General features: G+C 39.8%; 69 protein-coding genes and 1 pseudogene (2 of these 70 running past the window's edge). 14 read left to right on the forward strand and 56 right to left on the reverse strand.

What is annotated here, in order from left to right:
- The 4 genes from LIS78_RS16840 to LIS78_RS16855 form a co-directional block, all read left to right on the forward strand.
- Positions 1 to 127 carry the end of a PepSY-associated TM helix domain-containing protein gene (locus LIS78_RS16840; RefSeq protein ID WP_252284025.1) on the forward strand. Its footprint begins 1,256 nt before the window's first position, so 127 of the gene's 1,383 nt are visible here — the last part of the coding sequence; its start codon lies beyond the left edge, outside the window; its stop codon occupies positions 125 to 127.
- Between the two features lie 29 nt (positions 128 to 156).
- Positions 157 to 621 carry a FixH family protein gene (locus LIS78_RS16845; protein WP_252284026.1) on the forward strand — a complete coding sequence of 155 codons (465 nt, stop codon included), beginning with the start codon at positions 157 to 159 and terminating at the stop codon, positions 619 to 621.
- Positions 622 to 761: 140 nt separating this feature from the next.
- Positions 762 to 1,184, forward strand: coding sequence for a NucA/NucB deoxyribonuclease domain-containing protein (locus LIS78_RS16850; RefSeq protein WP_013057949.1), 423 nt, complete (start codon positions 762 to 764; stop codon positions 1,182 to 1,184).
- 152 nt (positions 1,185 to 1,336) lie between these two features.
- Entirely contained in the window at positions 1,337 to 1,690 is a 354-nt protein-coding gene (locus LIS78_RS16855; protein ID WP_245210603.1) for a DUF1516 family protein, read from the forward strand.
- Positions 1,691 to 1,728: 38 nt separating this feature from the next.
- Here the strand turns inward: LIS78_RS16855 and LIS78_RS16860 are convergent, their stop codons facing one another.
- The 21 genes from LIS78_RS16860 to LIS78_RS16960 form a co-directional block, all read right to left on the reverse strand.
- The gene (locus tag LIS78_RS16860) at positions 1,729 to 2,319 is read right to left on the reverse strand and encodes a hypothetical protein (protein WP_195782613.1); all 591 of its coding nucleotides are present in this window, start codon (positions 2,317 to 2,319) and stop codon (positions 1,729 to 1,731) included.
- Between the two features lie 157 nt (positions 2,320 to 2,476).
- Entirely contained in the window at positions 2,477 to 3,133 is a 657-nt protein-coding gene (locus LIS78_RS16865; RefSeq protein WP_252284027.1) for a TetR/AcrR family transcriptional regulator, read from the reverse strand.
- Positions 3,134 to 3,156: 23 nt separating this feature from the next.
- Positions 3,157 to 4,434, reverse strand: a complete 1,278-nt coding sequence (locus LIS78_RS16870) for a glycosyltransferase (RefSeq protein WP_252284028.1) — start codon at positions 4,432 to 4,434, stop codon at positions 3,157 to 3,159.
- Between the two features lie 164 nt (positions 4,435 to 4,598).
- Positions 4,599 to 5,084, reverse strand: a complete 486-nt coding sequence (locus tag LIS78_RS16875) for a hypothetical protein (protein WP_209150134.1) — start codon at positions 5,082 to 5,084, stop codon at positions 4,599 to 4,601.
- 81 nt (positions 5,085 to 5,165) lie between these two features.
- Positions 5,166 to 5,834, reverse strand: a complete 669-nt coding sequence (fsa, locus tag LIS78_RS16880; RefSeq protein WP_116076436.1) for a fructose-6-phosphate aldolase — start codon at positions 5,832 to 5,834, stop codon at positions 5,166 to 5,168.
- 49 nt (positions 5,835 to 5,883) lie between these two features.
- A complete protein-coding gene (gnd, locus tag LIS78_RS16885; protein ID WP_195782609.1) occupies positions 5,884 to 6,777 on the reverse strand; it encodes a phosphogluconate dehydrogenase (NAD(+)-dependent, decarboxylating) in 894 nt (297 codons plus the stop codon).
- A gap of 38 nt (positions 6,778 to 6,815) precedes the next feature.
- Positions 6,816 to 8,810 (reverse strand): transketolase, encoded by a 1,995-nt coding sequence (gene tkt / locus LIS78_RS16890; protein ID WP_252284029.1) that lies wholly within the window; start codon positions 8,808 to 8,810, stop codon positions 6,816 to 6,818.
- 28 nt (positions 8,811 to 8,838) lie between these two features.
- Positions 8,839 to 10,341, reverse strand: coding sequence for a glucose-6-phosphate dehydrogenase (gene zwf, locus LIS78_RS16895; protein ID WP_209150136.1), 1,503 nt, complete (start codon positions 10,339 to 10,341; stop codon positions 8,839 to 8,841).
- 440 nt (positions 10,342 to 10,781) lie between these two features.
- The gene (locus LIS78_RS16900; protein WP_252284030.1) at positions 10,782 to 11,204 is read right to left on the reverse strand and encodes a hypothetical protein; all 423 of its coding nucleotides are present in this window, start codon (positions 11,202 to 11,204) and stop codon (positions 10,782 to 10,784) included.
- 217 nt (positions 11,205 to 11,421) lie between these two features.
- A complete protein-coding gene (locus LIS78_RS16905) occupies positions 11,422 to 12,276 on the reverse strand; it encodes a GAF domain-containing protein (RefSeq protein ID WP_209150140.1) in 855 nt (284 codons plus the stop codon).
- A gap of 350 nt (positions 12,277 to 12,626) precedes the next feature.
- A complete protein-coding gene (locus tag LIS78_RS16910; protein ID WP_252284031.1) occupies positions 12,627 to 13,193 on the reverse strand; it encodes a GNAT family N-acetyltransferase in 567 nt (188 codons plus the stop codon).
- A gap of 233 nt (positions 13,194 to 13,426) precedes the next feature.
- Positions 13,427 to 13,816 carry a VOC family protein gene (locus LIS78_RS16915; RefSeq protein WP_209150144.1) on the reverse strand — a complete coding sequence of 130 codons (390 nt, stop codon included), beginning with the start codon at positions 13,814 to 13,816 and terminating at the stop codon, positions 13,427 to 13,429.
- Positions 13,817 to 13,821: 5 nt separating this feature from the next.
- On the reverse strand, positions 13,822 to 14,322 hold the full coding sequence (locus tag LIS78_RS16920) for a shikimate kinase (protein ID WP_252284032.1): 501 nt from the start codon (positions 14,320 to 14,322) through the stop codon (positions 13,822 to 13,824).
- Between the two features lie 72 nt (positions 14,323 to 14,394).
- A complete protein-coding gene (locus LIS78_RS16925; RefSeq protein WP_245210605.1) occupies positions 14,395 to 14,847 on the reverse strand; it encodes a hypothetical protein in 453 nt (150 codons plus the stop codon).
- A gap of 191 nt (positions 14,848 to 15,038) precedes the next feature.
- On the reverse strand, positions 15,039 to 15,239 hold the full coding sequence (locus tag LIS78_RS16930; protein ID WP_252284033.1) for a hypothetical protein: 201 nt from the start codon (positions 15,237 to 15,239) through the stop codon (positions 15,039 to 15,041).
- A 132-nt stretch (positions 15,240 to 15,371) separates the two neighbouring features.
- Positions 15,372 to 16,067 carry an ABC transporter ATP-binding protein gene (locus tag LIS78_RS16935; protein ID WP_209150151.1) on the reverse strand — a complete coding sequence of 232 codons (696 nt, stop codon included), beginning with the start codon at positions 16,065 to 16,067 and terminating at the stop codon, positions 15,372 to 15,374.
- A complete protein-coding gene (locus LIS78_RS16940; RefSeq protein ID WP_252284034.1) occupies positions 16,067 to 17,152 on the reverse strand; it encodes an ABC transporter permease in 1,086 nt (361 codons plus the stop codon). Before LIS78_RS16940 ends, LIS78_RS16935 begins: the two co-directional genes overlap by 1 nt.
- Positions 17,153 to 17,224: 72 nt before the next feature.
- Positions 17,225 to 18,607, reverse strand: a complete 1,383-nt coding sequence (locus LIS78_RS16945) for a sensor histidine kinase (protein ID WP_252284035.1) — start codon at positions 18,605 to 18,607, stop codon at positions 17,225 to 17,227.
- The gene (locus LIS78_RS16950) at positions 18,604 to 19,278 is read right to left on the reverse strand and encodes a response regulator transcription factor (protein ID WP_195782596.1); all 675 of its coding nucleotides are present in this window, start codon (positions 19,276 to 19,278) and stop codon (positions 18,604 to 18,606) included. The genes LIS78_RS16945 and LIS78_RS16950 overlap by 4 nt, the downstream gene beginning before the upstream one ends.
- Positions 19,279 to 19,441: 163 nt before the next feature.
- Entirely contained in the window at positions 19,442 to 20,323 is an 882-nt protein-coding gene (locus LIS78_RS16955; protein WP_252284036.1) for a PhzF family phenazine biosynthesis protein, read from the reverse strand.
- Positions 20,324 to 20,337: 14 nt separating this feature from the next.
- A complete protein-coding gene (locus LIS78_RS16960) occupies positions 20,338 to 20,682 on the reverse strand; it encodes a YunG family protein (protein WP_195782594.1) in 345 nt (114 codons plus the stop codon).
- Positions 20,683 to 20,872: 190 nt separating this feature from the next.
- Here LIS78_RS16960 and LIS78_RS16965 point away from each other — a divergent pair, with 190 nt between their 5' ends.
- Positions 20,873 to 21,646, forward strand: a complete 774-nt coding sequence (locus LIS78_RS16965) for a DUF2628 domain-containing protein (RefSeq protein WP_195782593.1) — start codon at positions 20,873 to 20,875, stop codon at positions 21,644 to 21,646.
- Between the two features lie 59 nt (positions 21,647 to 21,705).
- Here the strand turns inward: LIS78_RS16965 and LIS78_RS16970 are convergent, their stop codons facing one another.
- From LIS78_RS16970 to ymaG, 3 genes are all read right to left on the reverse strand, one after another.
- Entirely contained in the window at positions 21,706 to 22,842 is a 1,137-nt protein-coding gene (locus tag LIS78_RS16970) for a GAF domain-containing sensor histidine kinase (RefSeq protein ID WP_252284037.1), read from the reverse strand.
- An 80-nt stretch (positions 22,843 to 22,922) separates the two neighbouring features.
- The gene (locus tag LIS78_RS16975; protein ID WP_195782591.1) at positions 22,923 to 23,495 is read right to left on the reverse strand and encodes a GNAT family N-acetyltransferase; all 573 of its coding nucleotides are present in this window, start codon (positions 23,493 to 23,495) and stop codon (positions 22,923 to 22,925) included.
- A gap of 348 nt (positions 23,496 to 23,843) precedes the next feature.
- A complete protein-coding gene (gene ymaG, locus LIS78_RS16980; protein WP_252284038.1) occupies positions 23,844 to 24,143 on the reverse strand; it encodes an inner spore coat protein YmaG in 300 nt (99 codons plus the stop codon).
- A 517-nt stretch (positions 24,144 to 24,660) separates the two neighbouring features.
- Between ymaG and LIS78_RS16985 the strand changes: the two genes are divergently transcribed.
- Positions 24,661 to 24,804, forward strand: coding sequence for a YjcZ family sporulation protein (locus LIS78_RS16985; RefSeq protein WP_075421040.1), 144 nt, complete (start codon positions 24,661 to 24,663; stop codon positions 24,802 to 24,804).
- 314 nt (positions 24,805 to 25,118) lie between these two features.
- On the opposite strand, the gene LIS78_RS16990 is transcribed toward LIS78_RS16985, so the two are convergent.
- The 3 genes from LIS78_RS16990 to LIS78_RS17000 form a co-directional block, all read right to left on the reverse strand.
- Positions 25,119 to 25,565, reverse strand: a complete 447-nt coding sequence (locus LIS78_RS16990) for a GNAT family N-acetyltransferase (protein WP_252284039.1) — start codon at positions 25,563 to 25,565, stop codon at positions 25,119 to 25,121.
- Positions 25,566 to 25,585: 20 nt separating this feature from the next.
- Positions 25,586 to 25,969 carry a MerR family transcriptional regulator gene (locus LIS78_RS16995; RefSeq protein ID WP_025751010.1) on the reverse strand — a complete coding sequence of 128 codons (384 nt, stop codon included), beginning with the start codon at positions 25,967 to 25,969 and terminating at the stop codon, positions 25,586 to 25,588.
- 370 nt (positions 25,970 to 26,339) lie between these two features.
- Positions 26,340 to 27,275: an aldo/keto reductase gene (locus LIS78_RS17000; RefSeq protein ID WP_195782588.1), complete on the reverse strand. Its 936-nt coding sequence runs from the start codon at positions 27,273 to 27,275 to the stop codon at positions 26,340 to 26,342.
- 277 nt (positions 27,276 to 27,552) lie between these two features.
- Here LIS78_RS17000 and LIS78_RS17005 point away from each other — a divergent pair, with 277 nt between their 5' ends.
- A complete protein-coding gene (locus LIS78_RS17005; RefSeq protein WP_013057984.1) occupies positions 27,553 to 27,768 on the forward strand; it encodes a hypothetical protein in 216 nt (71 codons plus the stop codon).
- A 34-nt stretch (positions 27,769 to 27,802) separates the two neighbouring features.
- Here LIS78_RS17005 and LIS78_RS17010 read toward each other — a convergent pair whose 3' ends face one another.
- On the reverse strand, positions 27,803 to 28,723 hold the full coding sequence (locus tag LIS78_RS17010; protein ID WP_195782587.1) for an EamA family transporter: 921 nt from the start codon (positions 28,721 to 28,723) through the stop codon (positions 27,803 to 27,805).
- Positions 28,724 to 28,831: 108 nt separating this feature from the next.
- On the opposite strand from LIS78_RS17010, the gene LIS78_RS17015 reads away from it, so the two are divergent.
- The gene (locus tag LIS78_RS17015) at positions 28,832 to 29,731 is read left to right on the forward strand and encodes an AraC family transcriptional regulator (RefSeq protein ID WP_252284040.1); all 900 of its coding nucleotides are present in this window, start codon (positions 28,832 to 28,834) and stop codon (positions 29,729 to 29,731) included.
- A gap of 34 nt (positions 29,732 to 29,765) precedes the next feature.
- On the opposite strand, the gene gvpU is transcribed toward LIS78_RS17015, so the two are convergent.
- The 20 genes from gvpU to LIS78_RS17115 all read right to left on the reverse strand — a co-directional run bounded on the left by gvpU (position 29,766) and on the right by LIS78_RS17115 (position 40,844).
- Entirely contained in the window at positions 29,766 to 30,179 is a 414-nt protein-coding gene (gene gvpU / locus LIS78_RS17020) for a gas vesicle accessory protein GvpU (RefSeq protein WP_252284041.1), read from the reverse strand.
- A 23-nt stretch (positions 30,180 to 30,202) separates the two neighbouring features.
- Positions 30,203 to 31,072: a GvpT/GvpP family gas vesicle accessory protein gene (gvpT, locus tag LIS78_RS17025; RefSeq protein ID WP_252284042.1), complete on the reverse strand. Its 870-nt coding sequence runs from the start codon at positions 31,070 to 31,072 to the stop codon at positions 30,203 to 30,205.
- Between the two features lie 36 nt (positions 31,073 to 31,108).
- Positions 31,109 to 31,411 carry a gas vesicle protein gene (locus LIS78_RS17030; protein WP_195782584.1) on the reverse strand — a complete coding sequence of 101 codons (303 nt, stop codon included), beginning with the start codon at positions 31,409 to 31,411 and terminating at the stop codon, positions 31,109 to 31,111.
- A gap of 21 nt (positions 31,412 to 31,432) precedes the next feature.
- Entirely contained in the window at positions 31,433 to 31,717 is a 285-nt protein-coding gene (locus LIS78_RS17035; RefSeq protein ID WP_057244333.1) for a gas vesicle protein K, read from the reverse strand.
- Entirely contained in the window at positions 31,671 to 31,958 is a 288-nt protein-coding gene (locus LIS78_RS17040) for a gas vesicle protein (protein WP_013057991.1), read from the reverse strand. Before LIS78_RS17040 ends, LIS78_RS17035 begins: the two co-directional genes overlap by 47 nt.
- 17 nt (positions 31,959 to 31,975) lie before the next feature.
- Positions 31,976 to 32,785, reverse strand: a complete 810-nt coding sequence (locus tag LIS78_RS17045) for a GvpL/GvpF family gas vesicle protein (RefSeq protein ID WP_252284043.1) — start codon at positions 32,783 to 32,785, stop codon at positions 31,976 to 31,978.
- Positions 32,786 to 33,052, reverse strand: coding sequence for a gas vesicle protein GvpG (locus LIS78_RS17050; protein WP_013057993.1), 267 nt, complete (start codon positions 33,050 to 33,052; stop codon positions 32,786 to 32,788).
- Between the two features lies 1 nt (position 33,053).
- Positions 33,054 to 33,821, reverse strand: coding sequence for a GvpL/GvpF family gas vesicle protein (locus LIS78_RS17055; protein WP_252284044.1), 768 nt, complete (start codon positions 33,819 to 33,821; stop codon positions 33,054 to 33,056).
- A gap of 14 nt (positions 33,822 to 33,835) precedes the next feature.
- Complete coding sequence (gvpN, locus tag LIS78_RS17060; RefSeq protein WP_252284045.1) at positions 33,836 to 34,762, reverse strand: gas vesicle protein GvpN; 927 nt, start codon at positions 34,760 to 34,762, stop codon at positions 33,836 to 33,838.
- A 28-nt stretch (positions 34,763 to 34,790) separates the two neighbouring features.
- On the reverse strand, positions 34,791 to 35,057 hold the full coding sequence (gvpO, locus tag LIS78_RS17065; protein WP_075421049.1) for a gas vesicle protein GvpO: 267 nt from the start codon (positions 35,055 to 35,057) through the stop codon (positions 34,791 to 34,793).
- Positions 35,058 to 35,133: 76 nt separating this feature from the next.
- On the reverse strand, positions 35,134 to 35,400 hold the full coding sequence (gene gvpA / locus LIS78_RS17070; protein ID WP_013057997.1) for a gas vesicle structural protein GvpA: 267 nt from the start codon (positions 35,398 to 35,400) through the stop codon (positions 35,134 to 35,136).
- A 19-nt stretch (positions 35,401 to 35,419) separates the two neighbouring features.
- Entirely contained in the window at positions 35,420 to 35,893 is a 474-nt protein-coding gene (gene gvpQ / locus LIS78_RS17075) for a gas vesicle protein GvpQ (protein WP_195782580.1), read from the reverse strand.
- Between the two features lie 25 nt (positions 35,894 to 35,918).
- The gene (gene gvpT, locus LIS78_RS17080) at positions 35,919 to 36,395 is read right to left on the reverse strand and encodes a GvpT/GvpP family gas vesicle accessory protein (RefSeq protein WP_057244327.1); all 477 of its coding nucleotides are present in this window, start codon (positions 36,393 to 36,395) and stop codon (positions 35,919 to 35,921) included.
- Positions 36,396 to 36,455: 60 nt separating this feature from the next.
- Entirely contained in the window at positions 36,456 to 36,716 is a 261-nt protein-coding gene (gvpA, locus tag LIS78_RS17085) for a gas vesicle structural protein GvpA (RefSeq protein WP_252284046.1), read from the reverse strand.
- Between the two features lie 443 nt (positions 36,717 to 37,159).
- The gene (locus LIS78_RS17090; protein WP_252284047.1) at positions 37,160 to 37,645 is read right to left on the reverse strand and encodes a general stress protein; all 486 of its coding nucleotides are present in this window, start codon (positions 37,643 to 37,645) and stop codon (positions 37,160 to 37,162) included.
- Positions 37,646 to 37,826: 181 nt separating this feature from the next.
- On the reverse strand, positions 37,827 to 38,306 hold the full coding sequence (locus LIS78_RS17095; RefSeq protein ID WP_195782578.1) for a DUF2798 domain-containing protein: 480 nt from the start codon (positions 38,304 to 38,306) through the stop codon (positions 37,827 to 37,829).
- A 247-nt stretch (positions 38,307 to 38,553) separates the two neighbouring features.
- Positions 38,554 to 39,798: a glutamate-aspartate/proton symporter GltP gene (gltP, locus tag LIS78_RS17100; protein WP_195782577.1), complete on the reverse strand. Its 1,245-nt coding sequence runs from the start codon at positions 39,796 to 39,798 to the stop codon at positions 38,554 to 38,556.
- Between the two features lie 201 nt (positions 39,799 to 39,999).
- Positions 40,000 to 40,338 carry a zinc ribbon domain-containing protein YjdM gene (locus tag LIS78_RS17105; protein ID WP_013058004.1) on the reverse strand — a complete coding sequence of 113 codons (339 nt, stop codon included), beginning with the start codon at positions 40,336 to 40,338 and terminating at the stop codon, positions 40,000 to 40,002.
- 91 nt (positions 40,339 to 40,429) lie between these two features.
- Complete coding sequence (locus LIS78_RS17110; RefSeq protein WP_209150163.1) at positions 40,430 to 40,630, reverse strand: hypothetical protein; 201 nt, start codon at positions 40,628 to 40,630, stop codon at positions 40,430 to 40,432.
- A 31-nt stretch (positions 40,631 to 40,661) separates the two neighbouring features.
- Positions 40,662 to 40,844, reverse strand: coding sequence for a hypothetical protein (locus tag LIS78_RS17115; RefSeq protein WP_195782575.1), 183 nt, complete (start codon positions 40,842 to 40,844; stop codon positions 40,662 to 40,664).
- A gap of 221 nt (positions 40,845 to 41,065) precedes the next feature.
- Here LIS78_RS17115 and LIS78_RS17120 point away from each other — a divergent pair, with 221 nt between their 5' ends.
- Positions 41,066 to 41,404, forward strand: a complete 339-nt coding sequence (locus LIS78_RS17120; RefSeq protein ID WP_252284048.1) for a hypothetical protein — start codon at positions 41,066 to 41,068, stop codon at positions 41,402 to 41,404.
- 29 nt (positions 41,405 to 41,433) lie between these two features.
- On the opposite strand, the gene LIS78_RS17125 is transcribed toward LIS78_RS17120, so the two are convergent.
- The 3 genes and pseudogenes from LIS78_RS17125 to LIS78_RS17135 all read right to left on the reverse strand — a co-directional run bounded on the left by LIS78_RS17125 (position 41,434) and on the right by LIS78_RS17135 (position 44,390).
- Positions 41,434 to 41,952: a hypothetical protein gene (locus LIS78_RS17125; protein ID WP_245210607.1), complete on the reverse strand. Its 519-nt coding sequence runs from the start codon at positions 41,950 to 41,952 to the stop codon at positions 41,434 to 41,436.
- A 131-nt stretch (positions 41,953 to 42,083) separates the two neighbouring features.
- Positions 42,084 to 42,584, reverse strand: a complete 501-nt coding sequence (locus LIS78_RS17130) for a CBO0543 family protein (RefSeq protein ID WP_252284049.1) — start codon at positions 42,582 to 42,584, stop codon at positions 42,084 to 42,086.
- Between the two features lie 214 nt (positions 42,585 to 42,798).
- A pseudogene (locus LIS78_RS17135) lies at positions 42,799 to 44,390 on the reverse strand (gamma-glutamyltransferase family protein).
- Positions 44,391 to 44,554: 164 nt separating this feature from the next.
- On the opposite strand from LIS78_RS17135, the gene LIS78_RS17140 reads away from it, so the two are divergent.
- Positions 44,555 to 45,943, forward strand: coding sequence for an alpha/beta fold hydrolase (locus LIS78_RS17140; RefSeq protein ID WP_252284050.1), 1,389 nt, complete (start codon positions 44,555 to 44,557; stop codon positions 45,941 to 45,943).
- Positions 45,944 to 45,977: 34 nt separating this feature from the next.
- Here the strand turns inward: LIS78_RS17140 and LIS78_RS17145 are convergent, their stop codons facing one another.
- Both LIS78_RS17145 and LIS78_RS17150 read right to left on the reverse strand, forming a co-directional pair.
- A complete protein-coding gene (locus tag LIS78_RS17145) occupies positions 45,978 to 46,307 on the reverse strand; it encodes a 4Fe-4S dicluster domain-containing protein (RefSeq protein WP_195782569.1) in 330 nt (109 codons plus the stop codon).
- Entirely contained in the window at positions 46,307 to 47,905 is a 1,599-nt protein-coding gene (locus LIS78_RS17150; RefSeq protein ID WP_252284051.1) for an FAD-dependent oxidoreductase, read from the reverse strand. The genes LIS78_RS17145 and LIS78_RS17150 overlap by 1 nt, the downstream gene beginning before the upstream one ends.
- Before the next feature lie 493 nt (positions 47,906 to 48,398).
- Here LIS78_RS17150 and LIS78_RS17155 point away from each other — a divergent pair, with 493 nt between their 5' ends.
- On the forward strand, positions 48,399 to 49,829 hold the full coding sequence (locus LIS78_RS17155) for an MFS transporter (protein WP_252284052.1): 1,431 nt from the start codon (positions 48,399 to 48,401) through the stop codon (positions 49,827 to 49,829).
- A 98-nt stretch (positions 49,830 to 49,927) separates the two neighbouring features.
- Here LIS78_RS17155 and LIS78_RS17160 read toward each other — a convergent pair whose 3' ends face one another.
- On the reverse strand, positions 49,928 to 50,470 hold the full coding sequence (locus LIS78_RS17160) for a GNAT family N-acetyltransferase (protein WP_252284053.1): 543 nt from the start codon (positions 50,468 to 50,470) through the stop codon (positions 49,928 to 49,930).
- A 93-nt stretch (positions 50,471 to 50,563) separates the two neighbouring features.
- Here LIS78_RS17160 and LIS78_RS17165 point away from each other — a divergent pair, with 93 nt between their 5' ends.
- Together LIS78_RS17165 and LIS78_RS17170 are read left to right on the forward strand one after the other, a co-directional pair.
- A complete protein-coding gene (locus LIS78_RS17165) occupies positions 50,564 to 51,037 on the forward strand; it encodes a hypothetical protein (RefSeq protein ID WP_252284054.1) in 474 nt (157 codons plus the stop codon).
- A 197-nt stretch (positions 51,038 to 51,234) separates the two neighbouring features.
- Positions 51,235 to 51,423 carry a hypothetical protein gene (locus LIS78_RS17170; protein ID WP_195782565.1) on the forward strand — a complete coding sequence of 63 codons (189 nt, stop codon included), beginning with the start codon at positions 51,235 to 51,237 and terminating at the stop codon, positions 51,421 to 51,423.
- Positions 51,424 to 51,444: 21 nt separating this feature from the next.
- Here the strand turns inward: LIS78_RS17170 and LIS78_RS17175 are convergent, their stop codons facing one another.
- Together LIS78_RS17175 and LIS78_RS17180 are read right to left on the reverse strand one after the other, a co-directional pair.
- The gene (locus tag LIS78_RS17175; RefSeq protein WP_252284055.1) at positions 51,445 to 52,629 is read right to left on the reverse strand and encodes a M20 family metallopeptidase; all 1,185 of its coding nucleotides are present in this window, start codon (positions 52,627 to 52,629) and stop codon (positions 51,445 to 51,447) included.
- Complete coding sequence (locus LIS78_RS17180) at positions 52,607 to 53,959, reverse strand: LLM class flavin-dependent oxidoreductase (protein WP_252284056.1); 1,353 nt, start codon at positions 53,957 to 53,959, stop codon at positions 52,607 to 52,609. The genes LIS78_RS17175 and LIS78_RS17180 overlap by 23 nt, the downstream gene beginning before the upstream one ends.
- A 446-nt stretch (positions 53,960 to 54,405) precedes the next feature.
- On the opposite strand from LIS78_RS17180, the gene sfnG reads away from it, so the two are divergent.
- On the forward strand, positions 54,406 to 55,074 hold the 5' portion of the coding sequence (gene sfnG, locus LIS78_RS17185) for a dimethylsulfone monooxygenase SfnG (protein ID WP_252284057.1). Its footprint extends 405 nt past the window's final position; the window shows 669 of its 1,074 coding nt (coding positions 1–669); it begins with the start codon at positions 54,406 to 54,408; its stop codon lies beyond the right edge, outside the window.

Below are 55,074 nucleotides of genomic sequence, written 5' to 3' on the forward strand. Positions count from 1 at the left end.
GACGTGTATAATCGTGGTGTTTGGTATCCTCTTTCCTTTAGTTGGACTGTCCTTGGTTATGGTGTGGCTTTTAGATTTCTTTGTCATCAAACGAATTCCAGCATTGAAGCGGTTTTTAAACGCATGATGCATGAAACGATGTGAGGTGCAGTAACAATGAACAAATGGAAAATACCCGGATTGGTCATACTCAGTACGATTTTACTTTCCGCGTGCTCTGTAAACAGTAACGCAGACCAGCTCTACAAGCAGCCAAAGCCTCTGTCTGCGCATGTGATGCTTCCCGAAACTATAAAACCGCAGAGCACACAAGTGCTAGAAGTACATGTGATGCAAGAAAATAAAACGGTGGATGATGCAAAAAGCGTTCAGTTCAAAGTGTGGAAAACAGATGCCCCTGAGAAAGTTCAAGTAGCCAATGCGCACTATAACGGCAGTATGTATACAGCCAAAGCAACGTTTGAAGAGGATGGTATTTACTACATTAAAACGGATATTAACGCGCGCGGTGAACATATCCTTCCTACTTACCAAGTCGCAGTGGACAAATTATCGAAAGAAGATTTGCGTTCACTGCAGCCAGCTGAAAACGAAACGCATCATCATCACTCTCACCATTAGACATAAGCTCACGCTCAGCTGCTGAACGTGAGTTTATATTTTTCTTATGGATTCTAGCTAGTTCCATTATATGTTTTTACATTTTTTTCTTATTACTTTAAAATAAAAGTGATAAACGTTTTATAAAGGAGTTTTACAGATTGAAAAAAATTGTTTCTGGTATTTTAATTTTAGTATTAGCCGTTATTGTTATGATTGAAGGAAATCCGTTAGAGCAGAACTCTTCAACGAATACCTCCTACGATGAAGTAATTACCTTCCCTGCTGATCGTTACCCTGAAACTGCAGCGCACATTCAACATGCAATCGATAAAGGAAAATCAGCTGTTTGTACAATTGACCGAGACGGGGCTGAGGAAAACCGCCGTGAATCTTTAAAAGGCATTCCGACTAAAAGCGGCTATGACCGAGATGAGTTTCCGATGGCCTTTTGTGAAGAAGGCGGAAGCGGAGCAGATATTGAATATGTAAAGCCTTCAGACAACCGAGGCGCGGGGTCTTGGATCTCCCATCAAGTAGATGAGTTTCCGGACGGCACGAAGGTGTTAATTGAAGTGAAGTAAAAAAGAATGGTCATGATGGCCGTTCTTTTTTTTGGTGAGAGTCTGTATAAAAAAAGAATAAAACCGAAAAATTGCTCTTGCCTAAAGATACTTTTCACTTTTAAAATAAAGACGTGTGCTTTACATATACGCATCATCGTTTTATAGGAGGAATGAGTTTCTTGGACAATCTATGGCAGCAGTTACTTCCTGCCTCATGGCAATTAACTTTATTTATTTTCTTTTTTGCTTATATACTGCGCTACAAACAAGAGAATAAATTCAGCACGCAGCTTCATTTGCTGCTCAAGTTTCTTTATGCCGTTATTTTGATTTTAAATGCGGTGTTGTTTTTACTGGAAAGTCAGCGCGATTTTCTTTTTTATGCAACGCTTTTCATGAGTATCCTAACAATTATTTTGATGGAGTTCACGCTTTCTGCAAAAAAACAGAACGAGCTTGATTTTATTTCAGCCGTTTCTTGCTGTGTTCTTCCGATTTTTATCTCTTTACTTGAAGTTAATTAATGAAATGAAGGCCCCTGATAATCAGAGGCCTTTTTAAATTATTGATCTTTGTTGTTGCGGTCCATCATATCTTTTGGATCTTCTACAATATCTTCTCGGTCACGGTTATTGTCTTTTTCATCATCTCTATACATCTTGTCATTTTTATCTACGCCAGGTATATTATTGTTGTTCATGTTATCTAGACCTGTGTTTACAAACGCTACGTATACTTTGTCGATTTTATTATCTGCTTCTCTCACACGATCCGCAATTTTTTGTTCAAAATCCGTTGAGACTTCATGGTAAGTATCGCCGTTAAACGTTACGTTGTTGACCTTGCCGTTATCATTGTTGTCCGCTGCGTCATTTCCAGCTAAGTCTACCGTTACATAAGCCTTATTATTATCGCGAAGTACATACGCATCATCAACTTCTTTCATATCCTCTACATTTTGCGCTGCTTCAACTGATTTCGTTGGCTGGTCAGTGTTATCCATTGGGATATTGTTATCAACCCCGTCGTTTGTAGAAGTGTTGCGTAAGTCATTTTGAGTATTGTCCATTGCATTATTGTCCTTATTTCCTCCGCACGCAGCTAAGCCTGAAAGGAAAAGAACTGAAGAAGCAATGATAAGTCCTTTTTTCATTTTTTCCATCTCCTTAAATATAGTTTGCAGTCGTATTATGCTTAATTTTTGCAAAACTATTCACAGGAGACGAGACGAAGAAGTGAAAACCTTTTTTCTAAACATACTTAACGCTGTTAGCATTACTATAAGGAACATTTCAAGATTGCAACTGGACTTATTCACCTAACAGCTTCCGGACAGCTATTGACAGCGTATTTATATGACGTTCTACGTTTACCTCCTCTGCAACTTGTTTCTGTTCATCGAGGTTGTAAACCGGCGCTGGATTTTGTGTAATTCCGTTGATTGTTGTAGCCATAAAAGCTAGCAAATCATCTGTTGGTACAGCCGAAGAGAAATTATTCACTTTTATTTGTTCCGTGATAAAGTCGTGAAGCTTCTTTTGAATATATTTAAGGTTAGATACTTCAACTAGCTGATCTTCGATTTTCATAAAACGCTGAGGGTCTTTTGAATACAACGCTACTAGCTCAAAGTAAATTTCTCCTCCTGCTGTCATCGATTCTTGGATATGTTCTCCAATATACATGATGAAATCATGCAGCATTTCAAAGGGATCTTTCTTTGTCTGAAGTAGGGCTTCGATTTTATCTTTTACTTTATAGCTGACACTTTCTTGATTAAGAAGTCCGACAAATACTTCATCAAGGTTTGAAAAATATTTGTACACCCCTCCTTGACTCATTCCAGATTCCAGAACGATATCTCGCATGGCTACATCATGTACAGGTTTGTTCATGCATACTCTTTTGGCCGCTTCTAAAATTTCTTGCTTCTTTTTTTCAGCGTACCCTTCCGTTACTTTTGGCATTTTCTTTTCACGCTCGCTTATTTTTATTTATTCCAGAATGCGTGGAGTGTATTAATAATCACTTGAGCTGCTTTTTCTGCTCCCTTTTCCGCTCGAATTTGTTTTCCAACTTCTTTTGCTTTGGATCGAATTTCATTCATTTGCGTATAGGAAATAGCTGCTGATAGTTTTTCAGCCGTTAATTCTTTTCTCGGGATTGCTTTTGATCCAATCCCTAGCTCATGAATTTTTCTTCCCCAGGCAAATTGATCATTTCCATAAGGGACAATAACGCTCGGCACACCGGCTCGTAGACTTGCGGCTGTTGTACCTGCTCCTCCATGATGAACAACAGCAGACATTTTAGGAAACAGCCACTCATGAGGAACGCCTTTTATAAATAAAATATCATCTGTCATCTCTTCAGCATGGCTCATTCCAATTCCTCCTGTATTGATGATACCTCGTTTCCCGGCAAGTTTTAAAGCTTTAATCACTAAAGCAGTCGTTTCGTCTGCGTTTTTTTTATCACCAACACTTCCAAATCCAACATAAACTGGCGGCTCTCCGGCTTCTAAAAACTCTGCCAACTTTTCTTCCGGCTGATAGCTATGGTCACTTTCCATAAACCAATTCCCGTAGCAATGAACGTGTTTAGGCCAATCTTTAGATACGGGAAATACGGTTGGACTTGATGAAATAATTGTTGGATTAGCTGCTGTACGCTGCTTTGGGTAAGGACATGAAAAATCGTTTGGTCCTTCTCCATGCTGCTGAACCCAATATTTTTTTAAAGGGCCACTTACGACCTTCCAAAACCCCCATTCAAAAATATGATGTGTCAGCTTGTTGTATATTTTTCCAAATCGTGGTCGGTCGTAAAAAATTAGAGCTGGATAATCTTTTGTTGGTGTCATTGGAAAAGGGCTGGCTAAGATGCTTGGTATATTCATCTCTTTAGCAGCAAAATAGCCAATTGCTGCGCCTGGATGATATACAATTGCATCCGCTCCTGTGCAGGCTTTGTGCAAATCTTCTTGTATATTAACCATCATACCCATCATCTTTTCATTTTTTAAACTTGAAAAGAATTTGAGCGGGCTGTCTGCATTAATAGCATCGTCTGCTGCACCGCTTTCTATAATTTTGGAAACATCACCTCGAAGCGATGCAAATTCGAATCCATAAGGTTCTATTAAATTTTGATAAGATTCAGAAGCTGCAATCCTTACGCGGTATCCTCTCTTTTTTAATTCTACTCCCAAAGCCATAAAAGGCTGTGTATCTCCGCGAGTTCCTGTTGTTAACATCGTAATAAGCATAATTTGGCCTCCTCATAAAAACGACAAAAATGTCACTTTTATAAATTCCTTTATTTCCCTAAAGAGAAATCAACTCTTTAGGGAAATAGAAAAAAGGCGCTTCGCGTTTCAAACGAAGCACCTTTTTTCTCTAATAGCTATGACTTTTAATTCACTTTTTTAAGTTAAACTGCTCGCGGGGCAGCTAACTTCTCAATAGGGGCTTGTTCAATGTCTGCTGCTGGTACATTTAGTAATTTTTCTAAAACAGTCGTTAGGCCCTTATTTGTCTCATTACTTTTTTTGCAGTCATTAATATGCTGATTTAATTGATTTTTATAAGCCTCTGTATGAATGAGCCACTGACTTAAAAGCTCTTTCGTCGCCTTTCTTTCCTCTTCGCTTTTAGCGCCGAATAAGCTTTCCATATCAGGCTCTTGAATAACCAGCTTACTAAAATCTTCGCTTACTGCAAGCCAAAAATAGTTTTGTTCGTATTCGTAATATCGATGTTCTTTTAATAAAAAGTAGCCAATTTTAAATTCAATTCGATAAAATGGCTGATTTGCTTCTGGTGCATGAAGACTTTTAAAGTTAATATGCTCTGCGTCGTCTACATAAAGCTCTGAACCGTATTGGGTTTTAATAATCTTCGCGTCTACTGTATTCATGATGTTTACCTCTTTAGGGATATTAGCTTCAGAGAACGTGAACATCCTCTTTTTAGAATGCGCACGTTCTTTATCTTTTGCTTAGTTTTGAACAGCGTTTTTCCAATCAGCTGCAAATTTTTCAATTCCTTGTTCTGTTAAAGGATGTTTGACAAGCTGCTCGATTACTGAATACGGAATGGTTGCAATATGAGCTCCGGCAAGAGCTACGCGTGTAACGTGATCCGGGTGTCTTACAGAAGCCGCAATGATTTGAGAGTCGATGTTTTGAATGCGGAACAGCTCGGCAATTTTAGCCACAAGCTGTACGCCGTCTTCTGAAATATCATCAAGGCGACCAAGGAACGGAGATACATATGTTGCACCTGCACGAGCTGCTAAAAGCGCTTGGTTTACAGTGAAAATAAGCGTTACATTTGTTTTTACGCCCTTTTTAGCAAGGTAGCGAGTTGCTTCTAACCCAGCGATTGTCATTGGAAGCTTAATCGTAATGTTTTGGTCTCCGCCGTTGATTTTAATTAATTCTTCTGCCTGCGCAATCATTTCTTCTGCTGTTTCCGCATCTGGCGTCACTTCTGCTGAAACGGATTCTACTTCTGGCACCGTTTTTAAAATCTCTTCGATACGATCTTCAAACTTTACGCCTTCTTTTGCCACAAGAGAAGGGTTTGTTGTGACTCCCGATAAAACGCCCACTTTATATGCTTTTTTAATATCGTCAAGATTTGCAGTATCAATAAAAAATTTCATCTTTTCATTCCTCCATTAGTTTTTTTTACTATACCCACTATTTCACTTGTTATTTCTTTTCTACTGCATGCCCGCCAAATTCGTTTCGAAGCGCAGAAACTACCTTTCCTGTAAACGTATCATCTTCAAGAGAGCGATAGCGCATTAGTAAAGACATGGCAATAACCGGGGTAGCTGTTTGAAGGTCTAGAGCCGTTTCTACCGTCCATTTTCCTTCACCAGAAGAATTCATAACTCCCTTGATGCCATCTAGTTTCGCATCTTTAGAGAATGCATTTTCTGTTAATTCCATTAGCCATGAACGAATAACAGACCCGTTGTTCCATACTCTCGCCACTTTTGCGTAGTCATAGTCGAACTGGCTTTTTTCAAGGACTTCAAATCCTTCACCAATCGCAGCCATCATACCGTATTCGATGCCGTTATGAACCATTTTTAAAAAGTGGCCGCTGCCTGCACCGCCAGCGTATAGATATCCGTTTTCTACTGCTGTATCCCGGAAAATTGGTTCAACAATTTCCCACGCTTCACGATCTCCGCCAATCATATAGCAAGCTCCGTTACGAGCGCCTTCCATTCCGCCGGATGTTCCAACATCCATAAAGCTGATTTTATATTCTTTTAACTCGTTATAACGTCCAATTGATTCTTTATAATGAGAGTTTCCAGCTTCAATTACGATATCTCCTTCAGCTAAAAGAGGCGTAATTTCACTTATAACAGAATCAACAACCGTATGAGGAACCATCAGCCATACGACTCTGGGCGTTTCTAATGACCGCACAAGCTCTTGCAAGCTTGATGCCCCTAAAGCTCCGTACTCTTTCATTTGTTCGACTGCTTTTGAATTTACGTCAAATGCTACAACGTCATGACGCTGATCTAATAAGTTTTGTCCTAAGTTAATCCCCATTTTCCCTAAACCAACTAATCCTACTTTCATGTGAACAGCTCCTTCTATTTATCTTTTCATCTTCTTATTTAAGCCTTTAGCAATTCTTTTGCTTGTGCCACTACATTTTCTTCTGTAAATCCAAATAGCTTCATAACATCAGCTCCGGTTCCTGAAGCACCAAATGTGTCAACTGCTAATACTTTTCCTTTTGGCCCTACAAAACGTTCCCAGCCAAGTGAAATTCCCATTTCTAGAGAGATTCGTTTTGAAACAGACTCAGGCAAGATACGCTCTTGATACTCTTTTGACTGTTTGTTAAACAGCTCCCAGCTAGGCATTGCTACAACTCGAACAGCTACGCCTTCACGCTCTAGCTGAGCTTTAGCACTGACCGCTAGCGCTACTTCAGAACCTGTAGCGATGAAAATCAGCTCCGGCTTATCGTTTGTTTCTGTTAACACATAGGCTCCTTTAGATAAGTCGTTGATATTTCGTTTTGTTTCTTCAAATACAGGCAAATTTTGACGGCTAAGCACTAAGGCTACAGGACCTTCCATTTGCTGAAGCGCGTAAGCCCAAGCGCTTGCTGTTTCGTTTGCATCAGACGGACGAATAACTGTAAGCCCCGGAATTGCGCGAAGAGAAGCTAAATGTTCAACGGGCTCATGAGTTGGTCCATCTTCTCCTACTGCAAGCGAATCATGGGTAAACACATATGTGACCGGCAGCTTTTGCAGTGCGGCTAAGCGAATTGCTGGACGCAAGTAATCATTAAAAACAAAAAACGTGCTGACAAACGGCTTCACTCCGCCGTGAAGAGCCATTCCATTACCGGCCGCTCCCATTGCATGTTCACGTACTCCGAAATAAATATTTCGATTACCGAAATATCCGGGTGCGTAAGGGCCTTCTTCTTTAATGTCCGTCATCGTGGAATGCGATAAATCAGCGCTTCCTCCAAAAATAGATGACACAGATTTAGTGAAATAGTTAATAGCTTCTCCGCTTGCAACGCGAGTCGAAACCGCTTTTTCTGATAAAAATGTTAAAATATCATTCACTTCAATTAACGCTTCGCGCGTGATGGCACGTTCTAATTCATCTGCAAGTAAAGGATATTCTTTTTGGTAAGAAGCGAATAGTTTGTTCCACTCAGCTTCTGTTTTCATCCCTTTTTTTGCTAAGCTTTCAAAATGTTCTTTTACTTCTTCTGGAACATAGAAGTTTTCTTCAGACACCCAGCCGTAGGCTTGTTTTGTTGCTTTTGCTTCTTCTGCTCCAAGCGGATTGCCGTGTGCTTTATTTGTTCCTGCTACTTTCGGACTTCCGTATCCAATAATTGTTCTCACTTCTATGAGTGTTGGCTGTTCTTTGTGCTGCTTAGCTTTTTCGATTGCTTTTGTAATCTCATCTACGTCATTTCCATCTTCTACACGCAAATACTGCCAGTTTGCAGATTCCGCTCTTTTTTGGATATTTTCGCTAAATGAAAGATTTAATTCCCCGTCTAACGAAATATCGTTGGAGTCATATAAAGCGATAAGTTTGCCAAGCTTCATATGTCCAGCCATTGACATCGCTTCATAAGAGATGCCTTCCATCAAGTCGCCATCTCCTACTAACGTGTACGTATAGTGATCAATGACGGGGAAATTTGGCTGATTAAATTTCGCCGCTAAGTGCGCTTCTGCCATTGCCATTCCGACTGCATTTGCAATTCCTTGACCTAAAGGCCCTGTCGTTGCTTCCACACCATCCGTATGGCCAAATTCAGGATGTCCCGGTGTTTTACTTTGTAGCTTGCGGAAACTTTTTAAATCATCTATTGATACATTGTATCTGCTTAGATGAAGCATGCTATACAGCAAGCTTGAACCATGCCCCGCTGACAAAATAAAACGATCTCGGTTAAACCAGCTTGAATTTGCCGGATTATGCTGTAAGTGATTCGCCCATAGCGCATAGGTCATCGGAGCAGCTCCCATCGGAAGTCCAGGGTGGCCTGAATTGGCTGCGTTCACCGCGTCAATTGACAGGGTGCGAATCGTATTAACTGCAAGTGTGTCTATGTTGGTACTCATGTGTCATCCTTCTTTCGCTTTGTTTGTATTAAACTGGCTGCACTTCGCGTGATTGGCTCGCTGTTTCTTCATCCAACCACCATTTAAAACCGTCTTTTTCTAAAAGTGCGTTTGCTGCATCAGGTCCTTGTGAACCAGCAGCATATCTATAAAGAGGCACAGTATTTTCCTCAAACGCTTCCAGAAGCGGCTGAATCCATTCCCATGCTAGCTCTACTTCTTTCCAGTGAGCAAAAAATGTAGAATCTCCGGCACATGCATCTGCAATGAGACGCTCATATGCTTCCGGTGCACCTTCTTGCTGACCTGTAAAATTAATTTGTACAGGCTCAAGATGACCATGATTAAATGGGTTTTTACTGTTCAATTGCAGCGTAATATTTTCATGCGGGTTAATTTCAATAATCAAAAGGTTTGGAGATGGTGTTTCTCCTTTTTCTAAGTAAAGCTCTTTTAACGAGTCTTTAAATTCAATGACAATTCGGGTTGCTTTTTCCGCCATTCTTTTTCCTGTACGAATGTAGAAAGGAACGCCTTTCCAAAGCGAATTATCGATATATAATCTGGCTGCTAAAAATGTGTCCGTTTGGGAAGATGCTGAAACACCGGGCTCATTTACATAGCTCGTCACTAAAGCCCCGTTTATTTCTCCAGCCTCATATTGACCTCGAACAACGTCTAAATCCATATCTTCTTTTACAAGCGGACGAAGCGCTTTTAACACATTTATTTTTTCATTTCGAATATCATCGGCGCTAATGTGAGCCGGTAAGTGCATGGCCGTCATCATCAACATTTGCAGCATGTGATTTTGGACCATATCTCGAATGGCTCCTGAATGGTCGTAATAGCTTGCTCTTTCCTCTACTCCGACCGTTTCACTAGCTGTAATTTGTATATTCGCAATATGCTCGTTATTCCATAGCGATTGAAGAATAGGATTAGCGAATTCGAGCGCTTCTAAATTTTGCACCATCGACTTGCCAAGATAGTGGTCAATGCGGTAAATCTCCTCTTCTTTAAACGCTTTGCTTAAGTTCTGGTTTAATTGTCGAGCTGATTGTAAATCATGACCAAATGGTTTTTCAATAATTAACCGTTTCCAACCTTTTGTAGCACCTAAGCCACTGTCTTTAATATGCTCGGCAATCGTACCGAAAAATTCCGGTGCAACGGAGAGATAAAACATTCGATTGCTTGGAATGTTTAGTTCTGCTTCGCGTGCTTCTACCAAATTTAATAGACTTTTATAGTCTTCATCATTCGTTGCATCTAATTGGCTGTAGCGAAAAGCTGAAAGAAAATGCTGCATAAGAGACGAATCCTTTTCGACGCGGCGTGAAAAAGTATGAATCGATTCCTTTACTTTCCCCTGAAAATCAGCATCGGGCATCTCCCTTCTGCCTAGGCCAATAACAGAAATTGATTTAGGAATTTTCCCGTCTACAAATAAATTATAGAGTGCAGGATAAATTTTACGTTTCGCTAAATCACCTGTTGAACCGAATAAAACAAAAGTCATCGCTTCCATATCTCTTCCTCCTGTTAGGGAAAATATAATGTTTAAAAGTAACTTTTCTTTCACTTGTTACTTTATGTAACGTATCTTAATCCTGAAATATTTTTTCGTCAAGATATTAGACTCGTAAAAAATCATTTCAATTTTCTTTTTTTCTTCAAACCTTATAACAGCTGATCTTAGATAATTTATGGAAAAATAACACAAATACTTTTTAGTTGAATTTAGAAAATAAAATTGCTTTAATGAATTTGATGGAATTGTATGAAACTAAGAATATACATATGTGTCAGGCAAAAATAACAAAAGGTGGGAGTGATATGAAAGCTCAACCAATGAATATGTTTGAAAACCTATCTGTTTTTTACATAGAAAAATTGTAAAATGATTCAAAGGAAAAAGAAGAAGTTGACCTCTTTCTTTTAAGCTACACGCACGCTTTAGCTTTACCTTTAATGCGCGGCTATAATAAGAAGTGTAAGCATCATATAGAGGTTAAAAACAGCAAGTAAAACAAGAACAGTATAGACTAGTTTTCTACCTGTTTTGCCTAAAAAGTAGACGTTGACTAAAGTAACATACACGCCTGCTGCGCATAAAATAAACGCAAGAAACTCTTTACACTCATTCAATGTCATTTGAAAATTTTGATTATAGTAAATTCGGAGATCCTTACTAACGGCGAACGGCACGGTCCACCACCTGATCAAAATTCCAATAAACATAAGTATCCCTATTGTGTTTAACGTGGACTGAAGTGTTCTCCGCTGTTTCTTTTTCATATTCACATCTGTTTGTGCGGACCTTTTGAAGTTTACTCGCATGTATTTCCCCCCATGATGTTTTTGCATACAACAAAAAAGATCATCAGCCATACGCAGGCCTCTCCCACGGCTATTTCTTACACCACCAAAAGATGCGTAATGATCATCACGCAAGGCTTCAATGAAGTTATATTCTTTATCTATATTCACTTTATGCTGCATTTGATGCTTTCACATCTTCTGAGCATACCAGCTTGTTTTTTTCGTTTCGTATTGAATTATATACATACACAAAAATAAGCCCTGGCTGATAGAGCCAAGGCTTGCTTCATGTTTTGATTAAGTTATACCCCACACATTGAAGAGCTTGTTGAATATTTTTCACGACTTTTAACTGTAAGTTTCTCAAATCATGATTTTTAATTTGCTCTTTCGCAAATGTGGGCGTTACACCTGTTATAACTGCTTGAGCGCCCATGAGCTGAAGTGCTGTAATCATTTTAAAGAAGAAATTCGGAAACTCTTTTTCTCTCAGAAGCAGCTTCGATAAATCAATGATAAAGTAATCTATTTCATTATGAGCTGCATCGTGAAGCACATCTGTCATAATCTGATCCGCACGCTCTTTATCAATAATACCTTGAAGAGAAAGAATCGAAACACCTTCTGTAATCGGAATAATTGGGACACTTAAAAATCCCATCTGATATCGTGTTTCATCCAGATCGATCATATGGGATAAGATACCTACCATTGATTGTAAAAAAGCGATATCTTCTCCTGAAAATTCTTTTTCTTCCTTGTCCATTACACAGAGTGTTCCAAATACATTTCCTTTTAAATCTTTTAATGTAACACCTAAAAAACCTTTTACCTGCAATTGATTCGTTACTTCTAGCTGTCTGGTAACGGCATCCTTCATCAGATTTGCCGTATGCATAACGTCTCCGTCATTCATAATGATTAAGCGGCAGTATGTACCTCCGTATTCAACGCTGTATCCTTCAGGAATAATCTCTTCCTTCTCGTTATATGAGCTGAGGACCGTCATCGCTGTTTCTCCTCTTCTAGTTACGTACGTTGTGCTGACATTCAGCTGTTTGGTAATAACCTCAAATAATTTTTGCGAAACAGACCGCAGTGAATAAAAATGAGGAACTTTATTTTCTCCATCAACGTTCATCTAGTTACCTCCATCGCAACTATCATTCTCTCTGCCATAAGTGCATTCTTTCATAAAGATACGCACAGCTTGGCTATAACTTTTTTGTAGTATGAGAGAGTACGGCTATATTGCCTCTTTTCTATCTTATACATGCTAGATTTGACATATGACATAATTTCACATAAGAAAAACTTCTTCCGTTCATGAAGGAAGAAGTTTTAAATTATATAAAAATCTTACACGTCCCCGTCTTCCCTCTATTCCCCGTATTAGGATATATCAAACTAAACTGCCTAGTTCAATTATGGATAAAAAACAAACGTTTACAGGAAAACATTCTATACAATGAAAACATAGCACACAGGGTATTAGAGCTCCTGCTTCATCTTTTTGTTCCATTCTCTTCGCAGAATTCCCATTTTGACGCTATCAAAATATTCACCGTTTACGATACGTGCTTCTCTGACTCTCGCTTCTTCTTTCATACCTATTTTTGCCGCTGTTTTGATCATTCTGATATTGCCTGACCACGTAGACATGCCGAGTCTATGCAAAGGTGTAAACTCAAATAAAAAGTCGATCCACATACCATAAGCTTCTGATCCATATCCTCCGCTCCAATAGTCTGAATCGTAAATGACAATTCCAGTTTCCAGCCAGTTTGTACGTTTGTCCACCCAGTAACAGTTCACTGTTCCCACAGCTGTTTCATCAATAATAACCGCAAGCATTCGGGGAACTGATGGATAAATCTCATACTCTTCTTCCCGTGAATTCATATACTTTTCTTTCGTAAGCTTTCGATCTGATATGTACGGAGCATTCCATTTTTTCGCTTCTTGTTTTTTCTCTTCATATTTCCAGTAATAGAGCGTATTAGCATCTTCTTGTGTCGCTTCTCTTAGCAACACTTTTTTTCCTATTAGTTTTATCATGAGAGGCATTACTCCTTGATTTATGAAATGGCTTATTACATTCTAGAAACTTAAAGCGAATCTTAATACACATTTGTACAATCATAGCGTTGAATAATGAAGAAAAGGAGTAAATTTATAAAGAATATTATTGCTACTGCCATTCAGCAGATGAAAATGAAAAGTAACTTATCCTGCTTTGCCTGTAAAACACCGAGACAATATATATGCTCCCGGTGTTTTTTATTTTTGCTCTATTTATTATTCGTGTTTTCCATAACTGCAAAATAATTATCTTCACTGTCTGAAAAGTTAAAGACTTTTCCTGAAGGCATAGATACGATTTCTCCCACCGTTACGCCTTTAGCTGTTAAATCTCTGTATAATTCATCCACATTCTCTGTAAAAAACATCAGTGAAGGAGTCCCAACATTTAATTCTGGCTGCATTTTTGCTATTAGCTGTTTGTTATGAAGGATAATGGTTGTTTCGGCACCCGCTACCGGTGCCAGCTCAATCCACCTCATGCCTTGTTCATTATCTTGTTCGGAAATAACTTGAAATCCCATTTTGTCTTTCCAAAATTTTAACGCTTGATCTTGATCGTTTACATATACCATAATTTGACCGACTTTTGTAATCATTGCTTTCACTCCTTTGATATAGATGAAATAATTTCTTCCGCTACGGTATCTGCTGACTTTTCCTTTGTGTAGATCGTTTGCTTTGCCAACTTTTGATTTGATGGATGCGTTACAAAATGTTTGTTAAGTTCAAAGACGTCTTTGTCATCCGTTACTTGATGGAGTCTTTGATGCAATATCTGTATGGACTCTTCTTTGTCAGCACTTGGAAGCAGTAAAAAAAGAGACTGGTAAGGTTTTAAGGTCTTTTCCACTTGTTGAAACAGCTTTATGTCTTCATACACCGAGTGGCCGGCGCCAAAATCAATTACCGCATGTTTGTACTCTTCTAGTATTCTTTTAACGGCATAGGCTTCAAACGGCTTCCAATAGGCGTACATGCCTTGAAATCCTTGTTTTTCTCGAATATGTTGCTGTGTTTCTTTGCTGAATCCTATCTCGTGATAGTAGGAAAATCGCACTTCATCCATTGAGCACTGAGGAATCTTTAGTTTTTTTGCCACCATTTCACTGACCGTCGTTTTTCCAGCGCACATAGGTACAATGAGAATAATAGGGGTTTTGCATATGCTCTCTCCTTATTTCACTTCCAGCACAAACGCGTACAACGCATCTCCATTGGATACATTTTTTTGATTTTTATCCATCCACCATACTGAATATGAGTAGTAGTAAGTACCTCTTTCAGAAGGTGCTTTCATCTTATTTTTCTTTAGTGGTACGTCCACTTCATTTTTGTTTTGTATTTGTACCATATGCCTCTCGTTAGGCTGCGGCTTTTGTTTGATAATAAGCGCTAGCGGTTCATTTGCTTTAACTTCAATAGGCTTTTCTGTTTTTAACAATTCTAAAGGGCCTGCTTTATCCACACACGTCTCTTTCCAGCAGTATGTGCCAACTTTTGTTTCATAAAGGTGGTTGTTTGCTTCGAGATACGCTTTTGGCGGGGATTCTTCAAGAAATCCACTGCTCGAACATCCTGTAAAGCTTGCCATGATAAGTCCACATGCAGCTGTCTTCCGTTTCTTCATCATTTCATCACCTTTTTACTATTTCTTCATTGTTCTGTTATTTCCTGTTTCTTACTTTCTTCCTTTCTAAATAGCATTGTTTTATTTTCACTACACGCTTTTTAATGAAATGGAATATGAATAACTAACTAATCTACTAACGAAGTGATGCTGCAGGGGCAGAATTGGAACATCATTAGAAACGGCAGGGGCTATGGATTGGAAACCACAGGAGAAATTAACTTATTTAACAAAGAACAAGAAAGTGCGTCTGCTTGGTACACCGCTGCTGATTTCCGTGCAAGGCTTCGCTTTCCGCGGACGGCCGATGAGCCTCCTCGTCGGTTGGGCTCCTGCGGGGTCTCATCCCTTCCGCTTTTCCCGAAGAAGTCTTCGCCCTGCCCTCCAATCAACAGCCAGAAGCAACTAAACAAATGAAAGGTCCGTTCACCATAACAACAAAAAAATACGAACTATCAATCAATAATTTTGATCATTAGTTCGCATGTCATTTCAACTAAAATATTTTGTTTTAACCTCTTTTTTTAGGCTTTTACGCTATTTGATTCTACTAATTTTCCATCTTCCATCCACACAACACGATCACATAAATCCAGCATTCTTTGGTCGTGGGTAACCATTACAGCTGACTTCCCCCTCAGCTTTACTTCATCTGCGAGCATTTGCACGACTGCTCTTCCTCGCTCTGAATCCAAGCTTGCCGTAGGCTCGTCTGCGAATATAATTTCAGGGTTATTCATCCACGCTCTTGCAATCGCTACCCGCTGGCGCTCTCCTCCCGATAAACTTTCAGGATAGTGATGCTTGCGGTGAGCAAGTCCCAGCTTTTCGAGCAAATGATCCGCTCTTTTTTTTGCTTCTTTATTTCGATTTCCTTCTAGTTCGGTTACAAGAAGCAGCTGATCGCGAACCGTTAAATACGGGATTAAATTAGCTGATTGAAAGATAAAGCCGATTTTCTTCAAGCGGATGCTGTTCATTTGCGCTGAAGACATTTTATTAATCTCATCCCCATCAATAATCACGCGTCCGCTAGACGCTGAAAGCAGCGCCCCTGCAATCGATAAAAAGGTACTTTTCCCAGAACCAGAAGGACCTACAATAGCCACAAGCTCTCCAGCTTTGACACGGAGCGATAGGTCACTCAACACAACTACAGAGTTCTCTCCGCCTCCAAAAGACTTGCTAACACATTCTAAAACTAATTTTTCTTCACTCATTAAACAGCCCTCCCAATCGCTTCAACCGCATCTACTTTTGCTACGCGATACAGCGATAATAATGAACTTAGTACAGAAACAGCTACAAACAGCGCCGAACAGCCTGCGATTAGCGACAGGTCTAAGTCAAACGGCATGGAATCCGGCAATACGGCAGCTACTCCGTATGTCAGCCCAATACTAATAACAAGGCTGCATAAAGTTAAGACAACGACTTGAGATAAAATCGTCCGCGCTAAATAGCTTGTCTTTGCCCCTATGGCTTTTAACACACCAAATTGATTCATTTTTTGAAGCGTCATTACATAGAAAAAAACGGCTAATACAAAAGCTCCAATGATAAAAAGAAACGCGACCATCATTAAAAGCGATCCCTGCTCTTCTTGATAACCTGGAATTCCTTTTAACGCTTCATCTTTACTGATTATGTCAATGTCAGCTACCTTTTTTTGAAGAGCATGTGCTTGTTTATCATTCGTGTTTAATACCACTGCGTTAAAAGCACCTGTGCTTCCAAGCGTATTCCATTCATTAATATTAATATGAATGACAGGCGCGTGACTAAACGACTGATTCTGTGTAAAACCAACAATTGTAAAGCTTTTTCCTGAAGCCTTATCTTTTATCGTATCACCGAGCTTTACTCCTTCTTCTTTTAGCGAAGAGTCCGCCACGGCTTCATGTTCAGAATTCTCTGTAATCATCTTCCCTTCCGTTACGTTCGGAGCTAAAAAGCCGCTTGTGCTTACGGCAAAAAACGAGGCGTCTATTTTTTTCTCTTTTCCTTCATTTATAACAGCCGTCATCGTAACGCCAAGCGGCTCAGCTTTTTTCTTGCCGCTGATTTGCTGAATATCTTTTGTTTTGGTTGCTGATAAAACAGAGCGCGTCAGGCGCTGATCCGCTTCTTTTTGAAGTACAACGTAATTTCCTTTCATTTCTTGAACAGCTGAAGCATTGTCAGAGGAAAGCCCCTTTGCTAAGCCTGATACAAAAAGCACAAGCCATACAATTAACACCATAATCACGCCAATGAGTAAGTAGCGCAGCTTCGCATGTTTTAATTCACGTAAAGCCAAAAACATCTTTCTTTCATCTCCTTTTTTAATTCTATTTAAAGTATAAAAATAGAAAATGAATGGAAGATGAACGGCTCATTACATTTTCGGAAGATAAACGTGAAAGGTGCTGCCTTTTCCTTTTTTGCTTTCAACGTGAATGGAGCCCCCGTGCATTTCGACAATTTGCTTCACAATCGCTAAACCAAGACCGCTGCTTCCTTCCGTCCGGCTTCTTGCTTTATCTTCTTTATAAAAACGATTAAAAATATGCGGGAGGCTTTCTTTTGACATGCCGATTCCCGTATCTTGAAATTCCACGTGGCAATACGTGTCTTCCATATGAACGCGAAGAGACAGCGTTCCTCCTTCTTCCGTGAACTTTACGCTGTTTGTAATCAAATTTATCCACACTTGATGAAGCAATTTTTGATCGCCTGAAATCATCGTTGAAGGAAGATCCATTTCAATGGCCAGCTCTTTTTCACGCCAGCTCCACTCCGTCATAAACAGCACTTGCTTGATTTGAGCTGCAACATCAAACGTGCTTTTGTCGATATGCTGACTTTCTTTATCAAGTGAAGCAAGCGTAAGCAGCTGTTTGCTGAGCGACGACATGCGCCGGCTTTCTTCTTCAATAATAGACAGATACTCATTTCTCTGTTCATCAGAAAGATGTGCAGAACGGAGCGTTTTCGAAAACCCTTGAATGGACGCTAGCGGAGACTGAATTTCATGTGACACGTTGGATACAAATTCTTGGCGCATCTCTTCAAGCTGCTCTAAACTTTTAGCCATCTCGGAAAAATGTGAAGCAAGCGCGCCGATTTCGTCTCGGCGCTTTACGTACAGCTCGACGTTGTATTTTCCTTTTGCCACTTGTTTTGTCGCTTCCGTTAGCTTGACAATTGGTTTTACTAAATAACGCGTACTAATAAGCACAAATAAAATACTTAATACAATCATCAGCAATAAAATAACCGAGAAAAAAATGCGCATTTCCCCGAACTGCAGCTGAATATCTGGGCGAATAAACAGCGCTTGCTGCTTATTACTCTCTCCTTTTAAGGGCACGCCGATGGTATTGGCTAACACATTATCAAAAAACCCCGTCACAAACACCTGTGAAGGAAAGTTTGCAATTCCGTGATACATTTTTCCGTCCAGCACTTGTTTGACAGCACTCTTTTCTAAGCGCTGATTTCTAAATTCCCGTCCGTAAAACGTCCCATGTCCGCTGCTGTCCACCACATATATTTGATAGCCTAATTTACTAATATGCTGTAAATAAGCTTGTTGATCCACGCCCCTATTGCTTTCGTAAAAGCTCGCAATGTCTTTTGCCATACGCGTAAGCTTTTGATCGTTATAAGGTTTTAAGCTGTACTGATAATAAACGTTTGCTAAAATAAACGCTAGGAGACTGCTAAATACCATTACAGCAATTGTCGTCAGGACAATCCGCAAATAGAGTGTCTTCATTTTGCCGTCACCTCAAGCTTATAGCCGACTCCTCGAATCGTCTTAATGACAAAATCATCGGTATGTTCAAACCTCTCGCGCAGCCTTTTTACGTGTACATCGATTGTGCGGTTATCTCCGTTAAAATCTGCTCCCCATATCAGATGAATTAATTCTTCTCTTGTGAAAATTCTTCCTGGATAGCTCGCAAGCTGAGCTAATAATTCAAATTCTTTCATTGGAAGAATTAACAGTCGCCCGTTGCAGTGCACTTCATAGCTTTTTCGGTCGATAGAGGTGTTGTTCAGCACGATCATTTTTTCATTTACCACTTCGTACCGGCGAAGCAGTGCTTTGATTCGGAAAATCAATTCTTTTGGTTCAAACGGCTTTGTCACATAGTCATCCGTTCCTGCTAAAAAGCCTTTTTCTTTGTCTTCTAACTGGTCTTTTGCCGTTAATAAAATAATGGGAAAATCATAATAGCTGCGTATTTCTTCGCAAACTTCATATCCGTCTTTATGAGGCATCATAATATCGACAACCGCTAAATGAATGTGCTGCTTAGCAAGCAGACCCGAAGCTTCTTCTCCGTCTTTTGCTTCATGCACCATATAGCCTTCAAGCTGCAAATAGTGACGAACTAATTGCCGCATATGCTCATCGTCATCCGCCAGTAAAATGTGAATCATTTCCTCTGCCACTCCTTTTATCAACCATTTAAAATGGCGGCCTTTTGGCCGCCATCATTTCTTCTTTCAGTATCTATCTGTTTACTAGTGTAACCAAACGCCGTGGTCATATTGCGTTTTTATTAGGATAAGGATTTATTGTGAACAGCAGATGAACAGCTTGTTACAAAATCCATTCACCGCGCGCAATCATCTCTACTTTTCCGCCTACTTTAATGTGAAAAGCCTCTCCGTCATAACTAGCTTTTACATACAGCAGTGAAGGTCTTCCTATTTCGTATCCTTGTTCTACACATATGTCAATCACGGTCTGATTTAAATAACGGTATTTAACTAAATACGCTGCCAAACAGCCGTTGGCGCTGCCGGTTGCTGCATCTTCTGGAACACCGTAGTAGTCGGCAAAATCTCGTACGTTTAAGTGATGATCTTCGTGATAGGTTTCCGGTGAAAAGACCATAATCGCTTTAGCTTCCGTGTTTTCTATCAGTTTGAAATATTTTTCTTTGTCTACGTTTATCTCTTTAGCTGCTTCTAATGATGTTAACGGGACAAGGATGACCGGCAGACCGGTGGATACTTCTTGAACGGGAAAACGCATATTGATATAAGATTCATCAAGGTTTAACACATCCGCCACTTGCTTTTTATCTAACACTTTCCCAAACGTCGGCTGACCTTGCTTCATCCATAGTACATCTTTTTGTTCATCATATGTAACGGGCGTAGGACCTGCTTTATAATGAAGAGTATGCTCCTCTGTATCTTTTTCTTCTAGTTCCTCTCGAATAACATAAGCGGTTCCGAGCGTCGGATGGCCTGCAAACGGCACTTCTTCATTAGGCGTAAAAATCCGCACGTCATATTCTCCTTTTTGTGGAGAAGTCGACGTAATAAACGTCGTTTCAGAGAAATTAATTTCTTTAGCAATTTGCTGCATGTCTTTATCTGAAAGGCTTCCGGCGTCTTGAAAAACAGCGAGCTGATTTCCGGTATATTTTCTCTGTGCAAATACATCAACAATGGAATACTGAATACTTTTCATTTATGTGTTCCTTTCTAAAGCGAATTTTTATGTATGAAATAGGTCATTACTTTTTTCTTTAAAGCTTCATATTGCTCCTTATTCGTATCCATAAACGCTTCTTCCCGACTGGACAAAATGTCTGCATAATGGAGAGGCTCACGAAATTGTTCTTGTGTAAAATCACAGCGTTGTTCATCGAGCTGATTATAGAAATGCCATCCTGCTTTACACGGCGTTTTTAAGATATCTCCTCCTTTTAGATCTTGAACGACAAGCGCCGTCACGCCGCACTGTCCCTTGGAAGGATTGTCAGCCGTCCACTTGGTGCTTGAATGAATTGACCACGATTGGTGCAGGGCTTTCTTTAAACTATTCATGTGCGAGCAGCTCCTTTTTCTTCAAATCTACCATATTCTTCTTGTTTGTGAAAGTTCTTGTTGAAAAATCCACAGTGTAAATATTCTTACTTTAAAAATAATTTAAGGAAGAATAGAAAAATACTAGAAATAATGTATAATAATAGAGTCATTTTAGATGATAGATTATAACCAATGAAAGGTGTTTTAAATGGAAGAACAAGCAGTAAATAAACTCGTTCCTTTTGAAGAAGAGCATAAAGTAGTTCGAACGAATACGTCGTATTATGATTTAAAATGGGGAAAAACAGCCAATCCAGCTAAAAATAACACGTGGAACTGGGCAGCCTTTTTTCTGACAAGCGCTTGGTTTGCATACCGAAAAATGTATAAGCACTTTTTTATTTTATCGCTTATTGAAGTAATTTGGTTTTCCCTTTTGTGCTTTGTAGACATACCAGAGTGGTCCGATGCAATTGTGTTCGGCGGTGCTTCACTTATTACAGGGCTATGTGCCAACCGCTGGTATTATAAGCACGTTAAAAACGTGTTAGCTCGAGCCGAAGCTCAGCCGGAGCAGCGGAAAGAAGCTTATTTGCAAATAAAAGGCGGCACTCACATCGGAATTGCTATTGGTTTAAGTATCTTGGCGCTTGTGATTACTTTTGGAGTCGGAGCGGGATTATCATTTTTACCAACAAAAACGAATATTAAAGATGTAGTTCGCTACGGCGACGAAGCAATTACGCTTGAAACGTACAACGATCATCCAAAATGGACCTATATTAAAAAAGAAGGCCGTCATCACGTTGTACAATTTACCGGCTACGATTATACAGAAAAAGAGCATGTACGCATTGTGTTTAACGTTTATTTGGATAAACAAATTTACGAGTGGGACAAAATTTACATCAACGGCAAAAAGTTAAATAAAAAAGATGCGGAAGACTATGAATACTGGATTGAAGACAGTTCAGCATATTAAAAACGTCAGCAAAAAAAAGAAAGGATGAGTGCTTGCTCTCCTTTCTTTTTTGTTTTATCTTAAAGCGTCAAAGGCAGCTTCACCCTCACCACTGTCCCGTTCTCATCACTTTCAATCGCAAGCTTACCGTTATGCTCGTTGATGATTGTTTTACAAATAGAAAGCCCTAACCCCATGCCTGTTCCATCTTTTGTTGAGAAAAATGGATTTCCTACTTTATTAATAATGGATAGCGGAATGCCAGAGCCGGTATCTTGAATGTCAATAAGAGCCCAACCTTCCCATTGTTTGATGATTAGATTTACTTCGCCGCGTTTCTTTTTCTCCATTGCTTCAATGGCGTTTTTCAAAAGATTCATAAACACTTGTCTCATTTGAGCAGGATCGATTGATACAAGCGGAATGGCTCCTTCTATTCTTACGTTCATTTCGACATTATACAGCGCAGCTTCACTTTTCAAAAAAGCAACCGTATCATGAATAACTTCTAAAATCGATACGATTTCTTTTTTAGGCGCTGTTGGCTGCGTGACAAGCAAGAAGTTGTTAATGAGTTCATTCATACGATCCAGTTCATCAAGAACAATTTTTTGAAAAGGCTCTGCCTGTTCATTTTCATTAAATAAAAATTGAATAAAACCGCGCACCGACTGCATCGGGTTTCGAATCTCATGCGCTAACCCTGCTGCTAGCTGCCCTACGAGCGCTAGTTTATCAAGCTGCAGAATTTTCTCTTCAATTTTCGGCAAAACAGCCGCTTGATTTTTATAAATAATATGAGACAAAATACCAGCCAGCCGGTTTAACCCTTGAATTTCACTTTCGCTAAACTGATAAGGATCCGGATCGACCGCGCATAAGGTACCAAACATTCTCCCGTCTTCTAGCACAATAGGCGTTCCTAAATAAGAACCTACCCGGGCACCATCAATGATGGCTAAATTAGACGTTCTAACATCGCGTTTTGTATTGGGAATAACAAGGGGTTCATCACACGTGACTAAGTTGCATACCGCAAGCTCTAACGGCAGCGTCAGTCCATCCTCTACAAGGCTTCCCCCTTCTTTATTAAAGGCTTTCATAACTGAAAATTGTTCGTCGAAAATCCCTACAAACAGCGTCCTGCTTCCGACTACTTCGCTAGCCATCTGCAATACATCCCAAACGGCTTTTTCATTGATGTTCCTCTCTTCCATTACCTTAGTCACCTACTATTTAAATATAGACTGTTCTATTCTCTTATTCTCATTATAAATTTTAAATGTAAAAACGTATATCAAAATTTTAAGAACTCGTTTATTTCTTCTATTTCATCATTAGGGTTAAGGATAGCCAAGACTTGATGATCTTCCCATATGCCATTAATATTTACATTTTTTCTAGCAATTCCTTCCCTATGAAACCCTGCTTTTTCGAGTACGCGCTGAGAAGGCAAATTACGTGGCATGACGCCGGCTTCAATGCGGTGAAGATGTAACTCTTCAAACGCATAGCCAACAAGTGCTTTTACGGCTTCTGTTGCGTACCCTTTTCCATTATGATGCTGATCTAGAAAATAGCCGATAAACGCGCTTTGTAAAGATCCGCGCAGCACTTGAAAAAGACTAATGGTGCCAATCAACTTATTATTCTCTTTTTGAAAAAGACCAAAATAGTATTCTTCATCGTTTTTCCTATTCTCTTCGTGACGCTGAATTTTTTCTACTTGGCTCTCTAACGTATAAAAAGAATGCTCTCGAATCATAGAAAACTGTTCAAAAAAGCCGCGATTGTCATTTTGCAACCGAAGGCTGTCATGCGCATCGCTGACAGTTAACGGGCGTAAATAAATAGTATGGCTTTCAATCATGTTATGTCTCTCCCTCTTTTACTTCTCACAGAAAGTTGTGTAAAAAGAATGCTTCATTAATATTTTCCATTTTCTCACATAGTAAGCGTTTCTTACTGTAATGTAAAGAACAAAAAGCACAATTCTAACATCTTTTCTTTATCTCTTTCTGCCGCTATTTTTTTATTTCTTCCCTATGTAAAAATAAAAAACCACCTGGAAAATCACCAAGTGGTTTTTTATATTGAGTGGGGTGCACGCTCTGATTAACTGTGGATGGATATAAAGCCTTACATTCCAAAACAGACTTCTTTATAGAAAAGAATGGTGTGAAAAATACTTCTTCTGAGATTTTTCTTTTACTTGCGTTTAACAGCCGCAGCCAAAGCCATAACCGCCGTAGCCGCCATAGCCACCATACGGATAACCACCGTAACCATAGCCGTAGCCACCATAGCCATATGGTGATAACAGTGAGCCTGCTACTAGCCCTCCTGCTAATCCTCCTAAAAATGGACCTCCAAAGCCAAAGCCAAAGCCAAACGGGCGTCCGAAACCAAACGGTCTGCCAAAGCCAAACGGTCTGCCAATAAACCTTTCATCTGCGTGTTGAAGTTGATGATGATCTTGAGAATACATAGTAGGTAAAAAATGCATTTCTGAATTCATAAGAGAAACCTCCGTTTTTTTGTTTTTTGCTTTCACCCAAGAATATGCATTTACCTAGTCGCTGTCTTGGGCAAATATCTGGGTTATGCTGAAAATAAGGGAAAAGAATTACGAAAAAAAGCAAATTACTAGGTTTATATGAAAATGAGCTTGATTTCTCTTTAGTACCTAATACATACAAAAAGAAGCAAATCCTGACTTAGAATGGTATACGGAAAGTACTAACGTGTTTATTTCATAGTAAAAAATAAGAAGCCGAAGAAAAAATTCTTCGGCTTCTCCTTCATTATGTACGCAGGCTAAGGAGGAAGTGGTATTAGCCTGCTTCGTTATAACATGGGGGCTCATATATGAGATCTTGGGATGATTCATCCTATGTAGAAAGTGAAAAAAAGTACCGTGTCCATCTTATTTTCTTATCTTTTTTTATTTTCATTGAAATCATTGGATATTTTTGGAGCACTTTTGCATTTCAGGCATATGTTAAAAATGTACTCAGAACTTGGAGGTGAAATATATGGGCTTCTATGGTGGCTGTGGTTATGGCGGTTACGGTTACGGCGGCGGCGGGTTTGGCAGTGGCTTTGCTTTAATCATCGTATTATTCATTTTATTAATCATCATCGGCTGTGCTTGCTGGGGAGGATTTGGCGGTTGCTAATCATTAGAAATAATGATGAACAGCTTCATTTCCACTAATTTTTTTACCAAAAGCTAGCTTTCCACTTTATTATGAAAAAGCAGTGTCCACATAATGGGCACTGTTTTTAAATGAGCTTATGAACCGGATAATAATAAGACTAAGCATTGTGAAAAACTGGATTTTTTTAATCTGCCGTTTCTTGTCTACTTCTTCTCATCACCTTGTTTTTCTTGTTCATACTTCCTTTTCTTCTACATATTAATAGATAAAAAGATTAATTAAAAAGAGAGTCACTCTGCAACTCTCTTCCTGCTCTATGTAGATGCTAAACATTAAACAAACATTTTTTTCAAGACAACGCGCTGATCATTTACAGTATAGCCGTTTCTTTCATAAAAAGCTTGTGCAGCTCCTCCAGTCGCCGTCAAGAGATACAAGCTGTTGATATCGTGTCTTTGAAGTTCATTCTCAAACCGGCTTAAGATAGCTGAACCATATCCTTTTCCCTGCACGCTTGCGCTGACGCAAAGCTCGGCCACGTAAAAGGTCATACCGCTGTATGATTTTTTCGCGTGACCTGCAATCATTCCAATCAAATCTCCTTGGTCATAAAATAAATAACCCATAAATTTAGGTGTGTTCAGTAAATCAGTCAGCCTTTCTCTAGCTGATTTCTCTGTCCACGGCTCATTCCAAGGTTTTTTTGTAAATACATTCATATACAAGTTAATGCACTGCTGCATATTCTCTGCAGTGAGAAGTACTACTTTTTCGATCATTTTTACGCTTCCTTTTTTGTTTAGTTTGAAGGCTTGTTAACAATTCGCTCGTACATTTCCGGCAGGTGCTTAATTTTATAATCAATAGTCTCAAGCTTGTGGTGGATTTCTTCGATTTCTTTTTGTACCGCTTTTTTATGATCCATCAGCATTTGCAGACTTTTATCAAGCACAGCATTTTCAAGCGTACAGTTTTCAATAAGCGTCCGAATGTCCTTGATTTGCATACCGGTGCTTTTTAAGCAGCAAATTAAATCGATCCATTCAATATCTTGTTCTTTAAAAATACGATTCCCTGACGCTGTACGATCTAAAAATGGAAAAAGCCCTTCTTTATCATAATAGCGAATGGTATAAATTGTCACGTTCAATTTCTTTGCAACTTGTGAAATGGTATACGTCATACTGCTTCCTCCTGTATCTTAAACTTCTCAGAAAAACATGATGAGTTTGCCTTGACCTCTAGCTATCTCGAGGATTTATTCTTTTATAGTCTTCTTCATTGCGCTCTTTATGCTGCAGACTTTTTGTACAAGCAGCAAGCAACATATATTTAAACCCGAAAGGATGAATACGATGAATACTGCTCATATGATGTTTACCATTGTAATTGGCGGTTTTATTGCCTTTTTATTAGGTCTTGGCGTCACAAAAATAGTTGAGCTGCTGCTGCACTTTTTTCTATCTTAACCAGTAGTTACTTATCGTAAAACGCAGGTAACTCCGTTCCATATCCGAACGGAGTTACCTGCTTTATTTTAAGAACTACAGCGCTTAAGGCACCATGTTGCCAGCGGCTTTATAAATATCGTACCACTCTTCGCGCGTTAACTTGATTTCTGAACCTTTGCTTGCATCTTTCATACGTTGAATATTTGTGGTACCAAGCACTACTTGGATGTTTGCAGGATGCGTTGTGATCCACGCAACGGCAATCGCTGTATTCGTCACGCTATATTTACTTGCAATGCGATCAATCACTTCGTTTAGCTTTCCAAATTTCTCTTTATCGCCGAGGAAAGGTCCTTCAAAAAATCCATTTTGGAATGGCGACCATGCTTGAAGCGTTATATCATTTAAACGGCAATATTCAAGCACGCTGCTGTCGCGGTTCACAGCTTGGTCGATGCCCATATTTAAGGAAATACCAGAGTCTATGATTGGCGTATGTGCGATGCTGAACTGCACTTGGTTTACGACAAGCTTTTGGTTGATATATTTTTCAAGCAGCTGAATTTGCGCTGGGTTGTGGTTCGACACACCAAAGTGACGTACCTTTCCGCTGCTTTGAAGCTCATTAAACGCTTCTGCTACTTCTTCAGGGTCCATCAGCGGATCTGGACGATGAAGTAATAAAAGATCTAAGTAATCTGTTTTTAAACGCTCTAAGCTGCCGTTAACAGAGTCTATAATATGCTTCTTTGAAAAGTCATAGTAATTTTTCGCTGAGTTAATGCCGCATTTACTTTGAATCACCATTTTCTCACGAAGACTTGAATTCATTTGTATAGCGTTTGCAAAATACTCTTCGCATTGTCCTACATAATCAGGACCGTAAATATCAGCATGGTCAAAAAAGTTAATTTCTTCTTCCATTGCTGTGCGGATTAGCTTCTCTGCTTCTTGTAAAGAAAGTTCTGTTAAGCGCATATTTCCCATAATTAAATTTGATACGTGTAAGTCAGTATTAGCAATTGTATGATATTTCATATAAAGCCCCTCCTTGAAATGATACTACTACAAGATAAACCATAGAGTTAACTCTAGGTCAAGCAGAAAGAATAAAAGATTTTATAAGCAGCGACGGTAAAACACCCTATCTTTTTTGGTAAAAAGATGAAATACTGGGTTGTGGTGTGATAAAAGTCACTGCCGCTCTGCATTTCATTTAGTAGTATATGTTACGTTCTTTTCTTCCTTTTTATCGAAGCTTATTTCATAACAAACCATACATCAATCTATCAGGCAAAGGAGTTTATCAATCACTATGCAGAAAACGAAAGCAAAACGATTTGAAATACAGTATTCCGTTCTAAAAGATGAAGCCAAAATCAAAGGAACTTTTGTGATAGAATCTGCTAAAAACCGAGATGACGCCTCAAGACTTGCTAAATTAAATGTCTCTACAAAAGAAAGAGTGTTTATTCAATATGTAAAGATTTTAAAAGTCAAACGAGTTTCTACAGATTCGGCGGCAAAGTGACATTAGTTTGCTTCTTCTTTTAGCAAGCCCCCATTTATGCTGAAAGTGTCGTCTCAGAAGATGCTTGTTTCGTTCGTGTGAGTAATAGAACTAATCCAATAATACAAGCTGTGCCAATCCATTGATAAAAACCAAAAGGCTCTTTCAGCCAAACAACGGTTGTAATAACAGCGGCTAAAGGCTCTAAACTTCCAAGCAAACTCGTTTCTTTAGGTAAAAGACTTTGCAGGCTTTCTACATAAAACCAAAAAGCAAGCATCGTGCCAAAAATAATGACAAATAAAATATATCCACAGGTTATTGGTGATAAGCTTGACGCTTCCCAAGGAGGATGAATAAAGCTCATTACGCTTCCCCCAATTACCATTGACCAGCCAACGATGACCAGCGAACTGTACTTTTTGATCAGCGGCACCGCATACAGCGTATAAAAAGCAGCCGCTACGCCGGATAACACTCCCCAAACAACGGCAGATACAGGAACAGACAGCTGAGAAATAGAGCCGTTTGTTAATAAAAAAAAGCAGCCCCCCAGTGCCAGCAGAACAGTGATGACGTCTTGTCGCGTAAATATAGACTGCTTGCGCAAAAGTAAATAAATGATAATCATCACCGGTGATAAATACTGCAGCAGCGTAGCTACTGCTGCATTTCCATGCTTAATAGAAGCCATATACGTATACTGAACGGCAAGCATACCAACTATGGCAAAAACGACGAGCTGAAAAGCTGACTTTCGGTTCTTCCATACTCCAAATACGTGAGAACGATTACTTTTCATACATGAAATCATTAGCAGCAAAAAACCCGCAATGAGCAGCCGTACTGACACAAGCCAGTCTACACTGATTTCAAATTCTTGAAAAAGCTTTTGAGCAACCGTTCCTCCCATCCCCCAACATATAGCACCAGTTGTTACAAAGAAGAACCCTTTTTTTCTGCTGAGATTGTTCATCTTTCATCCCTCACTTTTATTATAAGAATAGTGTTATAATAAGTGAAAAACGGGGAAGAAAATACGCATATTGCATTAAAAAATATAAATATATTGAGGTGACTGTGTATGCCAGCAGCCCATTTTAAAATTGATAAAAACTTAAAAGAGCTAACGACCCATCGCACCGTTGAGCTGCCAGTAGCATGTTATCAAACGACAATCGGTGATCACATAAACGGCTACATCCCTCTTCACTGGCATGATGAGCTTCAATTTGTGTTGGTTATAAAAGGTGATGGGTCTTTTCAAATAAACGAAAAAACAGTGACTGTAAAGCAAGGCTACGGACTGTTTATTAACAGCGGATGTCTTCATATGACTGAAGACGTAAACAAATCCGGCTGCGTGTACATTTGTTTAAATGTTTCTCCTCATTTTCTTGTGCCGCAAGAGCTTTTTACAAATTACGTTTATCCCTACATTCATGCAACAAATCTATCACATTTATTCATCAGTCCAAAGCAAGCCTGGGGGAATAACGTGTTAGAGTCTATACATAAGATATACACATGGATTCATAAGCAGCCGCACCACTATGAAATAGAGATTGCCTCTGAACTCAGCATACTGTGGAAAAATTTAATTCTTAACGGTTTGCAGCTGAAATACAATGAAAAAGAAATGATCAAAAATCAGCGGATGAAGCAAATGCTTAACTGGATTCATTTGCACTTTGCTGAAAAGATTACGCTCGATGATATTGCCACAGCCGGTCAATTGAGCCGTTCTGAATGCTGTCGATATTTTAAGAAAATGTTAAAAAAATCGCCTTTGACTTATGTATTAAACTATCGAATTCAGCAAAGCTTAGTTATGCTGCAGCAAGCAGAAGCAAATGTGACGGACGTCGCCTATCAAGTAGGATTTAATAGTACAAGCTATTTTATTAATCAGTTTCGAAAAGAAATGAAGATGACTCCGCTCATGTATCGAAAAAAGAAGCTACACATCTCATCACATCACTAAAAAACGGCGGGACAATCACCCCGCCGTTTTTTTATTAACTCTTTTTACTCGTCGTTTTTGTGTCAGAAATCTTCCCTAAGAAAAACCCGTCTACTTCTGCTATTTTCCCTCTCCAATAGATCTTTCCTTTAGAGGGAGTGGACTTACTGTCTCCACAGTAGATCTTTGTATTTTTCAAATGAATAAAATGGGCTTCTGCTTCTCCGTTTGATTCGCTAGCTTCGCTTGCTAAAGAGAATTGTTCGCTTAGCGCCTGAGCCACTTCACTGCCTTCTTCAAACGTTTCGCTTAAGTAATCAAAGTATTCTTTTGCTGAAATCATGGTACCGGAAATCACAGCGCCGTTTACATTTAATGAAATATCAAGTGAAAAGCCGTGTTTATTAGAAGCTTTCACAAAGTATTCAAGCGTATTGTCTTTAGTTGAAAAAGAAGGGCCTGTACTCATGTATTTCTTTCCTCCTTTACACCTTAGGCTGTTGTATCGTCTTCACTAGAAAGAGATGTTGCGTCTTCATCTTCTTCGTCAGTGTTTTTCTTTGCTTTTGTATTTTTTGATTTTTTAGCTGTTGACTTTTTTGGTTTCGTTTCCTTTTTGTCTTCAGTTTCATCTTCTTCGTCTTCTTCTGTTTTTACTTTTTTATTTTTTTTGTTTGAGCGAGAATCTTCGTCTTCTTCTTCGCTGTCTTCGTCACTTTCTTCTTCCTCTTCTTGCTCATTTTCTTTTTCATTTTTTTTACGAGTCTTAGACGTTTCTTCTTCGTTTTCTTCGTCCTGCTCGTTTTCTTCGTTCTCATCGCTCTCTTCTTCGTCGGAATCTGTATCTTCCGCTTCTTCGTCTTGATTTTTATTGAGGCTAAGCTCAACAAGCATGTTCATTTTTTCTTCAAGCTGTGATAAGCGATCTTGAAGAGTTTGATTTTCTTCTTTTAACTCGTCGTACTCTTGAACGTTATCGTCTTCTGTTTCGCTACTAGAAGAATTTACGTTTTCTTCATCATCTTTTGATTTATCTTTATCTTTTTTAAACAAGCTTCCCGCAGATGTTTTCAGGCTGGCTACACTGCTTTTTGATTTTTCTTTTACCTTTGTTCCTAAATCGGATGCTTTGCTTTTTAATTCGTCTGTATCAATGCGGTCAAGAAGACTTTTTCGATTTTCAGGAGTAGATACATATCCAATCGTTGCACCGATGATGCCTCCTGCTACCGCTCGTTTGATTGGCCCGCTGCTTGTTGTTTTGCTTTCTTTCGAACCGTTCTTTTCTTTTGAACCGTTTTCCTTGTTTTTATTTTCCTTGTTTTCTACCTGTGCGTTATCTAATTTTGTTTCAGTTGCCATTGTAAATCCCTCCATTTTTTAAGTAGCGTACAGTTTTTAACGTTCCGTTTCTATCTTTTCTTCAAGCGCTTTTAACCGCTCATGCAGCTGTTTATTTTCTTCTTCGAGCGCTTTATTATTGGCTCCTTTTGAACTGAGATACGGATCATTTTCCCACCAGTCCATGCCGATTTCTTTTGCTTTATCAACCGAAGCCACAATCAAGCGTATTTTTATCGTTAGTAGCTCGACATCCGCAATTCCTACGGTAATGTCCCCCGCTATAACGACTCCTTTATCCAAAATCTTTTCGAGCACATCTACAATCGTACTTGACTGCATATTATGTTCGACTGCCATACTGTTCCTCCTATTGACCGCTTAAAGCAGGCTGCCTAGCGGCCCAAGATCAATATTTAAATCTTCTGCATCCAGACCGAACACCTCTTTCAACTCGTCCATTTTTTCTTCTAAGTTCATTAGTGCAATTCCCAAGTTTTCAATTTGTTCATCCGTCAACGTTCCACCCTCCACCCGCCTCATGGCATGACGTTCAACGATTTGCCTCAATAGCTCAATAACTGTCATCACAAGCTGCGCTAAGCCGTGTTCAGCTTGATCAGGATCCAAGTGGATTCGTCCATTTGCTTGGCTGACCGGTTGCATCCATTAATTCCTCCTTTTGTTTATCAAATTGTTCAGAAGTGATTGGTTTGCGATTTCCTTCTTTTGCTTGCACAAGCGTTTCAACGGAAGAAATAAGCACCCGCAAATCCAAATACACTAAATCGACGCCAGCTATGGAAATGATTAAGTCTCCTTTAATGGCGACTCCTTTATCTAAAATGACATCTAAAATATCAATAAGAGCAATATCTTTATTCTCCATGGATTGTTTAAGAGACATACTGTTAATTCCTCACTTTACGCAAAGCTCGAGAAATGATAGGGCGGCCATGGTCCCGTCACTTCAAATTTCCAGCCTTTAATTTCAAGCTTTTGCTGAAGCTCTTCTATTTCGTTTACGAACTTAGTGATCTGCAGAGACGGGAGAAGAAACACGCTGTTCCACGCCATCTGTTCAGCTGCGCCCGTTACGTCCTTGCTCCAATTCTTTTTAACAGAGTCATAAAGTGATAATTCTTTGAGCTTGTCATGTATCTCTTCACACACTTTGTTTTTGTGAAGCTCTAATTCTTTTTCAATCAGCTGATCTATTTTTTTCTTTTCAAAAAACTGTCTTCCTGGTGATAAGTGACTAATTTCTTGTTTTTTTGCTTTCACGCTTTCATTCGTTTCGCTGATTCCTTTTTTAAGCTCCGTATCATCACAGTAAATTTTCACATTCCACTCTTCATTTCCTTGAAGCAGCGTCAGTGAATTCTCTATCTTTTCTTTGTTAATCTCAATAGCTGCTTGCAGACTTTCTTCACCTTTATAAATGGTGCAAAATTTTAATGGAATGATCGTAAATTCTTCGTACAAAGCGGCTACCGTTTCATGATGATGAAATGCTTTTTCCTGCAGCCAGCTCATATCCTGCTCCATTTTTTCTTGAATCACTTCTTCTGAATAGGTGTCAGCATCCAGCTTAGACACTACAGCCGTCACCTGATCAATCGTTATTGGGTACAGTGAATGTTCTCCGTCAAACCCTTTATAAGATGGAAACGGCTCTATAGATGCTGCTTCTTTTGTTGGAATTAAACCGTATAAATATAATAATTCTCCCATCTAGGATTCCTCATTTCTTTTTTGTGTTAGCTCTTCCCATTGTTCAATTTCTCTGCGTTTCGCTATTTCGTACCTCATTAACAGCTCATCTTCTTTTTCTTGAAACGCTTCTTCCGGAATTTCACCAAGCTCAAACATCATTTGAAGCTGAATGAGTTTTTGCTGAATCGTCGGAAGGTCATATAGCTGTTTATCAGCTTCTTCCTGTACTTTTTCGCCGATTTTTACTACAAGATTAATAGGGGCGGTGACCAATTTGTGAAGCACGTTATTTCTCTTCTACTTTTAGGCGAATGTTCACAAAATTATAGGCAGGCCAAGGACCGCTGTAATGAAAATCGGCTTTGTTTTTCCAGTTTTCATGCGCTTCATTCACTTTTTCATCAAACTTCGCTTCATCTTCTCGGTTAATTAAGAAGGACGCGTTTAAAAGCATTGTTTCGCCCGTTGGCTCATTTGCTTTTGCTGCTTCCGCTGCTTCTTCAAGCGGAGAAAACACATCTGTCTTGACTTCTTTTTGCAGGGAAGTAAACATTTTTTGAGCCATTCCCCCAAGTTGAATACGCTCATAATAACCGGCTGCTTCTGATTTTCCTTTTACTGATGCTGATACTTTTTCAAGTTCAGGATTTTCGTTTACTTTTTTCTCAAGCCATTCTTTTTTCCCAATTACTTTTAAACCGACTTCAATTTTTCCTTTGATCGCTGGAAACAGCTTTTCAAACTGCGGATAAAGGTTTTCCAAAAGAACTTTTACATCTTCTTCGGATTTGAATACATTCCCAAAGCTGATTGGAATAACCGTATCGTTCTTGTCCATAATCGCTGCTACTGCGTTTTGATGCATTAATAAGTTTTGGCGATTAGGATGATAAATTTTCATCGGTACTTCAGCTGCTACCATAGCCGCGTCTTTGTAGCATATCAAAAATGTTTCAGCGTTTGTTCCTTCTACTTCCACGGCGCCAAAATCTTCGTCTTTATCTGTTTGAATGGCGCTAAAAATATAAATACCTGTTTCGTTTGTTTCACTCATGTTTTCAAGCTCCTTTACTTTTCTTCATTGTCTATATTCTTACACTCTTCTAAAATGATTTTTTCGGCTTTGCTTTTTGCATTTTCTTCGTCTAGACACCTAGTAAGCGGATGACGCAAAATATCTATGCATAACGTTTGAAACGCTTCGTCATTTCCATCGATAGCAATGTCTTGCTGGGTGGCAAGGGTAGCGATCATGAGCGAAGCCCGCAGACTAAGTCCGCTGCTGTTTTCGTCTCCAGAGCGGTTTCGCACGTTTGCTACAAGCGTTACAATTGTGCGCGCTTCGTCTTCTTCTACGTCCGTTTTCTCCGTTAAAATCGCTGTCTCTCTGTCAATGTCTTTATAATCAATAAACATGGTAATTAACCTGTCAAGAAGCGCATCTTGCGTATCATATACGCCAGCATACTCAGCTGGGTTGCTTGTGAAGATGACGCGGAAATCGGGATGCACGCGCACAAAAGGATCGGTCATTTTCACTCCATACAGCGGCAGCACACCTTCTTCTAATATCGATAGAAAGATATTATTCGTCGCCGGCTTAGAACGAGTAAATTCGTCGTAAATCAGCGTATAGCCATTTTTTACAGCTTCAAGCAATCGGCCATCCTGCCAGTTTTCACTCACTTGTTCATCTTTTTTATAGACAGAACGAACATACTGGTCGATCACTTTTTTGCTCGTATAGCCCTTAAAATCGCCAATTAAATCTTTGTTGTTGAGCTCGTGATTCCCGTGCATCAGCATCACCGGGCGCTTTCTTTTTTTAGCAAGTGCTCGCGCTAAAGAGGTTTTGCCTCCGCCGGCAGGACCTGTAAAATGAATGGAATAGCCGGATTTTAAATAGCTCAGCGCTCTTGAAAGAACCTCTTTCGTCTCGTCATCTTGTATAAAAGCTCCACTGCCTTTTTTCCTTTTGTCTGTTAAGACGGTCATTTTTACGTTCCTCCTGCCATCTTATCGTTTATGCTTCAATGCCAATGGCGCTTCTATATCTGACGTCGAGTCGTTTGAATGAGATGACTTCTTTTCCTTTATTTAAAAAGCACTCGTACGTTCCGAGCATTTCATCTTTTGCGTATTTTTTCATATATTCTCGTTCTTCAATCACTTCAACAATAACTCTCCAACCTTCATCTTCAGTAGCTTCCACCGAGGTAATTTTATGAGGAGGAGCTACGTGTTCACCGAAAAAGTCGTTCACGGCTTGCATAATTTTTTTAATTTCCATTTTTAGTAGCCTCCAATAGTTAGATCTAAAAGCTGGAACCACCCTCAAAAACGGGAAGGTTCCATATCACTTCATATTAAATACTAAAACGCGGCTGTCCTTCACTTGAATTTGAACGTTCTGGAAGACCGTTTTCTTCTACGTCGTCACGAAGAAGCCCAACTGCTTCTGCATAGCGTAACCACGTATCAACACTTGCGATAACCACTCGTGCTTCAATCGTTAAAATTTCAATTCCTACAACAGACACTCTTGCAAAAGCATCAATAACAATTCCTTTATCTAAAATACGGTCAATTACTTCTGCTAAACTTGAACTATTAGTACTTTTTTGAATAGACATATCCCATTTCTCCTTTCGCTTATGATCCCATTGTTTTTAAATCTGTAGATGATTTAATATCAGTGGAACTTTTAATCTTAGTAGAGCTTTTAATATCAGTTGCTTTTTTAATCTGATTTACGCCTTTTATTTTCCGCTTATTTTTTGACTTATCTTTATCGTCTGAAGAAGAAACTTTTTCTTGAAAGTCTTTTCCAGCTTCTTTCACATCGCTAAGCTTATCTTTTACTGATAATAAGACGTCTTGAAGCTTTTCTTTTGCTTCTTCTCCTTTGCCGTGTACCTTACTGGCATTTTTTTCTTTTGTTTCCTGCAGTTTTTCTGACGCTTCATTTGCTTTTTCCTGCAGTTTCCCTTCAGTTTTTTCGACAAATTTTTCTTTTGCTTTTTCTTTAACCTTTTCTTCTACCTTTTCCTTAACAGGTTCAGGCGTATGATCGATGATCTTTTTTCCTGCTTTTAAGGCTGCTTTCTCCACATCTTTTTTATCCATGAAATTCCCCTTCAGGACGAATATCTTACTTTTTAGCGTCCATGAGTTTGTTTAGCATCTCTTCAATGCGCTGCAGCTGATCGTTCATATTTTTATTTTCTTCTTTTAGCTCTTCGTACTGAGACGTTTCCATTTCTGCGCTTTCGCTGACTTCTTCCTGCGAATCTCCCTGTTCATTTGATGCATCTTCTTTTTTCTTTTTAGGTGCCAGCAGTTTGCTTAAATTGTCTTTTTCAAGATAGCCTGTAGCTGTCTGTCTTAATGCTCCCATCGCTTGCTGCGTTAGAATATCCTGTGCGTTTCTTCTTAACTCTTGTCCTGTCGCACGTACAATTTCTGATTGTCCTAAGCGGCTCAGTACTTTTTTACTCGTTTGAGGACTTGAAAGAAGCCCAATTCCCGCTCCTACTACGCCTCCTAAAATGGCAAGATTTAAAGAGTTTTGCGTTTTTTCTTCCTGCTGCTGATTTTGTTGTTTTTCATTTTGATCAGTTGTTGTCATGTTTCATCCTCTTTTCTCTTATTATTATTTATTTAATGAATTTTCTAATGATTAAAAGACTTAAAAACTAAGCCCTGCTCCTCGCTCCTCTGTTCGGCCAGGCAGCCCGTCTTCCTCTACTTTGTCGGTTAATAACCCGACGGCTTCTGCGTAGCGAAGCCACGTATCGACACTTGCAATAACGACTCGTGCTTCAATCGTTAAAATTTCAATTCCTACGAGTGATACTCGAGCAAAAGCATCGATGACAATCCCTTTGTCGAGAATTCGATCAATCACTTCTGCTAAACTAGAACTATCTGTACTTTTTTGAATACTCATTTTTAGCAGCTCCTTTCGAAATTTAGCTAAATGAATGACGCTACTAATCAACCTGCTTAACTTTTTAAGTAAACATACTTTTGAAATATACTTTTTAACCCTCTTTCAAACATGAATAATTTGCTAAAAAGTAATTCCTGAAAATAAATTAGAAAATTATTCTAATACGTATAATAATTAACAGTTAATTTATGGATGTGACTTACGCGTAAATCCTTCTATTAAAGCTTTCATCAAGATTCCGATCCCAAAATAAAACAATAAATACATTATTGTTACAATAATATTACATTATAATTTAAGGCATATTATTACTCGATACACTATGACATATTTTGATATTTTTAACTTTTATGGAATATTATTGTTCGGTGAATGTGTTTAAATCAGCACATAAAAAAATCTGCCGCACTGCGACAGATTTCTCCTACATATCATACGTTCTATAAAATCATTCCGGTTAAAGGCGCTTTCGGGTTTCCATCATGATCTGAATCTTCTTTGTCTACTAAAACAAGCAAGCTGCCTTCTTTGACTGAATCATTATATTGTTCGGCCTGCTGTTTTGGAATTCCCATACCGACTAAAATACCAGATAGACCTCCTACGCTCGCACCAGCTGCTGCACCTGTTAATGTAGCTACAATCGGACCAGCCGCCACAATTGGACCTATTCCCGGTATTGCAATAGCGCCGGCACCTGCTAATATTCCGGTCAAGCTCCCTAGCGTACCTCCGGTAAGTGCTCCAGTTGCTGCCCCTTCTGCTTTTGTATTCGTTTCTTTCTGAACTTTTTTGGTCTTTTTATGTTTGCCGATGATAGATATTTCTTCTGATGTATACCCTTCTTTTTTCAAACTCTCTACAGCTTGAATTGCTTCTTGTTCCGTTTCGTATACCCCCACAACATTCTTTGCTTTTGCTTCCATACTATCTCCTCCTCATTAATGTTTTGTGTACCCAAGAGCATTACTTTGAAACGTTTTAGAGAGTAAGTAATTATAAATAAATAACGCCAAATCACTCTTCATTTAGTGGCTTTCTTCTCTTCTTACCAAACAGCTTTGCATAACAAAACCCTAAGAAAATATGCGTTCTTAGGGTTTTGATTTAAGCAGCTGCCGGATTCTTTTTCACAAACTTCACAAACAATCTGCGAACTAAAGGCCCCATAATCAGAAGCTGAAGCGGGTACGCCACGATAAAGTTTTTCATAACGATAAATGCATAGCTTGTAAGAAGCGGTTCTCCGTCTAAACCTTTCGTAAGTGACATCGTAATTAATCCGTATACAGACATGCAAAGTACCATTCCGATAACCATACATGATGACAGAATCAACACTACTTTTAACTGTTTAGACTTATCAAACGGCAGTGAAAATGCTACTTTTTTTGCTACGGGACCGACCAAAAAAGTTTCGATAGCCATTGCGACTACAAATGTGATAACCAAGTTCAAAATACCTTCTGCAAGTTTGATATGCCCGATGACATCATTTATTAACATGTTATACATCGTCATAACAAGCACCATCCCTCCGCACATCATCATTCCAAAATACATACCTTCTTTTTTAGTTGTTGGCACATTCCTCATCCTTTTCATCTTTTTTACTTGGCTTAGTATAGCTTTTTATATTCCTTCTTCGTAAGTGAACATTTTGTGAACATTTATGTAGAAAATCCCCTGTGATTAAAAAACGTCACAGGGGATTTTCTAGATTTAAGCGGCTGGTGCTCCTTTTTTATGGAGGAGTGAGTATGGAAAATCTAGTCTGCACCTTTGAAACTTTAACAAAAAACCCCCGCTCTATAGACTAAAGCGGAGGTTGGTTTTATAGAGATTCCGTGTGAGATCCAGGCGGAATCGGTGTTTGGGTTCGGAATACTTTTTCCCATTTTGAGACGACGATACAGGCAATGGCGTGGCCTGGAACGTTGACTCCTGTTCTCGCCATATCCATAATGCGGTCCACTCCTGCAATAATTGCCACTCCTTCAGCCGGCAGACCTACTGCATTGGCTGTTGCTAAAAGCACAACAAGTGAACCTGACGGGACAGCCGCAATCCCTTTACTTGTCATCACCAGTATAAGCATCATAAATAATTGCTGAGTTAATGGCATGTCAATATTAAAAGCCTGTGCTAAAAAGACGCATGAAACGGATAAATACAGCGTGGATCCATCACAGTTTAACGACAGGCCCGACGGAATAACAAACGACACAACTCGTTTAGGACATCCGTACTTTTCCATACGCTCCATCAGCTGTGGAAGCACCGTTTCTGTACTTGTTGTTGAAAACGCAATAAGAAACAAATCCCAAATCATTTTGAACACTTCAAAGTAGTTGAATTTAAACAAAAATCCAACAAGCGGAAATAAAACAAATAAAATAATAAAAAGGCCTAAAAAGACGGTTCCAATTAGCTTCAGCATCGGAAGCAACAGCGCAATTCCATACTGCCCCACAGATGCAGCCATTAGCGCTAGTACACCAAGAGGCGCTGTGACCATAACAATTTGTGTTAGTTTAAACATAATTTTAGCGGTGGACTCAAAAAATTTCATTGCCGGTTCTGATGCTTTCCCAACTCCCGAAGCGGCAACACCGAATAAAATAGCAAAGAAAATCACGGCCAGCAAATCATTTTTTGCCATCACATCTACGATATTCGTTGGAATGATGTTCAAAATCATTTGTTTAAAATCCACGACTTTGTCGGTATACTGAGACAATTCACCGATATCTTTTTTAACAAGATGAGAAAGATCAAGGCCTACTCCGGGCTTTAGCAAGTTAACTAATAGAAGTCCCAGTGCTAATACAAGAGTTGTAATCACTTCAAACCAAATAATCGTCTTTAACCCTAAGCTGCCCATTTGTTTCATACTGCCGCTTCCCGCAGCACCTATGACGATGGTTGAAAAGACAATCGGAACCACAATCATTTTAATGAGGCGAATAAACCCGTCTCCTACCGGTCTTAAAGCCATCCCGAAGTCCGGGAAAAAGTGCCCGATAACAGCTCCAATTACTAATGCAATTAAAATTTGAAACGCTAAAAACTTTTTCACATTTCTCCCTCCCCTTTGTCTTCATGAAACGGACATCCATTCCATTAATATCCAAATTCTCAGACACTTTAAGTAAGTTCGGGACATTTAGCTAGATTCCTTCTAAAATAGACAAATTGGTCTATATATTTTGCTTTATCAGTTAAAATACATAGAAAAAAGCCAGGATGAAGAACAACTTCACTCTGGCTTTTTTAATTCTTATGCTTTTTTAACAAACTGAGATTTTAAGCTCATGGCTCCAAATCCGTCAATTTTGCAGTCGATGTTATGATCGCCTTCTACTAAACGAATGCTTTTTACTTTCGTTCCGATTTTTACAACCGATGAGCTTCCTTTTACTTTTAAGTCTTTGATGACAGTAACTGAATCTCCGTCTTTTAAAAGATTACCGTTTGCATCTTTTACAGTAAGCTGTTCTTCCGTACTTTCTGTTTTTTCATCTTGCCCCCATTCATGCGCACACTCCGGGCAGACGAACAGGCTTCCATCTTCATATGTATACTGTGATTGACAGCTTGGACAATTAGGTACATTCATTTTCTTTTCCTCCAGCAGCAGCTCGTAAACGATAGCACGTTCACGAGATTACGTTTTTTTATCTGTTCTATACTGTCACAGTTTTATAGAATTAACAAGCTTTTCTATTTCCTTGCTGCTGATGTTTTCTTTTCCAAATAAGTGAGCCGATAAACAGAACAAAACCCGCACCAAAAGCGAGAAGCTGATCTAAATAAAGGTCACCCGTTTTTACATACCGAATAATAAATATCCCCCCAAACATGAGCATCAGCATACATGAAAACCGAATGAGGTATGAATTGATTTCCATTTTTCATTCCTCCTTTTTGTAAGACTTTTTGTTACGAAAAAAACACAAACCATATGCCGAATGTAACCGCGTATAGCGGCAAAATGACGGCTAGTTTTTGCTTCCAACCTTTAAAAAAGGAAGAATTACGAGGTGCAAACCAAAGCTCTAACGTACTGTATAACAGGAGTGCTCCCGCTGCTAGTATCGCAATCACAGTCTCTCCTAAGTCCATACATACTCCTCACTTTCATTCTACGCACTTGAAGCTAAGCGCAGCGTATATGGTGGGTATCATCCTTATAAACAAGCTTATAATCGTGATACGTACGGGTTTTGAATACTCTTTCCATAAATACATTTATTACCGTTATATCATAATAAAAGCATTTTTGAGATTTTTTATACACGTTAATTATTAATGAAAAGTAGACACAGAGAAAAAAGGGGGATTTTTTGAAGAGAACTCAGCTTATTTTTGTTATTACACTGCTTATTGAAGCTGGATTAACCTATGGGTGCTCATCATTTTTGTCTATTCGATTTATTGAGCTTATGTTTTTTAGCGGACTTTTGTTTTCAGTTTTGGCTTTTTGGTTTTCAAGCAGCGGAAGCAACAGCGCTTATTCTCACTATAAAACTCATTCCATGAGGTTAATGTCTGGAGCCAATATTGAACATAATCCGTTTCGTTTGCGCTGGACGGCTTATTTTCTTGCTTCTTTAAGCTTTACGGGAGTGAGTCTGATTTTTTTCATTCTGTTGCTGACGGACGTTATTCCTCCAGTAAGCTAAAAAACCTGCTCTTCACAGAGAGCAGGAACTTACGAGAACAGCTTGAGAAGCAGGCATTTTCGCTTTACTTTATTCGCAACAGCTTGAGTCACATGATCTTTTAAAGGCCGAGTCAATATTCGTTTCAGCGGATGTTTTAGCATCCGTTTGCTCACGGGAACTTTAAAGATAATGCTGAGAACCACTGTTGCTAAAACTGAGAGCAGTAAGACCGCAAAAGGCTTTTTTTGAAACCATCTCGAGAAGATAAGCATCATTATATAAATAAGTGCTGACCACCCTAAATGCCAGCCGTGCCTAAAGGTAATGGCTTTGCACCTGAGTCCAACCCATTCTACAAATGAAGCTGTACATACCCATTTTGCGATATATTTCACCTGTTTGACGAGTGTGGGCGGATACGTAGCTAAAAACGACCAAATCATAAGAGGAGTAATGAAGATAAGGTGCAGCACGCGCAGTCCTTTTAGTGAAATATGGGAAGATTTAAAATCCCAGAGCAATTTATCGTTACAGAGAAAGTAATAAAGAATATTAAAAAAACTCACGTATAATCCCCCAGCATAAAGCTCGTGAATTTTTTTCCAGGTTTTCTTTTGGATATTTTGAAAAATCAGCCATAGAAGGATAGAAATATGCACCTTTGTTCACCTCTCTAACATCGTTTTTAGAACCTCTGTTATTGTATTTTCAGTTCTTCCTGCTTCTTTTCAATTTTTCGAATCCGTCCAATCAGCATTCGGTTAAGATAAGATTTTAACGTCACGCTAAAAAAGGTGTGATACCACATCCAGCCAGTTTTCCATTCAATAAGCTTGGTCCGTTTTTCAGCCCATAATTCAATAAAAAACATCGGTATTGTAAAGAGCATAATTTTGTATAGAACTTTTAATCCTTTATCATAGTAGGTGACTTGGTTAATCATTACAGATATTGTCGGATAAAGTAAAAAATCAAATAACACATTGATTCTAAACTGCTTTTTCAGCAAACGGGTTGGATATCGAATAAGGCCGTGAGTAATAATAAATTTATCAATAATACCATTCGTTAACGCGTTAAATACATAGGCTAGCAGCCAGTCTTTAATGGGTGGTTTTCTAAATAAAAAAGGAAGCATGCCAAGTCCGATAATCAGCATTACACGTAAAAAATTCACTTCAAACTTTTTATTTCTCATAACCTTTTCGCTCCTTTCACCAAGTATTGTTAGCATACCTTCATGTCGATTGGCAGCTTGAGACGGCTGTTCTAATCACGCTCTCTTACGCACGTACATATTTGTTTTAGTTTTAAGTTCTTTGAAGAGATTTATACATGTGGTTGAGACATGAAAAAAGCCCAACTCTAATTGGTACGGGCTTCTTCCTCCACCTATTTTGTTTTTTAAATCGTTACCATCCAGCTACAAATCCATCCGTTCGTGATTCACTTCCTCCGCATAGCACGCCGCTTTCAGGATCTCTCCAAATAATCTGTCCGCGCCCAAATGCCATAGAATCCACGGCTACTTCAATTTTATGTCCTTTTCGTTCAAGCGCTTGTGCTACGTGGGATGGAAAAGCCGGCTCAGCAAGCACCGTTTTATCTTTTTTCCACTGCCATCTTGGGGCGTCTAAAGCAGCCTGAGGATGAAGATGAAAGTCAATCGTATTCATGACAACTTGCATATGTCCCTGCGGCTGCATAAAACCTCCCATCACGCCAAATAGTCCTACGGGTGCATTATTTTTGGTGAGAAAGCCTGGAATAATGGTATGAAACGTTTTTTTATTAGGAGCAAGACAGTTATCGTGATTAGGATCCATTGAAAAATTGTGACCGCGGTTTTGTAGGGCAATTCCCGTTTCTGGCACGACAATTCCAGAACCGAAGCCCATATAATTACTTTGAATAAATGAAACCATGTTTCCTTCTTCATCAGCAGTTGCTACATACACCGTTCCGCTTCAGGCTGAAGGGCATGTTCTTCTATAAGACTGCGGCGATAGCTTGCATATGTATCAGACAGCAGCTCACTAACAGACACGCTCATTTTTGCTTCTTCCGTAATGTATTTTTCTCCATCCGCAAACGCAAGCTTTATCGCTTCTATTTGTTTATGATACGTATCCACGGCATCTTTTTCTTGAAACTCAAATCCTTTAACGATATTTAATGCCATTAACGCAATAAGCCCTTGACCGTTCGGAGGAATTTCCCATACATCATATCCACGGTAGTGAGCGGAAATCGGGTTCACCCACTCAGGCTCATAAGCAGCCAAATCTTCCTTGGATAAAAAGCCGCTATATTTTTTGCTGAATGCATCAATACGCTCCGCAAGCTCACCTTTATAAAACGCTTCTGCATCTGTTTCGCCAATGAGCTGAAGCGTACGAGCATGATGGATGGATGACCACATTTCTCCTGCTTTTGGTGCTTGTCCACTTGGCGCAAACGTTTGAAACCATGACTCAAATTCTTCGCTTGTATGTACTCGTTTGAACGTATCGTACGCTTGTTTCCATTGTTTCGCGAGAGTAGGCGCTAGCGGAAACCCTTCCTTGGCATATTGAATAGCAGGCTGCAGCACTTGAGAAAGAGGCAGTTTGCCAAATCGCCTCGATAAAGCAGCCCATGCAGCCGGAGCCCCGGGAACCGTAACGGGAATCATTCCGTACTTAGGAATATCCTTGTATCCTTTTTCCTTTAGTGCATCAATAGAAATAGACTGGGGAGAAGATCCGCTAGCGTTCAGTCCGTACAGCTGATCATTGGTCCAAACAATCGCAAACGCATCTCCTCCAATTCCATTTGACGCAGGCTCTAATATGGTAAGGCTCGCTGCTGTCGCGATTGCTGCATCAATTGCATTGCCGCCTTTTTTTAAAATATCAAGGCCTGCCTGCGCTGCAAGCGGCTGAGATGTAGATACCATTCCTTTTTTTGCATAAACGGGAACTCGGTAAGATGGATATGGATGATAATGCGGATCATAGGTCATAAAAGCGCGTCCTTTTTCAAATATTTAAATTTTCTAAATAATACAACTTCTTTATTTTACCATATTCATAACGCATCGGCTTTTTTTATCTTAGAATGACATGACTCCTTTTACCTAAAATTGGTATACTGATAGAGTACAAGAATTTCTAAGGAGGATGATGTATGAAAAAAGTAAAAGCTGCCCTTCCACTCGCTGTTTCTTTAGCACTCGGGCTTCAAGTACTCCCTATGTCCACTTCAACTGTTCAAGCTGAAGCAGCGGCAAATGCTGCTCATCACCCAGCAAAAGTTGAAGTCAAACGAGCAAACGCATTTTTAACGAATATGGCGAAAGGCAAAGCAAAAGAAGCTAAGCGCTACTTCTCCCGCAGCCTGCAGTCAAAAGTGAGTGAAGACAACCTAAAATTATGGTGGTCAGCTCTAACGGCTCAATTTGGTTCTGTAAAAAAGATTGGTACATCTGTACAAGATGAAGTTAATACCGTTCATCGAAATATAGAAATTCCAATTGAATTTGAACACGTATCAGCTACTTTAACCGTTCGCTTTAGTCAAAATCGTCAAATTGATGATTGGCGAATCGTACCGGAGGAGCGCCAGTTTTCGTTTTCCACACCACCTTATGACACCCCTAAGAACTACAGTGAAAAACAGCTTTCAATCGGCAAAGCACCTTACGAACTTCCAGCAACGCTCACTCTTCCCACACGTTCAAAACATCAAAATGTACCCGTTGTCATTTTAGTTCACGGATCAGGGCCTTCTGATCAAGATGAAACGTTTATGAGCTTAAAGCCGTTTCGAGATCTGGCTTCAGGACTGGCTTCTCAAGGAATCGCCGTTTTACGCTACAACAAGCGTACATACGAACATACAGCTAAAATGTCCTTTGAAAGTAAGATAAGCGTCGACGATGAAACAACGGATGATGCCGTACTCGCAGTCAAAGCAATGGCGAAACAAAAAGGCATCGACAGCCGCAATATTTTTATACTGGGACACAGTCAAGGCGGCATGATGATGCCCAGAATTTTAAATCAAACGCCGGATAAAAGCGTGCGAGGATCTGTTTTACTTGCTGCACCGAGCCGCACACTTCCAGAGTTAATGCTTGAACAATTTGCCTATCTTGTATCGCTGAATCAGCTTCCGAAAGAGCAGCTTGCTTTTTTCCAGCAGCAGTTTGCCATTTTACAAGACCCAAGCTTTTCGCCAGTTCAGCCGCCAAAAGAATTCCTGCTTGGCACTCCTTATTTTTGGTATGACTTAGCTCACTGGCACCCTGCAGAAGTCGCAAAATCTCAGGACACGCCGCTGCTTCTTTTACAAGGAGCGCGTGATTATCAAGTAACGACCGAAGATTTTGAAGACTGGAAACAAAGCTTATCTCAGCGTTCCAACACTTCTTTTAAGCTTTACCCAAAGCTCAACCACTTTTTCACAGAAGGAACCGGTGAAAAAAGCACGCCGGCTGAGTATGCTATTTCAGCCAACATTCCTTCTTATGTCATTGATGATATTGTGAAATGGGTTCGCGAAACGCAAAAGTAAAGAAAAAAGAGCGGCTTTGTCCGCTCTTTTTTGTCTATTTCCTGTTTAAGATGATATGCGACTGATCGGAAGAAGCGGTGGATTTTCTTCCTTTCCCCCAGCCTACAGCTTCTCGGTAACTTCCGAGCAGGTGCTGATTCATTACATGCTGTTCATCTACTTCCACAGTTTGTTCAACTAAAGGCGTCACATATAAAGCATCTACCGGACAGTACAGTTCACACATAAAGCAAGTTTGACAATCGGATTGACGAGCTATGGAAGGAGCACCTCCCATTCGAGAGCGGTCAAAGACATTGGTTGGACAAACGGATACACAAAGATTGCAGTTAATACATCGGTCTTCACTAAGAAGCTCGATCATTAAATAACCCCCTTTACGTGATTAGAAGACTTTGTACCTAAGGGTCTCGCCCAGACTTCCTGCACGCCTCCGCTTAGAATACGGTAGTGTTGCTTGGAATCCATAAACGGAAAATCGTCACGCCGGTGCATTCCTCGCGTTTCTTTTCTTTCTATTGCACTTGTATACATCCATCGCGCCGTTGCCGTCATGGCCGCAAGCTCTCGATTTCTCACGATGTTTCTTTCTTTATCATAAACTCCATTATTCAACTCATTCCACACGTCATTTAACCTCATGAGGGAACCTTGCAGTCTTACTTCTGAACGGAACCAGTTTCGATCATATGGAAAGACCTCGCGCTGAACCGATGCTATCATTTCCTTCGTATCTGCTGCATCAGAAGAAGCTACTGACTTTGTGATTCCTGACGCTTCCGATAAGCCTTTTGCATGTCGATTTGCGGCATTTTTTCCTTGCTTAACAGCAAATGCTGCCGCTGCTTTTCCTGACCAGCAGCCTGAAGAGATAGCCCACGCTGCATTATGGCTACCTCCTCCCGTAAACCCTCCGCAGATTAATTCGCGCGTTGCCGCATCTCCGGCTGCATATAAACCTGGAATGTCGGTTCTGCACGTTTCGTCTGTAATGTGAATACCTCCTGTTCCTCTAACGGTTCCTTCAAAACGCAAGGTGATTGGAAACATTTGAGTAAAGGGATTTATATGAAGACGATCAAATGATAAAAAGAAATTTGGCTGTGATAAGCGCATGGCTTTTTGAATACTTTCATCCGCTTTGTCAAGCTTTGCATAAACGGGCTGGGTCATTAACGTTCTGGCAATAATTGAACGCCCTTTATGAGAACCGGCTCCTTCAATCACTGTACCGTCTTCATAATAAAATGTAGCCCATTTATAAAATGCAGATTTTGTGATTGGAGAAAAAGCTGGCGAAATCGAATAAGCATTTGAAAACTCCATGCCGGAAAGCGCCGCACCTGCTTCTGTAGCTAATAAGTAACCGTCTCCTGTTAAAACATTTGTACCGAGTGCCCCGCTCAGAAATGCACAGCCTCCCGTTGCAATCACAACTGCAGCAGCCTCCACTCTCCATGTTTCTTTCGTTTGATTGTTGATTCCGCAAGCACCCTCTACACCGTGTTCATCTGCAAGAAGCTCCAATGCAGGGCTGTGATCTAAAATCTGAACGTCTGCTTTTTGAAGCTGACGCCGCATTAACCTCATATATTCAGGCCCTTGAAGCGTCGTTCGCTGAGAAATTCCTTTTTCATCTACTGGAAACGGATAGCCAAAATGAGCTAATTCATTTACTTGTTCAAACGTACAATCAAGCACTCGCTTCATCCAACTTCTTTCGGCTAAATATCCCCCCAGCTCTTCCCTGCTTTTCATCGCGGTCATCTGTTCATCAGAAGTAGGCTTTACATACCAAACTCCTGTACCAGAAGGCGCAGTTGCTCCGCTCGTTCCGCAATATCCTTTATCAACAAGTACAGCTTTTGCACCTTCTTTAACTGCTTGCAAAGCTGCCCATGCACCAGCAGGGCCTCCTCCAATAATTAATACATCTGTATGAAAATGAAAGTCGGCAGTCATATACGGATCCCCCTCTTAAAATGTTTGCGCTCTCAAAAACCTTATTAAGAAAAACCTTACTTATTACCCACTCGACTCTTTTGCTCATCGCTAACTCTATACCAACTAATCTGTTCCAGAATCCAACTCTTCCATAACACCCATTTAATATAAAAAAGAGACCAGTCCATTTGTTTCACCACAATGGTCTGGCCTCCAGTTGCCTAGTAGGCGCGTTTTTCCGTACAGCATCATAAATACCAAGTAATTCACTTTGTTTAATTATATATTAAAAGTTTATGCTATGATTGTCAATAATTATGTTATTCTTAGAATTTATTTGAATCGTTCGTATCTCTTATTGACAACTCTATGAATTTTTTGGTAAATTAATCTCACTAAACATATAGGATTTAAAAATACCTACCAGACAACTGGAGGCTCTCATTCTTTTTAAAAGAATGAGAGCCTTTTTGTTTCCTAAGTTATATGTAATACGATAAGGAGGTCAAGTATGGCGAGTGCTCAACCACACATAATTCAATCGCGTCAAGACATTATCAACTTTGTTAATTCAAATCCAGTTACCTCTAAAAGCTGGAAAATCATTTTAGTAGCGTTAGGCGGCATTTTTGTCGATGCCTATGACTTTACCAGTCTCGGAATTGGAGCTGATCAGTTAAAGGAACAATTTAAGCTTTCTCCTGCCGGCCTTGGAAGTCTTACAGCTATTATGGCCCTTGGCGCTTTGTTAGGAGCTACTGTAGGAGGATACTACACCGACAAATTCGGCCGCAACAAAATGTTTTTAATCGATTTATTTTTTATGGTGTTCTCCGCTCTTGGCGCTGCTTTAGCAACTGATTTAGTTTGGTTATTTATCTTTCGATTTTTAATGGGTGTAGGCGTAGGACTAGATGTTCCGGTAGCGCTCAGCTTTATTGCCGAGTTTAGTAATTTAAAGAAAAAAGGCCAATACGTGAACTTGTGGTGTCCACTGTGGTACGTGGCCGCAACTGTTACTGGACTTGTTGTTCTTCCTTTTTATCTGCTGGGGCAGCACGAAGATATTTGGCGCTGGTCGGTAGGATTTGGAGCAGTTGCTGCACTAATCGTGTTAATTTTGCGCTACCGTTATATGGATGAAAGCCCGATGTGGGCCGCTCATCACCTTCCGCTTAAAGAAGCTGTCAAGGTGTTAGAGAAAACCTATGACATACAAGTCACGGTAGCTAAAAATGCAAAAGAAGAACCTTTATCCCGTTCAAAAAAACTGTCTTATAAAGCTATTTTCCAAGGGAAATATCGGGCTCGGACATTTTTAGCTTCCATCATTACGGCCACTCAAAGTATGCAGTACTTTGCCGTTGGTTTCTATATCCCAACCATTTCCACGCTTATTTTTGGCAAAGGAATGATTTATGCAATTATCGGTACTCTTTTCTTTAATTTATTTGGGATTATTGGCGGCTTTACACAATCGCGACTAACTGAACAAGTCGGCATAAGAAAACTTGCGATTACAGGCTATACCATTTGTTCTTTAAGCTTAGTCCTGATGGGGCTCACAGGCGATACTCATTTTATTGCGCTGCCAATTTTATTTATTGCTTTATTTATTTTTGGTCAATCTTTTGGCCCCGGAGCGCAAGGGATGACGATGGCCACTCTTTCTTACCCGACTGAACTGCGAGGGCTGGGCTCCGGATGGGGGCAAGGAACAACGCGTATCGGCAGTATTTTAGGTTTTTACTTATTCCCGGTTGTACTTTCAATTGGCGGGATCTATACGACGTTTCTCGTCCTTACAATCGTTCCCGTTATTGGGCTGATCGCAACGGTTCTTATTAAGTGGGAGCCTATTGGCACGGATGTCGAAAAAGAAGAAGAACAAGGATTTGAAAGCAATAAAAGCTTTAGTAAAAAAAGTGAGGTTTATCACTAACTATCATTCTAGTAAAACAGGCGAAACGCAAAACACCTTCAAGGCTAGTATGCTTGAAGGTGTTTTTTTAGGTCGATAAAATACATACTCGTAAATGGCTATGCAAAGCGCCCCATCACTACTGTGTTATAGAACTTGCCGTCAGACAGCAGCTTGTCATTTTTTAATACTCCTTCTATTTCAAACCCGAACTTTGTATATAAATCAATCGCTTTTTTATTGGTCTCTAGCACATTCAGCGTCATTTTCTTCATGCCCGCGCTATCTACCCACAGTAAGGATTGCTGTAAAAGCTCTTTGCCAATTCCGTATCCCCAACATTCTTTTGCGACGCACACACCAAACTCTACTTTATGAGCAAATCGTTTCAACTCGTTTCCTTCGCACCTTGAAAATCCGACAATTTCATTATGTACAACCGCTACTAAAAATAAGTTTCGTTTACTTTCCGTGTCACGACTAATAAGCTCTTCAAAGTCCCCTTTATTCATATACCCTTCTCCTGACTCACGATCTAAGTTTTCCGTTTCTCCGTCTAGCTGAACTCTGAGGTGAGACAATTCATCTGCATCGCTAGTGTCAGCTGGGCGAATGATGTATTGAAGTCCTTTTACCTTGTAAATCTGCTGGTTGATGACCATCGTATACCTCCAAACGTCTTTGTTTCATTAAATCTATCAATTAGATGTAATTTCTTTTAATATAAATATTATACATACAGAGATGAAAGAGAGTTGAACAAATTGCTCTGGTTACTGCTTTCGATCCTATACGGTATTTACAAGTTCTATAAATCAAGGAGACCGCTAACGAAGTTTGACCATTTTTATGAGAAAGCGTTTGAGCTAGAAGAAAAAAAGCGATATGAAGATGCTCTTGATATACGCAACCAAGGGATCGAACTCCATACCCTTACCGATTTAGAACGAGCTGATTTACATTTAGCAAATGGGCGTATGCTTTTAAAACTAAAGCAATACGAAAAAGCAACAAAACACTACGATGCATCATTTAAGCTAGCAAAATACGAAAAATTTCCCTACTCAGAAGGATTTGACGAAGTCATTGAAGCCTACTTGTATGCAGGACGTAAAGAAGATGCGCTGATAATCACCAATGACATGTTAAAACGGCAAAGCTATGATCAAAAATTTAAAAAGCTAGAGCCTTTAAAAGAAAAGCTTCTTTCACTCAAAGACTCATGGTAAAATTAAACAAATGAAAGCGTGTTATTAAGAGCGACTGAGGTGAACGTAATGGTCATAACCGTTATTGTAGGAGTGTTGGGTTTGATTGGTTTAATTGCAGCAGGATTTGCGACTAATTATAAGGATACGAAGTAAGATGTCGTAAAGAAGAGAGGCTAGGACAAACGCAGGTTTCACGTATGTAGTAGCTTCTAGCTGTGGTTGGAGGGCGAGACGAAGACTCCTGCGGGGAAACCGGAATAGGTGAGACCCCGCAGAAGCGTATGCGACGAGGAGGCTCACCGGCCGCCCGCGGAAAGCGAAGTCTTGCACGGAAATCAACCGCGGTGTCACAAGCGATCCATACGAGCTCCTTTGTCCCTTTTTCCGCCTTTAGATTGGGGTGATTTTATGTCTGAATCTCTTTTTTAACGAGCCAACAGCTTTTCTGCGACGCGCAAAAACATCTTTATTCCGACTTCAAGCGAGGCTTCATCTACCGTAAACTTCGGATGATGATGAGGGTATACGATGCCCTGTTCTTCATTTCGCGCTCCAATGTTAAAAAATGCTCCTTCCGTTTCCTGCAGGTAAGCTGAAAAATCTTCTCCACCCATTTTAGGGGACAGCGTTTTAACCCGTTCTTTTCCATATTCTTCGATAGCTGTTTCTTCAATTAAACGCGTAATTTCTTCAGAGTTAATGACGGGATGATACCCATTTTCATATGTGAAGGTGTACTCTGCACCGTAGGCTTCGGTTAGTCCTTTTACAATCCGGTCAATTTGTGCCGGAACTTTTTTTCGCAGAGCCGCGTCAAAGCTGCGAACGGTACCGTTAAGCTCCACTTTATCAGGAAGTACGTTGTGCGTAGTTCCTCCGTGGAATTGTGTAACTGATACGACTAATTTATCGATTGGATTCGTCGTTCTTGAAACAATCGTTTGGAGATTCGTCACAATTTGCGCTCCTACAACAATGGCATCAACTGCTTCATGAGGCGCTGCAGCGTGCCCTCCTTTTCCTTTAATCGATATGTTAAACGTATCAGGTGAAGCCATCATAGGACCTGCAAGCACGCCGATTTCTCCGACGGGAAGACCAGAATTCAAATGCGTACCAATTACATAATCCACACCTTCCATTACGCCTTCTTTGACAAGCTCCTGCGCTCCCCCGGGCAGCAGCTCTTCTGCGTGTTGAAAAATCAAGCGAATTTCTCCTTTAAATTCATTTCCTAATTGAGAAAGAACAGAGGCTACTCCTAGCAAAATAGCCGTGTGACCGTCATGCCCGCATGCATGCATCACGCCTTTAGTATCCGAAGCAAATGCAAACGTGTTTTCTTCTTCAATCGGCAGCGCGTCCATATCCGCTCGGATCGCAACCACTTTTCCCTGCTCTTTTCCTATTAATCTAGCCACCACGCTTGTTGGTGTAGGACGAGTAATGATAAAGCTTCCAAACGAACGAAGCGTATCTTCAACAAACTGAGACGTTCGGTGTTCTTGAAACGATAATTCAGGATAGCGATGAAAATGTCTTCTCCACTCAATTACCTGCTTTTTTAAGCTTTCTGTGACGCTGTATTCACTGATTAATTTGACTGTCATACACATACCCCTCCTTTGTTTGACTATATCGATTGGCTGGAACGGAAAGGTTCAAATTTCCGCGCAGCGTACTGCTTTTATACGAAGTGTCGTAAAGCCCACGCTCTTGTAAAATAGGCACCACTTTTTCCACAAACTGATGAAACGTATCGCTCATAAACGGGCGAAGCACAAATCCATCCGCTGCTTCTTGCTCATGCCATTTTTGCATTTCATCCGCTACGTGCTCCGGGGTTCCTGAAAACGGCGAACGAGGCAAAATTGTTTCAAGTGCCGCTTCTCTTAACGTTAACTTCCTAGCTGCTGCCGCTTGTTTAATTTTATTTGTAGTGCTTTGAAACGCATTTGCTCCTATATCCCCTAACTCTGGAAACGGTGCGTCTACGTCAAATTGATGAAAATCATAATCATCAAAAAAACGGGCTAAATATGTAATGGCATGATCGATTGGAATTAAAGCGGCAAGCTCTTGATATCTTCTTTCTACATCTTCCTCGCTATCTCCTATAATTAAATCAATACTTGGAAAAATGAGAAGTTCTTCAGGGGTTCTGCCGTGATCTCTTGCTCTATTTTTCATATCTTGATAGGATGCCTGCGCTTCTTCTAGTGTATGTGCATTGGTGTAAATCGCATCCGCATTTTCTGCGCCAAATCCTCTTCCTCTTTCTGATGAACCCGCTTGAAACACAACCGGATGTCCCTGCTTTGAACGAGCAATATTTAACGGCCCTTGAACTTGAAAGTGCTTGCCTTTAAATCCAAGAGTATGCATTTTCTTTGGATCAAAAAACTGACCGGTTTCTTTTTGATAGGTAAAAGCATCATCTTCCCACGAATCCCACAGCCCTTTTACTACGTCGAGATGCTCTTTTGCAATTTCGTATCGTTCGCTGTGAAGAGGAAGATATCCTCTGCTGTGATTGCGCGCTGCCCCTTCTTGTGGAGAAGTGACTAAGTTCCATCCCGCTCGCCCGCCGCTGATATGATCAAGAGACATCAGCTGACGAGCGATGGTAAAAGGCTCACTGAAACTTGTTGAAACCGTCCCAACTAAACCGATGTGATTCGTAGAAGCAGCAATAGCTGACAGTAGCGTAATGGGCTCAAAACGATTTAAAAAGTGAGGAATGGACTTTTCTGATATTGCTAACCCATCCGCAATAAAGACAAAGCTGAACAGTCCTTTTTCCAATATACGCGCTTGCCTCTTGTAAAACTCAATATTAATGCTCGCATCAGGCTCTACGTCCGGATGTCTCCATCCATCCGTCGTATTTCCAAGTCCTTTAATATTTGCTCCTAGCATTAGCTTTCTTTTTTTACTCAACGTATACTTCCTCCTTTTTACGACAAATAAAAAAGAGATGCTTTGATTGTTCAAAGCATCTCCAGTCGTCTGGTCGATTATTTTTAAACGGCTATTTATTTAGAGAAAATAGCTGTTGACCTCTCATTTATTTAGCATATTTGAATAGTATACTCACTATTCCTATAAGTCAAGTTTGTTTTTAGTTAAAATAGATGATCTCTTACTTCTTTAGTTAAACTTAATTACGATTTCATTCTTTTTAAATTTCTTAAAACTCACTTTGACTATCGGAATAACCGGTGATATAACTATATGTACATTCAGCATCCGTACCGCCTGTCAGGCTACTGAAGGCTCTTATCTTCTCTTCAACTTGAAGCGAGATAAGAGCCTTTGGCATTTAAGGAGATGAATGTTTTACCCAGCTCATTTATTTTCACTACTTAACTAAGGAGGCGTTACATATGAGTTTGCAATTTGCTTATTGGGCCCCGAACGTAAGCGGAGGCCTTGTCATTTCCAACATTCCTCAAAAAACAGAGTGGTCATTTGAGGCAAACAGCCGGTATGCGCAAATTGCCGAGCAGGTGGGCTTTGATTATGTTCTCTTGCAAACTAGATTTTTTGCAAGCTATGGAGCTGAAAATCAACTAGAAGCTGCGACTCTCGCTTCTGCTCTGGCCGCCACTACTAAAAAAATCAACATTATTACAGCGGTTCTTCCGGGGTTATGGCATCCCGGCGTATTTGCTAAAATCATTTCGACTATTGATCATATCAGCAGCGGACGCGTCTCTGTGAACGTTGTAAGCGGCTGGTTTAAAGGCGAATTTAACGGCTACGGCGAACCATGGCTAGATCATGATGAGCGCTACCGCCGTTCTGAAGAATTTATTAACGTGCTTCGAGAACTATGGAAAAACGAAACGACTACGTTCAAAGGAGACTTTTACCGATTAAATGACGCACCGTTAAAACCAAAGCCTCTTCAGCCGCCAAAAGTATTTCAAGGAGGAAATTCTAAAGCCGCCCGTGAAATGGCAGGCCGAGTATCAGACGTTTATTTCATGAACGGCAACTCGATTGAAAACTTAAAAAACCAAATTGAAGACGTAAAAGCAAACGCAAACGGC

This window comes from Priestia megaterium (assembly GCF_023824195.1).
In the GTDB taxonomy this organism is placed as follows: Bacteria; Bacillota; Bacilli; order Bacillales; family Bacillaceae_H; genus Priestia; species Priestia megaterium_D.

Excerpts from the sequence above, each read along its gene's own strand:
- LIS78_RS16845 (WP_252284026.1), top strand. The coding sequence starts at position 157 with ATGAACAAATGGAAAATACCCGGATTGGTCATACTCAGTACGATTTTA.
- LIS78_RS16855 (WP_245210603.1), top strand. The coding sequence starts at position 1,337 with ATGAGTTTCTTGGACAATCTATGGCAGCAGTTACTTCCTGCCTCATGG.
- LIS78_RS16860 (WP_195782613.1), bottom strand. The coding sequence starts at position 2,319 with ATGAAAAAAGGACTTATCATTGCTTCTTCAGTTCTTTTCCTTTCAGGC.
- LIS78_RS16865 (WP_252284027.1), bottom strand. The coding sequence starts at position 3,133 with ATGCCAAAAGTAACGGAAGGGTACGCTGAAAAAAAGAAGCAAGAAATT.
- LIS78_RS16870 (WP_252284028.1), bottom strand. The coding sequence starts at position 4,434 with ATGCTTATTACGATGTTAACAACAGGAACTCGCGGAGATACACAGCCT.
- LIS78_RS16875 (WP_209150134.1), bottom strand. The coding sequence starts at position 5,084 with ATGAATACAGTAGACGCGAAGATTATTAAAACCCAATACGGTTCAGAG.
- fsa (WP_116076436.1), bottom strand. The coding sequence starts at position 5,834 with ATGAAATTTTTTATTGATACTGCAAATCTTGACGATATTAAAAAAGCA.
- gnd (WP_195782609.1), bottom strand. The coding sequence starts at position 6,777 with ATGAAAGTAGGATTAGTTGGTTTAGGGAAAATGGGGATTAACTTAGGA.
- tkt (WP_252284029.1), bottom strand. The coding sequence starts at position 8,810 with ATGAGTACCAACATAGACACACTTGCAGTTAATACGATTCGCACCCTG.
- zwf (WP_209150136.1), bottom strand. The coding sequence starts at position 10,341 with ATGGAAGCGATGACTTTTGTTTTATTCGGTTCAACAGGTGATTTAGCG.
- LIS78_RS16900 (WP_252284030.1), bottom strand. The coding sequence starts at position 11,204 with ATGGCTGATGATCTTTTTTGTTGTATGCAAAAACATCATGGGGGGAAA.
- LIS78_RS16905 (WP_209150140.1), bottom strand. The coding sequence starts at position 12,276 with ATGAACGTTGATGGAGAAAATAAAGTTCCTCATTTTTATTCACTGCGG.
- LIS78_RS16910 (WP_252284031.1), bottom strand. The coding sequence starts at position 13,193 with ATGATAAAACTAATAGGAAAAAAAGTGTTGCTAAGAGAAGCGACACAA.
- LIS78_RS16915 (WP_209150144.1), bottom strand. The coding sequence starts at position 13,816 with ATGATTACAAAAGTCGGTCAAATTATGGTATATGTAAACGATCAAGAT.
- LIS78_RS16920 (WP_252284032.1), bottom strand. The coding sequence starts at position 14,322 with ATGGTGGCAAAAAAACTAAAGATTCCTCAGTGCTCAATGGATGAAGTG.
- LIS78_RS16925 (WP_245210605.1), bottom strand. The coding sequence starts at position 14,847 with ATGAAGAAACGGAAGACAGCTGCATGTGGACTTATCATGGCAAGCTTT.
- LIS78_RS16935 (WP_209150151.1), bottom strand. The coding sequence starts at position 16,067 with ATGAGTGAAGAAAAATTAGTTTTAGAATGTGTTAGCAAGTCTTTTGGA.
- LIS78_RS16940 (WP_252284034.1), bottom strand. The coding sequence starts at position 17,152 with ATGTTTTTGGCTTTACGTGAATTAAAACATGCGAAGCTGCGCTACTTA.
- LIS78_RS16945 (WP_252284035.1), bottom strand. The coding sequence starts at position 18,607 with ATGAAGACACTCTATTTGCGGATTGTCCTGACGACAATTGCTGTAATG.
- LIS78_RS16950 (WP_195782596.1), bottom strand. The coding sequence starts at position 19,278 with ATGATTCACATTTTACTGGCGGATGACGATGAGCATATGCGGCAATTA.
- LIS78_RS16955 (WP_252284036.1), bottom strand. The coding sequence starts at position 20,323 with ATGAAAAGTATTCAGTATTCCATTGTTGATGTATTTGCACAGAGAAAA.
- LIS78_RS16960 (WP_195782594.1), bottom strand. The coding sequence starts at position 20,682 with ATGAATAGTTTAAAGAAAGCCCTGCACCAATCGTGGTCAATTCATTCA.
- LIS78_RS16965 (WP_195782593.1), top strand. The coding sequence starts at position 20,873 with ATGGAAGAACAAGCAGTAAATAAACTCGTTCCTTTTGAAGAAGAGCAT.
- LIS78_RS16970 (WP_252284037.1), bottom strand. The coding sequence starts at position 22,842 with ATGGAAGAGAGGAACATCAATGAAAAAGCCGTTTGGGATGTATTGCAG.
- LIS78_RS16975 (WP_195782591.1), bottom strand. The coding sequence starts at position 23,495 with ATGATTGAAAGCCATACTATTTATTTACGCCCGTTAACTGTCAGCGAT.
- ymaG (WP_252284038.1), bottom strand. The coding sequence starts at position 24,143 with ATGAATTCAGAAATGCATTTTTTACCTACTATGTATTCTCAAGATCAT.
- LIS78_RS16985 (WP_075421040.1), top strand. The coding sequence starts at position 24,661 with ATGGGCTTCTATGGTGGCTGTGGTTATGGCGGTTACGGTTACGGCGGC.
- LIS78_RS16990 (WP_252284039.1), bottom strand. The coding sequence starts at position 25,565 with ATGATCGAAAAAGTAGTACTTCTCACTGCAGAGAATATGCAGCAGTGC.
- LIS78_RS16995 (WP_025751010.1), bottom strand. The coding sequence starts at position 25,969 with ATGACGTATACCATTTCACAAGTTGCAAAGAAATTGAACGTGACAATT.
- LIS78_RS17000 (WP_195782588.1), bottom strand. The coding sequence starts at position 27,275 with ATGAAATATCATACAATTGCTAATACTGACTTACACGTATCAAATTTA.
- LIS78_RS17005 (WP_013057984.1), top strand. The coding sequence starts at position 27,553 with ATGCAGAAAACGAAAGCAAAACGATTTGAAATACAGTATTCCGTTCTA.
- LIS78_RS17010 (WP_195782587.1), bottom strand. The coding sequence starts at position 28,723 with ATGAACAATCTCAGCAGAAAAAAAGGGTTCTTCTTTGTAACAACTGGT.
- LIS78_RS17015 (WP_252284040.1), top strand. The coding sequence starts at position 28,832 with ATGCCAGCAGCCCATTTTAAAATTGATAAAAACTTAAAAGAGCTAACG.
- gvpU (WP_252284041.1), bottom strand. The coding sequence starts at position 30,179 with ATGAGTACAGGCCCTTCTTTTTCAACTAAAGACAATACGCTTGAATAC.
- gvpT (WP_252284042.1), bottom strand. The coding sequence starts at position 31,072 with ATGGCAACTGAAACAAAATTAGATAACGCACAGGTAGAAAACAAGGAA.
- LIS78_RS17030 (WP_195782584.1), bottom strand. The coding sequence starts at position 31,411 with ATGGCAGTCGAACATAATATGCAGTCAAGTACGATTGTAGATGTGCTC.
- LIS78_RS17035 (WP_057244333.1), bottom strand. The coding sequence starts at position 31,717 with ATGCAACCGGTCAGCCAAGCAAATGGACGAATCCACTTGGATCCTGAT.
- LIS78_RS17040 (WP_013057991.1), bottom strand. The coding sequence starts at position 31,958 with ATGTCTCTTAAACAATCCATGGAGAATAAAGATATTGCTCTTATTGAT.
- LIS78_RS17045 (WP_252284043.1), bottom strand. The coding sequence starts at position 32,785 with ATGGGAGAATTATTATATTTATACGGTTTAATTCCAACAAAAGAAGCA.
- LIS78_RS17055 (WP_252284044.1), bottom strand. The coding sequence starts at position 33,821 with ATGAGTGAAACAAACGAAACAGGTATTTATATTTTTAGCGCCATTCAA.
- gvpN (WP_252284045.1), bottom strand. The coding sequence starts at position 34,762 with ATGACCGTCTTAACAGACAAAAGGAAAAAAGGCAGTGGAGCTTTTATA.
- gvpO (WP_075421049.1), bottom strand. The coding sequence starts at position 35,057 with ATGGAAATTAAAAAAATTATGCAAGCCGTGAACGACTTTTTCGGTGAA.
- gvpA (WP_013057997.1), bottom strand. The coding sequence starts at position 35,400 with ATGTCTATTCAAAAAAGTACTAATAGTTCAAGTTTAGCAGAAGTAATT.
- gvpQ (WP_195782580.1), bottom strand. The coding sequence starts at position 35,893 with ATGGATAAAAAAGATGTGGAGAAAGCAGCCTTAAAAGCAGGAAAAAAG.
- gvpT (WP_057244327.1), bottom strand. The coding sequence starts at position 36,395 with ATGACAACAACTGATCAAAATGAAAAACAACAAAATCAGCAGCAGGAA.
- gvpA (WP_252284046.1), bottom strand. The coding sequence starts at position 36,716 with ATGAGTATTCAAAAAAGTACAGATAGTTCTAGTTTAGCAGAAGTGATT.
- LIS78_RS17090 (WP_252284047.1), bottom strand. The coding sequence starts at position 37,645 with ATGGAAGCAAAAGCAAAGAATGTTGTGGGGGTATACGAAACGGAACAA.
- LIS78_RS17105 (WP_013058004.1), bottom strand. The coding sequence starts at position 40,338 with ATGAATGTACCTAATTGTCCAAGCTGTCAATCACAGTATACATATGAA.
- LIS78_RS17110 (WP_209150163.1), bottom strand. The coding sequence starts at position 40,630 with ATGGAAATCAATTCATACCTCATTCGGTTTTCATGTATGCTGATGCTC.
- LIS78_RS17115 (WP_195782575.1), bottom strand. The coding sequence starts at position 40,844 with ATGGACTTAGGAGAGACTGTGATTGCGATACTAGCAGCGGGAGCACTC.
- LIS78_RS17130 (WP_252284049.1), bottom strand. The coding sequence starts at position 42,584 with ATGAGAAATAAAAAGTTTGAAGTGAATTTTTTACGTGTAATGCTGATT.
- LIS78_RS17140 (WP_252284050.1), top strand. The coding sequence starts at position 44,555 with ATGAAAAAAGTAAAAGCTGCCCTTCCACTCGCTGTTTCTTTAGCACTC.
- LIS78_RS17145 (WP_195782569.1), bottom strand. The coding sequence starts at position 46,307 with ATGATCGAGCTTCTTAGTGAAGACCGATGTATTAACTGCAATCTTTGT.
- LIS78_RS17150 (WP_252284051.1), bottom strand. The coding sequence starts at position 47,905 with ATGACTGCCGACTTTCATTTTCATACAGATGTATTAATTATTGGAGGA.
- LIS78_RS17155 (WP_252284052.1), top strand. The coding sequence starts at position 48,399 with ATGGCGAGTGCTCAACCACACATAATTCAATCGCGTCAAGACATTATC.
- LIS78_RS17160 (WP_252284053.1), bottom strand. The coding sequence starts at position 50,470 with ATGGTCATCAACCAGCAGATTTACAAGGTAAAAGGACTTCAATACATC.
- LIS78_RS17175 (WP_252284055.1), bottom strand. The coding sequence starts at position 52,629 with ATGACAGTCAAATTAATCAGTGAATACAGCGTCACAGAAAGCTTAAAA.